This window comes from Streptomyces tanashiensis, assembly GCF_014648895.1.
In the GTDB taxonomy this organism is placed as follows: Bacteria; Actinomycetota; Actinomycetes; order Streptomycetales; family Streptomycetaceae; genus Streptomyces; species Streptomyces tanashiensis.
In genome coordinates this window covers 1-55,627 of the sequence record NZ_BMRZ01000020.1, presented here as the reverse complement: position 1 = coordinate 55,627, position 55,627 = coordinate 1, and the positions used below count along the sequence as shown (strand labels likewise).

Genomic DNA, 55,627 nt, shown 5'->3' with positions numbered 1-55,627 from the left:
CCCGATGTGGTGCCCGTAGACCGCCCAGTCGACGCCCATGGCGACGGCGGGGTAGGTGAAGGCGAGGACGGCGATCTTCGCGGTGGGCAGCTTGGCGTACGCGGCGTACATCAGCACGTACATGAGCCCGGTGTGGATGAGCCCGAGCCCGAGGAGCCAGAACCATCCGGTCCCGAGCCCGGAGACGCCCCCGAAGCCGACGAAGGGCAGCAGCAGCGGCAGCCCGGCCAGGACCTGGACGAGGGCGATCAGATGGGGCCGTACGCCGGTGATCCGCTTGGTGACGAAGGTCGCGAGGGCGTAGAGGACGGCGGCGGCGAGCGCGAACCCGAGCCCGGCGAGGGAGGCGGTGTCGCCGGGCCCGACCCCGGACACGAGGACGAGCCCGACGAAGGCGAGGGCGAGCCACCCCAGCTTCCCGGCGGAGATCCGCTCCCGCAGGAAGACGGCCCCGAGGAGCACCAGGAAGAACGGCTGCGTGTGGTAGACGACGGTGGCGAGGGAGATCGAGGTGGCCTCGTACGCCTCGAAGAGGAACACCCAGTTGAAGACGATGAAGACGCCGCCGAGCGCGGCGAGCCCGAGCTTCCTCGCCGTGAAGCCGTGCCCGGTGAAGAACCCCCGCGCCAGGCTGTACGCCCCGAGCGCGACGGCCCCGAACAGGCACCGGAAGAACACCACCTCGAAGGGCGACGCCCCGGACTCGACGACGAAGACGCCGAGGGTGCCGGAGAGCACCATGGCGAGGGTGAGTTCGACGGTTCCCCTGGTCTCGTTTCTCATGACGACGACGCTACGGAGAGGCCGGGGGCCGGTCCACGAGCCAGTGGGGCGTCCTGCCGATGGGGCCGATCGGCGGGACCGATGGGGCTGGAATACCGCCCGAGAAGGGTCAGTTGGCAACGGACATGACCCTCGACCAGTCACCCGGCCCGCACCGCTCGTTCCTCTTCGTCCTCGGCAGCTCCCGCGCCGACGGCAATTCCGAGATCCTGGCCCGCGAGGCCGCCGCGCACCTGCCCGCCGACGTCCCGCGACGCTGGGTGGACCTGAACCGGCTGGCCCTGCCGGACTTCCAGGACGGCCGGCACGAGGACGCCGGCCGGCAGGCCGACGAGGTCGAGGAGCTGCTGCGGCGGGCCACGGTGGAGGCCACCGACATCGTCATCGTCTCGCCGCTGTACTGGTACAGCCTCTCCGCGCAGACCAAGCGCTACCTGGACTACTGGTCGGGCTGGCTGAACGTGCCCGGCTCGGACTTCAAGAAGCGCATGGCGGGCGGCACGCTGTGGGGGGTGACGGCCATGGCGGACGACGACCACGTCGTCGCGGACGGCCTGGTGACTGGCCTGAGCCATTCGGCGGCCTATCTGAAGATGCGGTTCGGCGGAGTCCTCACGGGAACGGCCTCCCGGCCGGGCCGCGTGCGGGCCGACGAGGGCGCGATGGCCCGGGCCAGGACCTTCTTCCAGGGCGACGCCCCCCTCGCCCGCTTCCCCTACGAGGAGGCCGGCGCCGTCGCGTGAGGGCGGCGCCGTCGCGTGAGGGCGGCGCCGTCGCCCGGGACCGGCGTCAGTTGTCGGAGCCGACGGTGTTGTCGTGGCCGGCGTTGAACACGTCGTCCTTCGCGAACTGGAGCCAGTCGCCGAAGACGATCGTGTGCGAGGCCTCCGGCTCGAAGTCGACGTACACGTCGGCACTCGCGACTCCGGCGGTGCCGAGGACGACGGCACCGACGGCGAGGGCGGTCAGCAGGGAACGCATGGCGGGGACCTCTCGGTAGAACGGCTGGACTCTCCGCACGCTAAGCGCCCCCGGCACCCGCCCTCCCGTCACCCGGCCGGTGCGGTCCCGGGCCTCAGCCGATCGGCGGCAGGCCCGGGGTGTGAGGCCGGCGCCCCGTCGGGGAAGGCTCCCCCCATGGATCTGGAACTGGCACGCCGGTGGCTCGGCACCGCCGTCGCCGAGGCCCGGGCCGGACTCGCCGAGGGCGGGATTCCGGTCGGGGCCGCGCTGTACGGGGCGGACGGGGTGCTGCTCGGGCGGGGGCGCAACCGGCGGGTGCAGGACGGCGACCCTTCGGTGCACGCGGAGACCGACGCGTTCCGCGCGGCGGGCCGGCAGCGCTCGTACCGGGGGACGACGATGGTGACGACGCTCTCGCCGTGCTGGTACTGCTCCGGTCTGGTGCGGCAGTTCGGGATCTCGCGGGTGGTCGTCGGGGAGGCGGAGACCTTCCACGGCGGGCACGACTGGCTCGCGGAGCACGGGGTCGAGATCGTCCTCCTCGACGATCCCGCGTGCGTCGCGCTGATGCGGGCGTTCGTCGAGGGGAATCCGGCGCTGTGGAACGAGGACATCGGGGATGAGTGAAGCGAACCTGCCGACGATCGACCTCACCCGCGCGCCCGCGCCGCAGCTGCCCGCCGTCGACCTCGCGCTGCGCGAGGCCGGGTTCCTGCTGGTCACGGGGCACGGCGTCGACCCGGGGCTGCGGGCGGAGATCCGGGCCGTGGCCCGGCGGTTCTTCCATCTGCCGGCCGCCGTCAAGGAGCCGTACGCGGTGCGGGTCGGCGGGCGGGGGTGGCTCGGGCCGGGCGCGGAGGCCAACGGGTACGCGGAGGGCACGGCGACCCCGCCCGACCTGAAGGAGTCGCTCTCCTTCGCGGCGGAGGAGCCGACCGGGGACCCGGCGGTGGACGCCGAGTGGTTCCTGCCGAACACCTGGCCGGCCGAGGTGCCCGAGCTGAGGCCGCTCCTGGAGACGTACCTGGCGGAGATGAAGGCGCTCTCGGACCGGGTCCTCGACCTGCTGGGCGTGGCGCTCGGCGAGGAGCGGGACTTCTTCACCCGGCACACCGGGCACCCCACGTTCGGCTTCAACGTCAACTGGTACCCGGGGCGGGAGCGCACCGGGGATCCGGAGCCGGGTCAGTTCCGCATCGGCCCGCACACGGACTTCGGCACGGTCACCGTCCTGGACCGGGAGGCGGGCAGGGGCGGCCTCCAGGTGTTCACGGAGGCCGGGGGATGGCAGGACGCCCCGTACGATCCGGCCGCGTTCACCGTCAACATCGGTGACCTGATGGCGGGCTGGACCGGCGGACGCTGGCGTTCGGGCCGCCACCGGGTGCTGCCGCCACCGGCCGACGCGCCCGCCGAGGAGCTGATGTCGCTGGTGTACTTCTACGAGTGCACGCCCGGGACCACGATCCACGGCATCGAGTCGCACGGCTATCTGCGGGCCCAGCTCGACGCCATCGCGACGGACTGAGACGACGGGCCGAGACGGCGGGCCGAGAGGAACCGACACGGAGTGAGAACGCCTCCACAACAGACTCGAAAAGCCGACCGCTTTCCCAACACACCGTCGATATCCTTGAGTTGACTGTGACGGGGGTGGCAGGGGCGTGGACAGAGAGCTGTACGGCCGCGAAGCGGTCCTGGACGACGGCGGGCTCGCCGCACGGCTCGTCGGGCTCACCCGGCAGGGGGCCGCGCGCGTCGCGTACGAGCACGGGGACGACCCGCCGGTGACGGTCTTCACGGGCGGGCGCGGCATGGGGAAGACCGCACTGCTCAAGGAGGTCCGCAACCGCTACCGGGGCTACACCCCGCTCGCCCTCCTCGACTGCGCCCACATCGAGCCGCCCGCCGACCACGGCCCCGGCTGGACCCCGGTCACCGGCGCCCTCTCCGAACTGGCCGTGCAGCTGTCGCCGAAGGTGCTCGCCGCCCGGCCCGTGCGCTTCCCCCGGCTCTCGCTCGGCCTCGTCGCGGTCGCCTCGCTGGCCTGGTCCCAGGAGGACGACGAGCGGGCCCGGCGCGACCTCCAGCGGCTCGCGCCGCTCCTGGCGACCGTCGACGCGACCAGGGGCGCCGCCGCCAACTGGGTCGGCAAGGTCCTCGCCAAGCTCGCCGCCACCTTCGCCGAGGCCTCCGCCCCGCTCGCCGGGCTGCTCGCCGAGGCGACCGTGGAGACCGTCCTGGAGGAGGTCTTCGGCCGCCTCCAGCGCGCCTCCGAGAGCTGGTACGGCAGCTACCGCAACGCCGGCGGGCGCGGCAAGGCCGGACTCCAGCAGCTCGCCATCGACTTCGAGCAGGGCGGTCGGCGGCGCCGCGAGGCCGAGGACTTCCTCGTCGGCGCCCTCACCGAGGACCTGCTGACCGCCTACACCGGGCTCCGGCGCGGCAGCCGCGTCGGCCGTCCCCTGCTCCTCCTCGACAACGCCCACGAGCCGCTCGGCCGGCAGCTCGTCGAGCCGATCCTGCGCGCCCGTTCCGCCGAGGGCCGCCGCGACCGGGTCGTCGTCCTCGCCACCTCCCGGATCCGCGACCACGAGGGCCTGCGGCAGGCCACCCGCACCCGGCTGCCCGAGACCGCGCACCGGGCGCCGTGCCCGCGCGGGACGAGCGTCGGCTCCGGCATCCTCGCCGTCGAGCTGACCCCGCTCTCCCCCGCCCAGACCCGGTCCGCCTTCGACCACCACGACCCGGCGGGCCGCACCCCCGCCGCACTCTCCCGCGCCGTCCACCGGCTGACCGGCGGCCGCCCCCTGGGCGTGGCCCTCCTCGGCCGGGCCGCAGGCGAGGTCCCCGCGGAGCTGCGGGCCGGTCTCACCCCGGGCGGGCTCCTCGACCTGACCGTAGAGTTACGCGAGGACGCCCCGCCGGTGCCCGTCGCCCCCACGCTCCTCGCCGAACTCCTGCCGGTCCGCCGACCGGGGCCGTACGCCGTGCTGGCCGCGACCCACGACGAGGAGTCCGCCCGGATGCTCGCCCACGCCCGGCTCCAGGGGGAATCCCTGGACGGGGACGTGGCCCTGCGGGTCCGCGACCAGCTGCGCGCCGAGAACTGGGGCGAGGGCCCGGGCCACTTCGTCGCCGACCCGCTGCTGCGCGCGCTGCTCCTCCACCGGCTCCGCTTCGAGGACGGCGACCACCCGCGGTACGCCGCCTGGCACGCCGTCCACGAGACGCTGTACCGCCACTACGGGCCCGGCCCCGGCCCGTACCGCCTCCATCACGGCCTGGCCCTCGGCCGTACCGAGGAGGCCGTCGCCCATCTGCGGGAGACCTTCCCCGAGCAGGACGTCCTCGGCTGGCTCGGCCGGCTCCGGTTCATCGCCGCCGCCCCGTACCCGCGCGAGCGGAACCGGCCGGGCCCCGATCCGCGCCGGGCGGTCGCCCTCGGGCAGGAGCCGGCCGGCGCCCTCCCCGACGGCCTGGACCCCGAGACCACCGCACTCCACCTGTCCGTACGGCGGCTGCTGCACGCCGTGTGGCTGCTCACCGATCCGCTCGCACTGCCCGACGACGAGGTCGCCGACCGGCTCGCGCACGAGCTGCGCCGGCTCTCCGGCCGCCATCTGACGGGCAGCGGTTCACTCTGGGACGCGGCAGGCCACTGGCCGCGCGACATCCGTGCCTGGCGGGAGCTCTCGCTGCCGCCGGGCCGTGAGAACGGAGTCTGACGCCATGCCCGACCGCTTCGACGCACGGCTGCGCCGGCGCGTCCGCACCCCCCGCCAGAAGCTCGTCGCCTCGGTCGTCACGGCCGCCGTCGTCCTCGGCCTCGGCGGGTACGGCTTCGCCCGGCTCACCCAGCCGGAAAACCGTTCCTGCGCTCCCGGTGTGGCCCGCCCCGCCGGCAGCGAGGAATGCATCGGCGTCAACGGCACCGGCCACGACTTCGGCACCGGCGACCTCCGCGCCGTCGCCGAGACCATCCGCGACGAGAACGCAGGCCTCAAGGCCGGCGAGTACGTCACCGTCGCCGTCCTCCTGCCCCTGACCTCCACCGACAGCGGCATGCGCGCCAAGGTCCTGCACGAGGTGCAGGGCGCGTACGCCTACCAGCGCCGGGCCAACCAGGAGTCCAACGGCCAGCGGCCCACCATCCGTCTCGTGCTCGCCAACACCGGCCAGGGCAACGCCCACTGGCGCACCACCGTCGACCAGCTCGTCGCCATGGCCGACGGCCCCGACCGGCTGCGGGCCGTCTCCGGCATCGCCACCTCCTCCACGGAGATGCGCGAGGCGGTGACCGCCCTCACCCGCGCCCGGGTCGCCGTCGTCGGCACCACCATCACCGCCGACGACATCGCCAACGGCCCCGGCCGCAAGCCCTACCCCGGCCTCGCCCGCGTCTCCCCCACCAACAGCGACGAGGCCAAGGCGCTCGCGCACTTCGGCCGCGTCGACGCCGCCAAGGCGCTCCTCGTCCAGGACACCCGCAGCGGCGACCACTACGTCGACACGCTGAAGGCGGCCTTCGCCGCCTCCCTCGCGAAGGCGCCCCTGGAGCCGCAGGAGTTCACCTCGGCCGCCGACTCCACCCAGGAGGGCACCACCGCCAACACCTTCCGCAACATCACGCACCTCATCTGCGACACCCGCACCGAGACCGTCTTCTTCGCGGGCCGCCACACCCAGCTGCGCCAGTTCATCAACGCGCTCGGCGACCGCGGCTGCGTCGACCGCGCCTTCACGGTCCTGACCGGCGACGAGGGCTCGTACCTGGGCGCGGACAAGAAGCTCGACCGGAACGCCCTCAAGAGCAGGCTGACCGTGCGGTACGCGTCGCTGGCCCACCCCGACGCCTGGAAGCCGGCCCCGGGGCGGACGCTCCCCCGGACGGGCGGCTCCGCGCAGGCGTACGCGGACTTCGTGGAGGACATCGCCAAGGCCGCCCCGAAGAACGAGCCGGTGGCGCTCGCGGACGGCCAGGCGATCATCGCGTACGACGCGATGGCGACGGCGGTCCACGCCATCCGCCAGGCCACCCCGGAGGGCTCGGCGTACCCGTCGAAGGAGGACGTGGGGACGCAGTGGCCGCAGGTCAAGGGCTCCCTGCGGGTCCAGGGCGCGAGCGGCTGGATCTGCCTGGACAACTACGGCAACCCGTACAACAAGGCGGTCCCGATCGTGGAACTGGCCCAGGACGGCACCCAGCGCTTCGTCCAGATGGCCTGGCCGGAGGGAAACCCCCCGACGGACACCTGCCTGCCCCCGAAGAAGGGGTGACGCCCGTTGCGGGCGGGTCCTACGGCTCCCACTTGGGCCAGGGCGCTTCGTCGCGCTCGTACAGCTCCCGCAGGTGCCGCCGGCGCTCGGGCGCCCAGTCCCGCCAGTCGCTCGGGTGACCGCCCAGCGCCGCGGCGAGCCGCTCGAAGTGCTCGTGCCACCCGGCGAGGCAGTCCAGCCGGTACTCCGCCGACCCGCGGAACTCGTTGGTGAAACGCAGCACGGTCGACCCGTCGCCCCCGGACCCCGGCTCCAGATGGAACCGGATCCGGCCGTGCGAAGGACCGACCGTGTACTCGGCGACGACATCGGGGTCCCAGGCGGTCACCCGCCCCGAGACCTCGGTGTCACTGTTCAGCCAGCGGAGAGTGACCTTCCCGCCCAGCCGCGGCTCCAGCGGATCCGCCTCGCAGAGCCAGCCCGGCAGGCCCTCGGGCGAGGCGACGGCCGCCCAGACCAGCGGCAGCGGATGCGGAAGGTCCACCACGAACCGCAGCAGGTGCGCGTCGCCGTCGTGGGTCTCGCTCCTGCCCCGGGGGATCTCGCTCATACCTCCAGCGTCACCCCGGGGCAGGCCCCGTGCCAGCTCAGACGCCGGCGTAGGAGTGCTTGCTGCTCACGAAGATGTTGACGCCGTAGTAGTTGAAGAGGAAGCAGCCGAAGGCGATGAGCGCGATGTACGCCGCCTTCCGGCCCTTCCACCCGGCCGTCGCGCGCGCGTGCAGGTACGCCGCGTAACCGACCCACGTGATGAAGGACCAGACCTCCTTGGCGTCCCAGCCCCAGTAGCGGCCCCACGCGTCACCGGCCCAGATCGCGCCGGCGATGATCGTGAAGGTCCAGAGCGGGAAGACGGCCGCGTTGACCCGGTAGGCGAACTTGTCGAGCGAGGCGGCGGCGGGCAGCCGCTCCAGGACGGAGCGGGCGAAGGAGCCGGGGTTCCCGCCGGTCGCGAGCTTGTTCTCGTACGAGTCGCGGAAGAGGTACAGCAGGGTCGCGACCGCGCCGATGTAGAAGACCGCGCCGCAGAAGATCGCGGTGGAGACGTGGATCCACAGCCAGTACGAGTCGAGCGCCGGGACCAGCTGGTCGCTGGGGGTCTTCAGCCAGGTGACGGCCATGCCCAGGTCGAGCAGGACGGTGGTGACCAGCGGAAGGCCGATCCAGCGGACGTTCTTCTTCGCGAGGAGGAAGCCGAGGTACGCGCCGACCGCCACCGTCGAGAAGGTGGTGGAGAACTCGTACATGTTGCCCCAGGGGGCACGCTGCACGGAGAGCGCCCGGGCGACCACGCCCGAGGCCTCGACCAGGAACGCGAGAACGGTGAGCGAGACGGCGATGCGGCCGTACAGGTCGCCCTGGACGGTGCCGCCCGCCGCGCCCGGACCGTCCGGCACGTCACGGGTGCCGGCCGCGGAGCGCGTGACGACCTTCGGCTTGTCGAGGACGGTGGTCCCGCCGGCCTTCTTGACCTGGACGGTCACGGCCGGGGCGGCGGCCGGAGCCTGCTGCGTCAGGGCGGCGGCGGTGCGGCCGACCTTGCTGCGGCTGCCGAACACCCACTCGGCGATGTGGGCGAAGAAGGCCAGTGTGTAGACGGCCATCGAGGAGTAGATGAGCAGGTCGCTCATCCGCGCCAGGCTCTCGTTGGTCGTGGCGGCGAGGATCACTTGTCGGCCTCTCCAGAAGGGGCAGGGTCTTCTGCGGGTTCTTCCGCGGTTTCCGGTACGGCTTCCGCCGCGGGGGGCGCCTGAACGGTGAGCGCGACCGCGAGGTCACCCAGCTCCTCCGGCAGCTTGGCGGACTCGCTCCGGCCGAGGCCGGCCATCTCGACGACGGTCACGCCGTCCTCACCGCGCACGGCCCGGACCCAGACGCGGCGCCGCTGGATGAAGAGCGAACCGGTCAGTCCGGCGATCGCGGCGATGGCGCCCGCGAGGGCGAGCCCGTTGCCGGGCTGCTGCGAGATCTGGAAGCTCGCCCACTCCTTGACGTCCTTCTCGAAGGTGATCGAGCCGGCGCCGTCGGGCAGCGTCATGGTCTCGCCGGGCAGCATGCGCTGCGCGAGCTTGTTGCCGGACGCGTCCGTGAACTGGGTCATCTTGGACTTGTCGAGCTGGTACACGTTCTGCGGCAGGCCGGAGTTCACGCGGAGGTCGCCGTGGAAGCCGGTGAGCGCCATGACCGGGAAGTCGAGCGCGGGGAACTGCGAGAACATCGTGCCCTTGCCGGCGCCCGCGAAGGTCGGCACGAAGAAGGCCTGGAAGCCCAGCTGCTCCTTCTTGCCGTTCTTGTCGCGGTAGCCGTCCATGACCTTGATCGCGCCGGTCGACGTGATGTTGTTGTCGATCGGCAGCAGCGGCACGGCGCCGTGGAAGACGGTCTTGCCGCGGCCGTCCTTGACGGTGACGACGGGCGCGTACCCGTGGGCGATCAGATAGACCTTGGAGTCGCCCACCTTCAGCGGCTCGTTGACCCGGATGACCGCCTTCTTGTCGGCGCCGCCCTGCGAGTAGCTGACGGCCGCCTCGAAGGTGCGCGGGGTGCCGCGCTGGGGGCCGTTCTTCTCGTACGTGCCGTTGAAGGACTCCAGCTTGAAGCTGAACGGCTCCAGCTCGTCGGTGCCGAACTGGGAGCCGGACTTGAAGTCGTCGTACTGGGTGAGCGTGTTGGAGAAGCCGTCGCCCTCGACGATCAGCTTGCCGCCCTCGGACTTGAAGAGCTGGCCCCAGGCGAAGGCGACGAGCATCACGATCAGGGCGACGTGGAAGGCCAGGTTGCCGGCCTCGCGGAGGTAGCCCTTCTCGGCCGCGACCGCGTTCCCCGCCGTGTGGGCGCGGAAGCGGCGGCCCTTGAGGAGCGTGAGCGCGGCCTCGTGGACCTGCTCGGGCTCGGCCTCGGTGCGCCAGGTGGTGTACGCGGGGAGCCGGTCGAGGCGCCGGGGGGCGCCCGGCGGGCGGCTGCGGAGCTGGCCGACGAACTGCCAGCTGCGCGGCACGATGCAGCCGATGAGGGAGACGAACAGCAGGATGTAGATCGCGGAGAACCACACCGAGCTGTAGACGTCGAAGAACTGGAGCTTCTCGTACAGCGGGGTGAGCGTCTTGTGGGCGTCCTTGAAGGCCTGCACCTTCAGCTCGTCCGCGCTGGTCTGCGGGATGAGGGAGCCGGGGACGGCGCCCAGGGAGAGCAGGAAGAGCAGGATCAGCGCGACCCGCATGGAGGTCAGCTGCCGCCAGAACCAGCGGATCCAGCCGACGACCCCGAGGGTGGGTCCGCCGACGACGGTCTCCTCCTGGGGAGCGGTCGACAGCTGGGCCCCGGCCGCCTCCTCGGCGGCTCGCCCGGTCTCGCTCGTATCGGTCTTGCTCATGGAACTCAGATCCCCACCGTGAAACCGCTGGACCAGCCCTGCATCGTGGCGACCATGTCGTCCCACGCACCCGTCAGGAGCAGGAGACCGGTGACGATCATCATGCCGCCGCCGATCCGCATGACCCACACATAGTGCTTCTTCACCCAGCCGAACGCACCGAGCGCCTTGCGGAAGGCGATCGCGGCGAGCACGAACGGGACGCCGAGGCCGAGGCAGTACGCGAAGGCGAGTATCGCTCCCCGCCCGGCGCTGGCCTGCTCCAGGGCGAGGGCGTTGACGGAGGCGAGGGTCGGGCCGATGCACGGGGTCCAGCCGATGCCGAAGAGCGCGCCGAGCACCGGGGCGCCGATCAGTCCGGCGGCCGGCTTCTTGTGGAAGCGGAACTCGCGCTGCGTGAACCAGGGCATCAGGCCGGCGAAGAAGACGCCCATGAGGATCATGAGCACGCCGAGGATCGTGGTGAGCGTGTCGCTGTACTTCTGGAGGGTCGACCCGAAGTAGCCGAAGAGCGCGCCGCCGGAGACGAAGACGGCGGTGAAGCCGAGGACGAAGAGGACGGCGCCGGCGGTCATCCGGCCGCGGCGGCTCTCGGCGAGGTCTGCGCCGGTGACCCCTGTGACGTACGAGAGGTAGCCGGGGACGAGCGGGAGCACGCACGGCGAGAAGAAGGAGACCAGACCGCCGAGGACCGCGATGGGCAGGGCGAGCAGCAGGGCTCCGCTGTTGACCGTCTCGATCACGGACTCACTTCTCCTTGAGGAGAGGCTCGATCATCGACCGGAGCTTCTTCTCGTCGAGCGCCATGAGGGAACGGGCGGCGATCTTGCCCTCCTTGTCGAGGACGACGGTGGAGGGGATGCCCTGGAGGCTGAGGGTGCCCTTGGGGAAGCCGAAGAGGATCAGCTTGCCCTGCGGGTCGTAGAGGCTGGGGTAGGGCACCCCGTAGTCCTCCTCGAAGGCGATCGCGGGCTGCTTGTTGGGATCGCGGGTGTTGAGGCCGACGAATTCGACGCCCTTGCCCTGGAGGTCCTTGGCGACCTTCGCGAAGTGCGGGGCCTCGGCGCGGCAGGGGCCGCACCAGGAGCCCCAGGCGTTGAGGACGACGACCTTGCCCTTGAGGTCGGCGACGTCGAGCTGCTTGCCGTCGAGGGTCTCGCCCGCGAGCTTCCCGGTGGAGGCGCGCTCGCCCTTGGCGGCGGTGGAGATACCGCCCGTGTTGGTCACGAAGTTGGTGTTGCCACCGCCGCCGGACTTGCCGTTGTTGTCGCCGCTGCAGGCCGAGAGTGTGACGGCGGCGGTCAGCACTGCGACGGCGAGCAGGGTGCGTCGAGGGGCACGGCTAAGGCTCATGTGAAAAGTTTCGCATGGGCGTTTGGGGGATCTTGGGCACCCCCCTACGTGCCCGTAAAGCCCCTTGTCAAGATCGTCTAAGCGGCCGGGGCGGTGGCGGGCGTCGGCTTGAGGAAAGCATTCCAGCCGCCCGCGGGCTTCTGCCCGACCTCCAGGGTGCGCAGCTTCTCCAGGATCTTCGGGTCCTGGACGTCGAGCCAGTCCACGAACTGCTTGAAGGAGACGAGCCGTACGTCCTTCTTTCCGGCCATTCCCTTGAGCGCCTCCTCGACGGCGTCCATGTAGATGCCGCCGTTCCACTGCTCGAAGTGGTTGCCGATGAAGAAGGGCGCGCGATTCGACTCGTACGCGCGCGTGAAGCCGGAGAGGTACGCCTCGGCCGCCTGCTTGCGCCAGCCCGGATAGCGCGAGGGCATGCCCTTGGTCGTGTTCTTCGACTGGTTGGCGAGCATGTTGTAGTCCATCGAGAGGACTTCGAAGGAGTGCCCGGGGAAGGGCACGGCCTGCAGCGGCAGGTCCCAGATCCCCTGGCGCTTGACGGGCCAGGTCTGGCGGCCGCCGGGCGAGCTGGCGTCGTAGCGCCAGTTCAGGCGCTTGGCGGTGGGGAGCAGGTTGTCCTGGCCGAGGAGGCAGGGGGTGCGGCCGCCGACGAGCTCCTTGGAGTAGTCGAAGGGCAGCGGGTCGAGGTCGGTCCAGCCGCTGTTGGTCTTCCACTCGGTGACGAACTTCATCGCCTGGTCGATCTCGCTCTGCCACTGGGCCGGGGTCCAGTTGCCGACGGAGCCGGAGCCGCCGCAGAAGTGCCCGTTGAAGTGGGTGCCGATCTCGTGGCCTTCGAGCCAGGCCTGCCGGACGTACTTCAGGGTGTCCTTGATGTGCCCGTCGGTGAGGTAGCCGATGTCGGAGGCGCCGACGCGGTTGTTCGGCGGGCGGTAGAGGTCCTTCTTGGACTCGGGGAGGAGGTAGATCCCGGAGAGGAAGAAGGTCATCGCCGCGTCGTTGTTCTTGGCGAGTTCGAGGAAGCGCGGGAAGAGACCGTTGCCGACCTCGCCGGCGCCGTCCCAGGAGAAGATCACGAACTGGGGCGGGGTCTGGCCGGGTTCGAGCGGGACGGGCGTGTCGGGCTGGTGCGGCTGCTTGCCGGTGTCGGCGGTGGAACCGTCGCCGATGAGCCGGGCGTCGTCCTTGGTCGGGGTGGGCGTGCTCGGGTCCGCCGAGACGTCACCCCCCTTGCCGGGCCCGGAACGTCCTGGCTTGTCCTGGTCTCCGGTGCTGCATGCGGCAAGCCCCATCGCCGCGGCGGCCCCGACGCCCGCTCCGAGAAGCCCCCTTCGACTGATCCCGCTGATCCCGCGCATGACATCCCCATTCGCGCTGACGTATCACCTGAACGTCATCCAAACCGACAATGAGTGAGATGCCGGGAGGAACACGGAGGTTCCGGAAAATCGCACAAAAATTTCAGGGCGACCGGATGACATGAACATCATCATCCGATCGCCCTGAACTGTGTCGCCCGGGTGCCCCGCTGTCCAGCGGTCGGCGTGTGAGGATTACGCGCCGAAAGCCTTCGACTTGCCCTTCACCGGCTTCGCGCCCGCGAGGAGGTGCGCCGGGACGAGGTCCCGGGCCGGCTCGCTGTACCCGACCGAGACGATCTTGTCGCCGCGGTACGTGAACGAGGTCAGCGAGGCCAGCGTGCACTGCCGGCGCCGCGGGTCGTGCCAGAGCCGCCGCTTCTCGACGAAGCTGCGGACGATCCAGATCGGCAGCTGGTGGCTGACGCAGACCGCCTCGTGCCCGCGGGCCGCGTCCTTCGCCGCGTCGAGCGCGCCCATCATCCGCACGACCTGCTCGACGTACGGCTCGCCCCAGGACGGCTGGAACGGGTTCGTCAGGTGCTTCCAGTTCGCCGGCTTGCGCAGCGCCCCGTCACCGACGCCGAAGGTCTTGCCCTCGAAGACGTTCGCCGCCTCGATGAGCCGCTCGTCACTTGCCAGATCCAGACCGTGCGTCTTCGCGATCGGCGCCGCCGTCTCCTGCGCCCGCTCCAGCGGGGAGGCGACGACGTGCGTGATGTCCCGGCCGGCCAGGTGCTCGGCGACCCGGTCCGCCATCTGGCGGCCGAGCTCGGAGAGGTGGTAGCCGGGGCGCCGCCCGTACAGCACGCCGTCGGGGTTGTGGACCTCGCCGTGGCGCATCAGGTGGACGACGGTGATGTCCTCGTCCCACGTGTTCCGCTCGCTCATGCCGTGGCCTCCGCGGCGGCACGGGCCGCGGCCGGCAGGGCGGCGGCGATGCGCTCGACCGCCCGCTCGTCGTGCGCGGTCGACACGAACCAGGACTCGAACGCGGACGGCGGCAGGTAGACGCCGTCGGCCAGCATCGAGTGGAAGAAGGCGTTGAAGCGGAAGGCCTCCTGCTTCTTCGCGTCGTCGTAGTTCCGCACCTCGTCCTCGGTGAAGAAGACCGAGAACATGTTGGAGGCGGTCTGCAGCCGGTGCGCCACGCCCTCCTTGGCCAGCGCGCCCGTGACCAGGCCCTGGATCTCCTTCGAGACCGCGTTCACCTTGTCGTACGCGGCCTCGTCGAGCAGCCGCAGCTGCGCGAGCCCGGCGGCGGTGGCGACCGGGTTACCGGAGAGGGTGCCCGCCTGGTAGACCGGCCCGGCCGGCGCCAGGTGCCCCATGACGTCGGCGCGGCCGCCGAACGCGGCCGCGGGGAAGCCGCCGCCCATGACCTTGCCGAAGGTCATCAGGTCGGGCTTCACACCGTCCACGCCGTACCAGCCGGCGCGGCTCGTACGGAATCCGGTCATCACCTCGTCGGAGATGTACAGCGCGCCGTTCTCCCGGCACAGGTCCGCCAGGCCCTGGTTGAAGCCCTCCACCGGCGGGACGACGCCCATGTTGCCCGGCGAGGCCTCGGTGATCACACAGGCGATCTCGCCCGGGTGCGCGGCGAAGGCCGCCCGCACCGCGTCCAGGTCGTTGTACGGAAGCACGATCGTGTCCCCGGCCTGGGCACCGGTCACGCCGGGCGTGTCCGGGAGGCCGAAGGTGGCCAGGCCGGAGCCCGCCGCGGCGAGCAGCGCGTCCACGTGACCGTGGTAGCAGCCCGCGAACTTGACGACCTTCGCGCGCCCGGTGAAACCGCGGGCGAGGCGGATCGCGGACATCGTGGCCTCGGTGCCGGAGGAGACGAGCCGCACCTGCTCCACCGGCTCGATCCGCGCGACGATCTCCTCGCCGAGCGCGACCTCGCCCTCGCCGGGCGTGCCGAAGGAGGTGCCGCGGGCCACGGCGGCCTGCACGGCGGCGGTGACCTCGGGGTGCGCGTGGCCGAGAATCATCGGTCCCCACGAGCAGACCAGGTCGACGTACTCACGACCGTCCGCGTCGGTGAGGTACGGACCGGAACCGGACACCATGAACCGGGGCGTTCCGCCCACGGCCCGGAAGGCACGCACCGGTGAGTTCACGCCGCCGGGCGTCACGAGGGAAGCGCGGTCGAAAAGCGTCTGTGAGACTGGGGCTTCGTATGAATACGGCACTGTGATCCTGACCTGCGAGAACGACTTCGGGCACGACATCGGGAACGGAGGGACGGCGGTGAGCATCCTGTCTGTTACGCCGGGGCGCTCGCCCTCCGCGTCTGCGAAACTGGGGCGACATAGGGATGACTCACGGAATCCATGGTGTCAGAGGCCACGGCGTTCTTGCGGACAGGTGTTTCACCGTACGAACGCGGGGGAGGTCACTGACACGATGATCGGGTTGCGCGGCGGGGTCGTGTTGCCGAGAAAAAGCAGTCGGGTGGAGATATGCATCGCGGTGGCGGACCGGGCGAGGGGACGGACGACCTGGGTCCGGAGTCTGCCCGGCGGGGGAGGCACCGGCGCCGTCGGACGGAGGAACCGACCGCCGCGGAGGGCCGGCCGAGGCCGGAGCCCGCTGCGGAACCAGCCCCTGCGACCGGGGGCCGGAGCTTGGGGGTGACGTACAAGTACTTCGGTGCGCCCAACAGCGCGACGGCGGCCCAGGTCCCGATCTCGATGCGCCCGGAGGAGCTCGGCGGGGACGAGCTCGGCATGGGCGGCATGTTCACCAAGATCAAGCCCGAGACGATAGCGGCCATGGTCCTGACCGGCATCCAGGGCATGCCCCTGCACAAGGTGCCGCCGCTGGAGCTGGTGGTGCTGCACCCCGACTACGCGGTGGTGAAGCTGCCGATGACCGTGGTCGACCCGCTGCGCGGGATCGGCGAGGAGTCGGTCGGCGCCGCGGCCTTCATCTGGTCGACGGTCCCGGACCGGGGCGGCCCGCGCGACGCCTTCGACGTCTACCAGCTCCTCCACGAGTGGCAGGACTTCTCGGTCCGCCTCCACGAGGCGGGACACCAGCCGTACTGCCTGGTGTGGCCGTGAGCCTCTGACCCCGGGCCCCCGACCCGAGCCGCTGACCCGAGCCCCCGATGCGGGCGGGCGTCGCGGGCGGGCGTCGCGGGTCACGACCGCTCGGCCGCGGCCTTCGCGCGCTCGGCGGCCAGCTCGCGCGCGGACGCGAGCCGGTAGGGGACGTCGACGACCACGACGTTCTTCATGAACAGCAGACGGGTCTTGAGCCGCAGCGCGCTCTGGTTGTGCAGCGGCTGCTCCCACCAGTGCCCCACCACGTACTCGGGGATGACCACCGAGATCACCGAATCCGCCGTCCGCTCGGGCGCGTCCCGGACGTGCCGCAGGATCGGCTGGACGATCGAGCGGTACGGGGAGCTGAGCACCCGCAGCGGCACGTCGATGCCGTGCGCCTCCCAGGTCGCGCGGAGCACCTCCGCCTCCGCCGGGTCCTCGGCGACCGTGACGGCGGTGAGCGAGTCGGGGCGCAGGGTCTTCGCGTACGACAGCGCGCGGAGGCTCGGCGCGTTGACGGAGGCCACGAGGACGAGGACGTGGTGGGCGCCGAGGGTGCCGGGCCGTTCTCCGGGGCGCACGGCGACCTCGGCGGCGACGGTGTCGTAGTGCCGCCGCACCCCCCTCATCCCGGCGTAGAGCACGGGCATCGCGATGACGACCAGCCAGGCGCCGTGGGTGAACTTGGTGATGAGGACGATGACGAGGACGACCGCCGTCAGGCAGGCGCCGAAGGCGTTGATGGCGAGGCGGCGCCGGATGTTGTGGCGGTCGGCGGCCCCCGCCGGGGTGGCGAGTTCTCGCCTCCAGTGCTTGACCATGCCGGCCTGGGAAAGGGTGAAGGAGACGAAGACGCCGATGATGTACAGCTGGATGAGGCGGGTCAGCTGCGCGTCGAAGGCCACGATCAGGGCGATGGCGGCGAGCGCGAGGAGGACGATGCCGTTGGAGTAGACGAGCCGGTCGCCGCGGTGGAAGAGCTGGCGGGGCGCGTAGCGGTCGCGGCCGAGGACCGAGGCGAGCATCGGGAAGCCGTTGAAGGCGGTGTTGGCCGCCAGGACCAGGACGCCGGCGGTGACGGCCTGGAGCGCGTAGAAGAGGACGTGCCAGTCGCCGAAGGTGGCCCGGCCGATCTGGGCGAGCGCGGTGGACATCGGGGTGCCGGGGGCGAGCCCGAGCTCCGTGGGGTCCTCGGCGACATGGACCTCGTAGACCATGGCGAGCACCGTGATCCCGAAGAACATGGTCGCGGAGAGCACGCCCATGATCGCGAGCGTCATGGCCGCGTTGCGGCTCTTCGGCTTCGCGAACGCCGGCACGCCGTTGCTGACGGCCTCGACGCCGGTCAGCGCGGTGCAGCCGGAGGCGAAGGCCCGCAGGGCGAGCAGCACGAGCGCGAGACCCGAGTACGTGGAGACCTTCTCCACGGGCAGGCCCGCCGACTCGGCGCGGATCGTCGCGCCGCTCGCCATCCGGACGGCGGCGACGGCGAACATCAGGTAGATGACGCCGATGAAGGCGTACGTGGGGAGGGCGAACCAGCGCCCCGACTCGCGCACCCCGCGCAGGTTCAGCCAGGCGAGGAGCGCGACGAAGAACACCGACAGGGCCACGGCGTGCCCGTCGAGCGAGGGGACGGCGGAGGTGATCGCGGCGACCCCGGAGACGACGGAGACGGCGACGGTCATCACGTAGTCGATGAGCAGCGCGGAGGCGGCGGTGAGCGCCGCCCGCTGCCCGAGGTTCTCGACGGAGACGACATAGGCCCCGCCGCCGCCCGGGTAGGCGTAGCAGGTCTGCCGGTAGGAGGCGACGACGACCAGGAGCAGGACGACGATGCCGACCGCCGCGTACCAGGCCAGATGGAGCACGGCGAGGCCGCCGAGGGCGAGGACGAGCAGGATCTCCTCGGTGGCGTAGGCGACCGAGGAGAGCGGGTCGCTGCAGAAGACCGGCAGGGCGACCCGCTTGGGCAGCAGGGTCTCCCCGAGGCGTCCGCTGTCCAACGGACGACCTACGAGCAGGCGTTTCGCCGCACTTCCAGCTCTCATAAGTGCTGAAGTTAGGACGAATGGTATGTAATGCGCGGAAGCCGCGCCCTGTGGGGGCCCGTACGCCCCGTGGGAGTCCCCGACGAGGAAGGACCTGACGCGTGAGCGGAGTACGAATGGCCGGCCGGCCGATGCAGATCGGCGAGGTCGCCGCACGGACCGAACTGTCGCTGCGGACCATCCGGCAGTACGAGGACAGCGGCCTGGTCGTACCGTCCGCGGCCTCGCCGGGCGGTTTCCCCCTCTACACGGACGCGGACGTCTCCCGGCTGATGGTGGTCCGCCGGATGAAGCCGCTCGGCTTCACGCTCGACGAGACCCGCGAGCTCCTCACGGCCGTGGACCGGCTGGCCGCCGACCGCCCGGGCACGGACACCGGACTCGAACCGGGCGAGCGGGCCGCGCTGGTGGCCCGCGTCCGCCGCTACGAGGCCGCGGCGGCGGAGCGGGTCGCCGAACTGCGGGCCCAGCTCGCCCGCGCGGAGGAGTTCGCCGACTCCCTCCGCAACCGGCTGACGACAGCCTGACTCAGGCCGCCAGCGCCTCCGCGAGGTCGCGGAAGAAGCGGGCGTACGCGGCGGGGCTGGGCGGGGTCTCGGGGTTCCAGGGGGTGAGGCGGACCCCCGAGGGGAGCTCGTACGGCGGGGTCGCGTGCTCCCGGTCGTCGAAGAGGACGAGGTCGGGACGGAGCCCGGCGGCCCCGGCCCAGTCGCCGGTGAGCCAGTTGGCACCGGGCCCGGGGCCGGGGTCGACCAGCCGGACGCCCAGCTCGGCGAGGTGCGCCAGCTCGGGCCAGGCCTGCGGACGGGCCAGGTGCACCTGCTCGGGGCCCGCCCCGGAGAGCGCGAGCACGGCGAGCGCGGACCGGGCGGCGATGTCCCGGAGGCCGTCCTCGGCGGCGGCCAGCTCCGCGTCGGAGGCGGCCCGCACCGGCTCGGCGCCGAGGCTCGCGGCCAGCGCGGCGAAGCGGTCGAGGATCGCCGGCAGGGTGAGTTCGTTGCCGACGGAGAGCGCGGCGAGCGGGACCCCGAGCCGCTCGGCGACCGCCTCGTCGAGCGCGTACGGGCTCTTGCCGTCGTAGGTCACGTCGACGATCACGTCCGGGCGCCGCTCCCGCAGCGCCTCCTCGTCCAGGGCCCGGCCCGGTCCGAGGTACGGCACCCCGGCCGCCCGCAGGCCGCCCGCCTTGGCCGGGTCGAGCTCCGCTCCGTCATGCCCGGAGCCGTAGACGGCGACCGGCGTCACCCCCAGGTCGAGCAGCGCCGCGCCCGCCCGCACGTACGCGACCACCCGCAGCGGCACGCCCTCCGCCGCCGGCTCCGCACCTCTGTCGTCCGTGAATCGCCATGCCTGTGCTCCGGACATGCGGCTGCTCCCTCCCCGGCCGGAATCTCCCTCGTCCGTCACCTTGGAGGGGTTCCCCGGCCCGCACAAGAGGGCCTTCCGCGGGTGGCGGCCGGGGCGGGACCTTGGTCCCGGGCCCCCTGCCGAAAGTCCCCCAGGATGGTGTTAACTGAACAGGTCGGGAGGAAACAGTAGGAATCGTCAGTGCCGTCGTGCACGCGCGCGCCACCTGCCGGGGCGCGCCGGACACGGGCGGCCCTCGCGCCCTGGAGTGAGCCATGCCCTTGCCCGGCCAGTTCTCGGACCCCCGTGTGATCACGCTCTTCGGCCTGCTCGCCGTCTCGACGGTGGCGTGGCTGACGCTGAGCCTGCGCGCCCGCGCCCGCACGCGCCGCCAGGCGGCCGGCACGCCGCTGGACCGGGTCTGGCACCCGCAGGAGTCGGTGGCCCTGACGCCCGCGGAGGAGCACGCCTTCGGCCAGGTCGTCTCCCGGCTCACCCTCGGACCGGCGGGCCGTCTCCGCTGACCGCGTCGCCTTCCGGACCCTCCCGGGGGTGTCTAGCATGCGGACCATGCCCGCCTCCGATCCCCGCCCCCGCCGGGACACCCGGGGCATCGTCGACCCCGCCGAGCTGCTCTCCCGCGTCCGCTTCCGCCGGCACACCCCGGCAGCCGAGCTGCGGCCGTACCTGGAGCACTACTGGCTGATCGACTGGGAGCTGCCGGAGCCGTACGCGAGCCATCTCGTCCCTCACCCGTCGGTGAACATCGTCTTCCAGCGGTACGGGCCGCTGGGCGCCCCGGCGGAGGCGGCGAGCGCGTCGGCCGAGGTGTCGGGCGTCGGGCTCGGCCTGTTCACGCAGAAGCTGACGGACACGGGCCGGGTCTGCGGGGTGCAGTTCCGCCCCGGCGGCTTCCGGCCCTTCGCGCCCGCGTGGCCGGTGTCGGCCTGGACCGGCCGCCGGGTGCCGCTGGGGGAGGTCCTTCCGGACGGCGACGGGGTCGACTCCCCGACCGCCGTGCTCTCCCCCGACGACGACCACGCGCGCGTGGCGGCGCTCGACGCCTTCCTCCTGGCCCACGGACCGGCGCCCGACCCGGCCGCCGAGCAGGCCATGGAGCTCGTGGACCTGATCCGCTCGGACCGCACGGTCGGCAAGGTGTCGCGGCTGGCCGCCGCGAGCGGCCTGTCGGCGCGCTCGCTCCAGCGCCTGTTCGCCGGCCACGTGGGGGTCGGCCCGAAGTGGGTGATCCTGCGCTACCGGATCCACGAGGCCCTGGAACGCGCCGAGGCGGCGGGCGTCCCCGACTGGGCCGAACTCGCCGCCGAGCTGGGCTACAGCGACCAGGCCCATCTCGTACGGGACTTCACGGCGACGATCGGGGTGCCGCCGACGGCGTACGCCCGCGCGGTGTCAGTGCCCTGACCTACCGTACGGAGATGACCGACGACACGTCACAGGTACGCCTCGAACCCTGGTCCGAGGAGGACGCGGGCCTGCTGCGCGCCCTGAACGCGCCGGAGCTGATGGGCCACCTCGGCGGCCCGGAGACCGAGGAGCAGCTGGTCCGGCGGCACCGGAGGTACGTGGAGCTGAGCGCCGACGGCACGGGCGCGGGGCGCATGTTCCGGATCGTGCTGCTGCCGGAGGAGGCCGTGGTGGGCAGCATCGGCTTCTGGTCGCAGACCTGGGACGGCGAGCCCGTGTACGAGACGGGGTGGGCGGTGCTCCCCGGCTTCCAGGGCCGGGGCCTGGCGACCTCCGCCACGCGCGCGGTGGTCGCCGAGGCCCGGGCGGCGGGGCTGCACCGCCATCTGCACGCGTTCCCGTCCGCGGACAACACCGCGTCGAACGCGGTGTGCCGCAAGGCAGGCTTCGAGCTGCTCGGCGAGCGGGACTTCGAGTACCCGCCGGGGCGCCCGATGCGCTGCAACGACTGGCGGCTCGACCTCGGCTAGCCGGCGTCCGGCGTGGTGAGCGACCGGGTGAAGTGGAAGGCCACGATGTCGAAGCGCTCCCGCAGGTAGAAGCGGTGGGCGCCGTTCCGGTGGGTGCCGGAGTCCAGGTTGAGCTCGTGGCAGCCGGCCGCGCGGGCGTGGTCCTCCAGGTGGGCGACGAGGGCGTGCCCGACGCCGGTGGAGCGGTCGGCGGCGGCGGTCACCAGGTCGTCGACGTAGAGCTTGCGGAGGGAGCTGGTGTTGTTGACGATCCGCCAGCCGGCCGCGCCGACGCAGCGCCCCTCGTCCGTGTAGGCGGCGCTGAACCGCAGCCCCTCGGGGTGCCCGGCCTCGTAGACCTCGCGGAAGAGCTCCGGGGTGAGGTGGGGACGGAGCTCGGAGAGGACCGGCAGGAGGTCGCTCTCCAGCCGGGGGTCGCCGGGGGCGAGGTCGATGATCTTCATGCCGGGACGGTACCCCAGGTTTTTTCAGGGTTGACGGGCGAGGCGCCGTCACGGATATTTACCTGCACAACGCAGATGATGCGCAACGCAGTAACTCCTGAAGGGGCCCCTCATGACCGTTCTCGTCACCGGCAGCCGCGGCCGCGTCGCCTCGACCCTGCTCGATCTGCTGGCCGACGCGGGCGTGAAGACCAGGGCCGGATCCAAGAACCCCGTGGACCTGTCCCCACCCCCGGGTGTCGACACCGTGCGCTGCGATCTCGGCGATCCGGCCACCTTCGACGCCGCTCTGCGGGGCGTCGACTCCGTCTTCCTGTACGCGGAGGCCGCACATGTCGGCACCTTCGCCGACCGGGCGCGCGCCGCCGGCGTCGAGCACATCGCCCTGCTCTCCTCCAGCTCCGTCCTCGCCCCGGACGCCGCCGAGAACCCGATCGCGGCCTCCCACCTCGCGGCCGAGCGCGCCCTGACGGCCGCCGCGGAGTCCGGCGCCTTCGAGGCCACCCACCTCCAGCCCGGCGCCTTCGCCACCAACGCCCTGCAGTGGGCGGGGGCGCTCAGGAACGGCCACGGGCCGGCGCTGCCGTATCCGCACGCGTACGGCGACCCGATCCACGAGCGGGATGTCGCCGAGGCCGCCTTCGCCGTGCTGACCGAGCCGCGGCTGCGCGGCTCCTCGTACCTGCTGACGGGTCCCGAGTCGCTGGACTTCGCGGAGCAGCTGGCGATCCTGGCCGAGGTGACGGGCCGCCCCGCGCCGTACACGGCCGTCACGCCCGAGGAGTGGAAGGAATCGGTCGCCGCGTTCATGCCGGCCCGTTTCGCGGACGCCCTGCTCTCCTACTGGGCCTCCCACAACGGCCACCCGACCCCCGTGACGAGAACCATCGAAACGCTGACGGGCCACCCCGCCCGCACATTCACCACCTGGGCAAACGACCACGCGGAGAGCTTCCGCCCCGTTGCGGGCAGCCGCCCCGCCGCTGTGGGCAATCGTTCCGCTGGGGCGGAACGGGTGGGCACAACGGAACGGCGCTCATAGCCGCGCCCAGGCTCCTGCGCCTGAACCCGCACACCAGGTGCGCCGAGGGCACCCGCGCACCCGGGGGCGGAACCGGGAGGGAACCGGGGGCGGAGGCGAATTCCCTGGCCCCCCACAGCCCCCGATGCCATCCTGGTCCCCGTGAACGGACCGGAGATCCACATCAGCTTCGCCCCCGGCCTGCACCTCTTCGTCTCGACGGAGCGTCGCCAGGGCCGCACCCCGCTGACCACCGACGGCACCTCGTCGCTCGGCCACGTCGTGGAGTCGCTGGGCGTGCCGCTCACCGAGGCCGGGCGGCTCCTGGTCGACGGGCGCCCCGTCGACGCCTCGCACGTCCCCGGCGCGGGCGAGAGCATCGAGGTGGAGGACGTCGTCCGCCCGCAGCCGGTGCCGGGCGCGCCGCTCCGGTTCCTGCTCGACGTGCACCTCGGCACGCTGGCCCGGCGCCTGCGCCTGCTCGGCGTGGACGCGGCGTACGAGAGCGAGGACATCGGCGACCCCGCCCTGGCCGCGCTCTCCGCGCGGGAGCGGCGCGTGATGCTGTCGCGGGACCGCGGTCTGCTGCGCCGCCGCGAACTGTGGGCGGGTGCCTACATCTACAGCGACCGGCCGGACGACCAGCTCCGTGACGTACTGGAGCGATTCGCGCCGCCGCTCGCGCCCTGGACCCGCTGCACGGCGTGCAACGGGGAGCTGAGCGACGCCGACAAGGACACGGTGCGCGAGCAGCTGGAGCAAGGCACGGAGAAGACGTACGACGTGTTCGCCCGGTGCGTGGAGTGCGGCCGGGTCTACTGGCGCGGCGCGCACCACGCGCGCCTGGAGGCGATCGTCTCCGACGCGGTGAAGGAGTTCGGCGGGGCCGCGGCCCGCTAGGGCCTGTCTTCCGGACGAGGCCCAAGGCCACACCCACCCGAGCCCCGAGCCCTGAGCCCCGAGCCCCCCGGGAGCCCCCGCGCACGTCAGCCGAGGTCGCCGCCCCGCAGCCGCTCGATCTGCGCGGCGCTGACCTCGACGGTCCGCCGCATGTGGGCGATGAGCAGGGCGACCTCGGCGTCGCTGTACACGTCGAACATCGTGCCCCAGGTGCTGTTGAGCTTCCGCCAGAGGTCGCCGAGTTCCGCCATCCGCTCGGGGACGAGCGCCACCAGGACCCGGCGGCGGTCCTCGGTGTCGCGCTCGCGGGTCACGTAGCCGGAGCGTTCGAGCCGGTCGACGAGCCGGGTCGCGGAGCCGGTGGTGAGTCCGGTCAGTTCGGCGACCCGCCCGGTGGTCACCGGGCCTTCCTCCAGGCTGAGCAGGTTCAGGCACTGCACATCGGTCGGGTGCAGACCGAGGTGGTCGGCGACGGCCTGGTTGAACAGGGCGTAGGCGGCCATGTAGCGGCGGGCCTCCCCGTACAGCTCGGTCATGAGCGCCTCGCGCCGGACGGAATTCTTCTGCGTCATGCAGAGATCGTACGGCCCGGGCACCGCCGGGTCACGGGCCGCTCCGGCCCCGCGCTCACGGCGCCTCGGCGGTCAGATAGCGCTGCACGGTGGGGCCCAGCCAGGCCACGATCTCCTCGGTGGACATCGCGACGGCCGGCGGCAGGCGCAGCACGTAGCGGGTGAGCGCCATGCCGAGGATCTGGGAGGCGACGAGCGCCGCCCGGCGCGGGGCGTCCTCCGGGTCGGGGCAGACGCCCCGGGTGACCGGGCCGAGCTGCTGGGCGAAGATCGCCTGCATGCGCGCGGCCCCGGCCTCGTTGGTGACACCCACCCGCAGCATCGCGGTGAGGACCTCGTCGCGCTCCCAGCGCTCCAGGAAGTGCGTGACCAGGACGGCCCCGATGTGCCGCGCGGGCAGGGCGCCCAGCTCGGGCAGGCCGATCTCGACCTCGGAGGCGGCGGCGAAGAGCCCCTCCTTGTTGCCGTAGTAGCGCATCACCATCGACGGGTCGATCCCGGCGTCACGGGCGATGGCCCGGATGGTGGCGCGCTCGTACCCGTCGGAGGCGAAGCGCTCGCGGGCGGCCTCCAGGATGGCGGCCCGGGTGGCGTCGGAGCGGCGGACGGTCGTCATATCAACAACTGTAGGCCAACGGGTGTTGACAGGCCATTCCGGCCGCCCTAACGTTGCCAACAAGCGTTGACCAACATGTGTTGGCAAACGATCGTGGGCACCCTGGAGGCAGCCATGAGCACCACGGACACGGACGTACTCGTCATCGGCGCGGGCCCCACCGGCCTCCTGCTCGCCGGCGACCTCGCCACCGCCGGGATCGACGTCACCCTCGTCGAGCGCCGCCCCCAGGGCCTCGGCAACATGACCCGGGCCTTCGGTGTCCACGCCCGCACCCTGGAGCAGCTCGACGCCCGCGGACTCGCGGACGAACTCCTCGCCACCGGCACCACCCTGACCACGGCCCGGCTCTTCGGCCGCCTCGACCTGGACATGACCCGGCTGCCCACCCGCTTCAACCACCTGCTCGTCACCCCGCAGTACGAGGTCGAGCGCCTCCTGGAGCGCCGGGCGGTCGCCGCGGGCGTCACCTTCCGGTACGGGACCGAGCTGCGCGGACTGCGCCAGGACGCCGACGGCGCCACCGCGGAGCTCACCGACGCCGACGGCACCCCGCTCACCCTCCGCGCCCGCTACCTGGTCGGCACGGACGGCGTCCGCAGCTCCGTCCGCACCGCCCTCGGCCTGCCCTTCCCCGGCCGCTCCGTGATCCGCTCCATCGTCCTCGCCGATGTGCGGCTGGCGGAGGAGCCCGCCGACTCGTTCAGCGTCAGCGGCTCCGGAGACACCTTCGCCTTCCTCGCCCCCTTCGGCGACGGCTGGTACCGGGTCATGGGCTGGACCCGCACCCGCCAGGTCGCCGACAGCGAGCCCGTCGACCTCGACGAGGTCCGCGAGATCGCCCGCCTCGCCCTCGGCACCGACTACGGCATGCACGACGCCCGCTGGATCTCCCGCTTCCACAGCGACGAGCGCCAGGCCCCCGCCTACCGCGTCGGCCGCGCCTTCCTCGCCGGGGACGCCGCCCATGTGCACTCCCCCGCCGGCGGCCAGGGCATGAACACCGGCCTCCAGGACGCCGCCAACCTCTCCTGGAAGCTCACCGCCGTGCTCCGCGGCGAGGCTCCCGACCCCGAGGCCCTCCTCGACAGCTACCAGTCCGAGCGCCACCCCGTCGGCGCCATGGTGCTCCGCAGCAGCGGCACGATCGTCCGCCTCGCGATGGCCCACACCCCGCTCACCCGCGCCGCCCGCTCCCTCGCGGCCCACTTCCTGAACGCGGTCCCGCGCGCCTCGGCCCGCGCCATGAGCATGATCAGCGGCCTCGGCATCTCCTACGCCCCCGCGCCGGGCACCGGCCGGCCCTCGGGCCGCCGCACCCCCGACGTCCCCCTGCGCGAAGGACGGCTCTACGAGCTGCTCCGCCGGGGTGAGTTCGTCCTCATCGCCCCCGAGGGAGCGGACCCGGCCCTGCCGACGACCGCCCCCGTCACCCCGAAGCACCTCGTCCGGGCCACCTGGCCGGACCCCTCGAAGGAGGCCGTCGTCCTGGTCCGCCCGGACGGATACGTCCACTGGGCGCGGCAGTGACCGGCCGGCACCGGCTCAGAAGACGTACGGATCCCCGGTGGCGAGCACCAGTACACGGTGCCGGTCGTTCCGCGGATTCCGGTCGGCCGGCCCGTCCCGCCAGGCCGTGCCGATCTCGACCGTCATCTCGTCCGGGAGGGCCGCGGTCCGCAGGTCGAGCGCCAGCTCACCGGCGCCCCCCTCGGCCCGGAGCTCGCCCGTCCGGCAGGACACCACGCGGGCACTGCTCCACAGGCAGGCCGGCGGCAGCTCCTGGCCGCCCGCCATCGGTTCGGAGAAGGTGAGCCGGACCGTCGCCTGGGAGACGTCGGAGGGCCCGTGGTTCTCGCTGACCAGCCAGACGCCGACTCTCCCGTCCCAGAGGGAGACATGCCCGTGATGGGACAGATCCGCCTCGCTCCCGATCGCCGGCCCCGCGGCACCGGCACCCGCGCCCGTACCCATCACCGCCGCTGCCGCGAGAGCGACCCCGAGCACACTCTTCCGCAATCCACGCATAGGCCCAAAATACCCAGGATTCATCACATCTTCTGACAAGCCATCAGTCCGCGTGTCCCATGGCACGCTGCCCCCATGCTGATCGCCCGGTCCATCGCCCTGTTCGTCCTCGCCGCCCTCTTCGAGATCGGCGGCGCCTGGCTCGTCTGGCAAGGAGTCCGGGAGCACCGCGGCTGGATCTGGATCGGCGCGGGAGTCATCGCCCTCGGCGTCTACGGCTTCGCCGCCACCCTCCAGCCCGACGCCGAGTTCGGCCGCGTCCTCGCCGCCTACGGCGGAGTGTTCGTCGCCGGCTCCCTCGCCTGGGGCATGGCCGCCGACGGCTACCGACCCGACCGCTGGGACGTCACCGGCGCCCTCGTGTGCCTCGCCGGCATGGCCGTGATCATGTACGCCCCCCGGGGCCGCTGACCCCCGCCCCCGACCTATCCTGGCCGGGCGATCGACGTAATCGACCACCTGCGCGAGGAGCACGTCATGACCGGCCCCGGTACCCCCATCGCCGTCATCACCGGAGCGAGCAGCGGAATCGGCGCCGCCACCGCCCGGCAACTGGCCGCCGCCGGCTACCGCGTGGTCCTCACCGCCCGCCGCAAGGACCGCATCGAGGCCCTCGCCGCCGAGATCACCGAAGCCGGCCACCAGGCCACCGCCTACGCCCTCGACGTCACCGACCGCGCCGCCGTCGACGACTTCGCCACCGCCTTCCGCAGCCTCGCCGTCCTCGTCAACAACGCCGGCGGTGCCCTCGGCGCCGACCCGGTCGCCACCGGCGACCCCGAGGACTGGCGCCGGATGTACGAGGTCAACGTCCTCGGCACGCTCAACGTCACCCAGGCCCTGCTCCCCGCCCTCACGGCGAGCGGCGACGGCACGGTGGTCGTCCTCTCCTCCACGGCCGGTCACGCCACCTATGAGGGCGGCGCCGGCTACGTCGCCGCCAAGAACGGCGCCCGCGTCCTCGCCGAGACCCTCCGCCTGGAGATCGTCGGCACCCCGGTCCGCGTCATCGAGATCGCCCCCGGCATGGTCAAGACCGACGAGTTCGCCACCACCCGCTTCCGCGGCGACACGGACAAGGCGGCCAAGGTCTACGCCGGCGTCGCGGAGCCCCTCACCGCCGACGACGTCGCCGACACCATCACCTGGGCCTGCACCCGCCCCCCGCACGTCAACATCGACCTCCTGGTCGTCCGCCCCCGGGCCCAGGCCTCCAACAGCAAGATCCACCGCGAGCTGTAGCACCACGCGCCGTGGACGCGAGAGGGGCCGGCGCACCGCACCGGCCCCTCTCGCCCCCGCGGGGACACTTCAGCCCTTCACGCAGATGACCTGCTTCAGCTTGGCGACGACCTCCACCAGGTCGCGCTGCTGCTCCATCACCTTCTCGATCGACTTGTAGGCACCCGGGATCTCGTCCACGACTCCCGAGTCCTTGCGGCACTCCACGCCCCGGGTCTGCTCCTCCAGGTCCCGCGTCGAGAAGCGCCGCTTCGCCGCGGTCCGGCTCATCTTCCGGCCGGCGCCGTGCGAGGCCGAGTTGAACGACGCCGCGTTCCCCAGGCCCTTCACGATGTACGAACCCGTGCCCATCGAGCCCGGGATGATCCCGAACTCCCCGGAGCCGGCCCTGATCGCGCCCTTCCGCGTGACCAGCAGGTCCATGCCCTCGTACCGCTCCTCCGCCACGTAGTTGTGGTGGCAGGAGATCACCGGATCGAAGGTCACCCTGGCCTTACGGAATTCCCGGCGGACGACCTCCTGGAAGAGCGCCATCATGATCGCGCGGTTGTACTTCGCGTACTCCTGCGCCCAGAACAGATCGTGCCGGTAGGCGGCCATCTGCGGGGTGTCCGCGACGAACACCGCCAGGTCGCGGTCGACGAGACCCTGGTTGTGCGGCAGCTTCTGGGCCTCGCCGATGTGGTGCTCGGCGAGCTCCTTGCCGATGTTGCGCGACCCGGAGTGCAGCATGAGCCACACCGACCCGGAGGCGTCCAGACAGAACTCCACGAAGTGGTTGCCGCCGCCGAGCGTCCCCATCTGCTGGGTGGCACGCTCACGACGGAACTTGACGGAGTCCGCGACCCCGTCGAACCGCGACCAGAAGTCGTCCCAGCCCGCCGTCGGGAACTGGTACAGCCGCCCCGGGTCCACCGCCTCACGGTGCAGGCCCCGGCCCACCGGGATCGCCTGCTCGATCTTCGAGCGGAGCCGGGACAGGTCGCCCGGCAGGTCGTTCGCCGTCAGCGAGGTCTTGACCGCCGACATCCCGCAGCCGATGTCCACACCGACCGCCGCCGGACAGACCGCACCCCTCATCGCGATCACCGAACCGACGGTCGCGCCCTTGCCGTAATGCACGTCCGGCATCACGGCCAGGCCCTTGATCCACGGCAGCGTCGCCACGTTCTGCAGCTGCTGCATGGCACCGCCCTCCACCGAGGAGGGATCGGTCCACATCCTGATCGGTACTTTCGCGCCCGGTACCTCTACGTACGACATACTTCCTCGATTCCCCCGAAAAGTCTGATAACGCAAAAACCGGAGCCAAAGCCCGTACAGGTGACAGCGGACCGGCATCAACGGCTGCGTGTGCGATAGACATTGTGTCCACCGGCCGGGTTCGCGCGGCAAACAGTTTTCGGGAATGACTTCGGGTGAAGGGAGCCTGGGACCGTGCAGCGAAAGAGGTACGCACCCGGTCGCACCGGGTCCACGGCTCGCACCGCCGTCGTCCTCGCACTCGGCCTCGGCCTGGGGGCCGGCCTCACCGCCTGCTCCGCCGGCACCCCCGCCGACGACATCGCCGTCGACGCCAAGGCCGGACCGGCCGTCCCCGTCGCGCCCCCCGGCCGCTACCGCACCCTCTTCGAGCCGTGCGGCGCCGTGCCGCAGGCCAGCCTCAAGGACCTGCTCCCGGGCGCCGCCGCGCTGCCCGACGCCGAGCGCGACAAGGCGTACCGGGGCGTCGCGGCCGTCACGTACGACACCGACCGGCGCGTCGGCTGCACCTGGAAGGCCGACACCCCGGACATCTCGCACCGGCTCTCGCTCGACATCGAGCGGGTGGTGTCGTACGACGCGGCCGTCAGCGACGACGACCGGGCGCAGGAGGTGTACGTCCGCAAGCAGCTCGCGGCGGGCATCCCGGTGCCGCCCACGGCCCCGCCGACCCCCACCGGAACGGCGACGGGAACCCCGTCCGCCACGGGCGCGCCGACCACGACCGCCACCCCGCCGGGCAAGCCGACGACGACCGGCACGCCCCCCGCCTCGGGCGCCCCGGCCACCGGCACCACCGCGACCGGCCCGACCCCGACCTCGACCGGCCTGGAGCCCCGCGTCCTCGACGGCCTCGGGGAGGTCGCGTACATCGACGACGTCCTCGGCACGGCCGGCGCGAACAGCCATCAGCGGGTCGTCAGCGTGGTGTTCCGCACATCCAACGTGATCGTGACGGTCTCCTACCGGGAGCAGACCGCAGGCTCCACCGAGGCCCCCGACAGCGCGGAACTGCAGGAAAAGGCCCGGAATCTGGCCCGGCAGCTCGCCGAGCGGCTGGAGGAGTAGCCGTCCGCATCCGCTCCGTGAGCGGACGACGACCACGTAACGTGTCGCCGTACCGTGGCCGACAAGCGACTGAAGGAACCATGCAGCGATCAGCTCCGCGAACGCGACTCACCCGCATACTCGCCTGCGCCGCCGTCCCGGTGATGCTCGTCGCCGCGGGATGCTCCTCGGACTCCGACGACTCCGGGAAGACGCAGGGGCAGGGCAAGGACAAGACGGCCTCGTCGGCGTCCGCCACCCCCTCGCCGTCGCAGTCGACGAAGACGGTCGACCCGGCGAAGTTCGCGAAGCTGCCCGAGGTCTGCAAGTCGATCTCCGCGAAGACGACGGCGTCCCTGGTTCCCAAGGCGAAGACGAAGAACGGCACGCCGGCCGTCTCCAGCGACCTGACCAGCCGCGGCGGCTGCTCGTGGAACGGCCTGGATGACAAGGGCGTGAAGGGCTCGCAGTACCGCTGGCTGGACGTGTCCTTCTACCGGTACGAATCCGACGCCGCGCTCGGCAGCGGCCAGGACCGCGCCCACGAGAACCTCGCGAAGGAGCTCGCCAAGGTCCAGGAGACCCCGGGCGCGAAGAAGCTCCGGACGGTCACGGCCACGGGCATCGGCGACGAGGCGAAGACGGTCACCTACCAGCTGCGCAAGACCGACGAGGACTTCGCCTACACGTCGATCCTGGTCCGCACGGGGAACGTGCTGGTGCTGCTCTCGTACAACGGTGCCGGTTACGCGGGCGCCGACACCCCGTCCGAGAAGACGATCACGAACGGTGCGGCCACCGCGGTCAAGGAAGCCGTCGCGGCGGTCGCCGCAGCCAACAAGTAGTCACAAACCAGCGCGGAGTGCCACTTTCGCGCGGAGCCCGTCCCTCCCCCCGAGGGCCGGGCTCCGCGCGCATGTGCCACTCTGTGCGCGCCGGATGTCGAATGACGGGAGGGGTCGCGGGTGGCCGCGATGCAGCTGACACGCACACACCGAATACTCATCGGCCTCGTCATCGGCGGTGCGCTGATCATCGCGGGGATCGGTTTCGCGGGTTCGTACGCCGCCGTGCGCGAGCTCGCCCTGCAGAAGGGCTTCGGCACCTTCTCGTACTTCTTCCCGATCGGCATCGACGCGGGCATCTGTGTGCTGCTCGCCCTGGACCTGCTGCTGACCTGGCTGCGGATCCCGTTCCCGCTGCTGCGCCAGACGGCCTGGGTGCTGACGGCCGCGACGATCGCCTTCAACGGCGCGGCCGCCTGGCCCGACCCGCTGGGCGTGGGCATGCACGCGGTGATCCCGGTGCTGTTCGTGGTGGCCGTCGAGGCCGCCCGGCACGCCGTCGGCCGGATCGCGGACATCACGGCCGACAAGCACATGGAGGGCGTCCGGATCACCCGCTGGCTGCTGTCGCCGGTGCCGACGTTCCGGCTGTGGCGCCGGATGAAGCTGTGGGAGCTCCGCTCGTACGAGCAGGTCATCAAGCTGGAGCAGGAGCGGCTGATCTACCAGGCCCGGCTGCAGGCGCGCTTCGGCCGCGGCTGGCGGCGCAAGGCGCCGGTGGAGGCGCTGATGCCGCTGCGGCTCGCCCGGTACGGGGTGCCGCTCGCGGAGACGGCCCCGGCGGGCCTGGCGGCGGCGGGCATCGAGCCGGCGGTACTCCCTCCGGAGCCGCAGCCGGTCGCGCTCGCGCAGCCCCAGCCGGCGGCGCTGCCGGCCCAGGTCCCGGCGCAGGCCGCCCCGGCGCAGACCCCGGTGGGGCCGCAGGCCCAGGTGCCGCAGCAGGCGCAGGCCCCGGCGGGGCCGGTGAACCACGAGAGCCACTGGTTCGACGCCTCGCAGGTCTCCCCGGAGTCCTACGAGGGCAGCTACAACCCGCAGATCGTGGAGGGCCTCGAACCCATGCCGGTCCCGGTGCCGCAGGGCCCGGAGGACGTCCCTCCGGCGGGTCCCGAGGAGTTCGTGGAGTACCCGGAGTACGTGGAGCAGCCGGAGCCGCGGGCCGACGAGTTCGAGGACGTCGTCTACAAGGTCATGAGCTCGTACGTGATCGAGCACGAGCGGTTCCCGGCCGAGGCCGAGCTGGCGCGGCTGGTGGCCGAGCAGTACGGCCTTCCGGAGTTCCCCGCGTCCGACATCGACCTGCTGCGGCAGGCGGTCCCGGCGGCGCAGGAGCGCGTGCAGCAGGCGAGGGCCGACGTGGACACCCCGTAGGGGCACGAGGTACGCAACGCGAAGGGCCGCCACCCGAATGGGTGGCGGCCCTTCCTCATGCGATCGACCGGCTGCGCCGGACTCCGTCCGTCGACGGGTGCCCGGCCCAGCCTCCGGCAGCTACGCCCCGAGCAGCTTGCGCACCCGGACCCCTCCCCGACGCCGCTCTCGCACCGCTCGGCCCCAGGGGGCCTCTCGGGCTTCTACCGGCTGCGCCGGACTCCGTCCGTCGACGGGTGCCCGGCCCAGCCTCCGGCAGCTACGCCCCGAGCAGCTTGCGCACCCGGTCCGCACCGACCGCGAGCAGCAGCGTGGGCAGACGGGGACCCGTCTCGCGGCTGACGAGGAGCTTGTAGAGCAGGGCGAAGAACGCGCGCTGGGCGAGCTTCAGCTCGGGCGTCGGCTTGGCCTCGGCGTCGAGACCGGCCATGACCTTCGGGACGCCGTAGACCAGGGTGGTGAGCCCGTCGAGCGACCAGTGGGTGTCGAGGCCCTCCAGGAGCAGGCGGAGCGACTCGCGGCCCTCGTCGTCCAGGGAGCCGAGGAGCTCGGTGTCGGGCTCCTCGCGGACGATGGTGCGCTGGTCGGCCGGGACCTGGTTGGTGATCCAGTTCTCGGCGCGGTCGAGGCGCGGCCGGACCTCGTCGAGGGAGGTCACCGGGTTCTCGGGGTCGAGCTCGGTCAGGATCCGCAGGGTCTGCTCGTCGTGGCCGGCCGTGATGTCCATGACCGAGGCGAGCGTGCGGTACGGGAGCGGGCGCGGGGTGCGCGGCAGCTCCCCGGCGGCCGTACGGGCGGCGCGGGAGTGGGCGGCCGCGTCGGCGGGCAGGACGGAGCCGTCGGCGACCTTGGCCTCCAGCTTGTCCCACTCGTCGTAGAGCCGCTGGATCTCCTGGTCGAAGGCGATCTTGAAGGACTGGTTCGGCTTGCGGCGGGCGTACAGCCAGCGCAGCAGCGGAGCCTCCATGATCTTCAGCGCGTCGGCCGCGGTGGGCACGCCGCCGCGCGAGGAGGACATCTTGGCCATGCCGCTGATGCCGACGAAGGCGTACATGGGGCCGATGGGCTGGACGCCGTCGAAGACCTCACGGACGATCTGGCCGCCGACCACGAAGGACGAGCCGGGCGAGGAGTGGTCGACGCCGGAGGGCTCGAAGATGACGCCCTCGTAGGCCCAGCGCATGGGCCAGTCGACCTTCCAGACCAGCTTGCCGCGGTTGAACTCGCTGAGCGCGACCGTCTCGGAGAAGCCGCAGTTCGTGCAGGTGTAGGCCAGCTCGGTGGTCTCGTCGTCGTACGACGTGACGGTCGTCAGGTCCTTCTCGCACTGCCCGCAGTACGGCTTGTACGGGAAGTAGCCCGAGGTGCCGCCGGAACCGTCGTCCTCGCCGGCCGCGCCGGAGCCCTCCTCGGCCTCCAGCTCGGCCTCGTCGACCGGCTTCTGGGACTGCTTCTTCGGCGCCTTCTTCGTCCGGTACTGGTCGAGGATGGCGTCGATGTCACCGCGGTGCTTCATCGCGTGCAGGATCTGCTCGCGGTAGGCGCCGGCGGTGTACTGCTCGGTCTGGCTGATCGGGTCGTACTCGACGCCCAGCTCGGCCAGCGACTCGACCATGGCGGCCTTGAAGTGCTCGGCCCAGTTGGCGTGGGGCGAACCGGCCGGGGCCGGGACCGAGGTCAGCGGCTTGCCGATGTGCTCGGCCCAGGAGGCGTCGATGCCCTCGATGCCGTTCGGCACCTTGCGGTAGCGGTCGTAGTCGTCCCAGGAGATGAGGTGCCGGACCTCGTACCCGCGGCGGCGGATCTCGTCGGCGACCAGGTGCGGGGTCATGACCTCGCGGAGGTTGCCGAGGTGGATCGGGCCGGACGGGGAGAGGCCGGAGGCGACGACGACCGGTTTGCCAGGCGCACGTCGCTCCGACTCGGCGATGACCTCGTCCGCGAAACGGGAGACCCAGTCGGTCTCGGTGCTGCTCTGAGCCACGGTCGGTACGTCCTTCTTCCTGAGAGGTTCTGTCTGACAGCCCTACGACAACCATTCTCCCAGACGGAACACCGCTCTCCGAGGTTGTCCACAGGCGGGGAAATCACGTTGCGCTCCCATGGGACACTTGACAAGCGATTTAGACCTGACGGACTCAACAGGAACGGAAGCTCATGGCCTCGGTCCCTTCCCTCGCTTCGACCGTGCAGCAGCGCCTCGCGGACGGCCTCTCGGCGGCTCTGCCGGACGCCGCGTCCGCCGACCCGCTGCTGCGACGAAGCGACCGGGCCGACTTCCAGGCCAACGGCATCCTGGCGCTGGCCAAGCAGCTCAAGGGCAACCCGCGCGAGCTGGCGACGAAGGTCGTCGAGGCGATCCCGGCCAATGACGTCCTGAAGGAGATCGAGGTCTCGGGCCCCGGCTTCCTGAACATCACGGTCACCGACTCGGCGATCATCGACACCCTCGCGGCCCGCGCCGCGGACGCGCGTCTCGGCGTGCCGTTCAACGAGTCGGCGGGCACCACGGTCATCGACTACGCCCAGCCGAACGTGGCGAAGGAGATGCACGTCGGCCACCTCCGGTCCGCCGTCATCGGCGCCGCGATGGTCGAGATCCTCGAGTTCACCGGCGAGACGGTGGTCCGGCGCCACCACATCGGCGACTGGGGCACCCAGTTCGGCATGCTCATCCAGTTCCTGATCGAGCACCCGCACGAGCTGGACCACTCCTCGGAGGCCGAGGTCTCCGGCGAGGAGGCCATGTCGAACCTGAACCGGCTGTACAAGGCCTCGCGCGCCCTGTTCGACTCCGACGAGGAGTTCAAGACGCGGGCGCGTGCCCGGGTCGTGGACCTCCAGGCGGGCGACGAGGAGACGCTGGCCCTCTGGCAGCGGTTCGTCGACGAGTCGAAGATCTACTTCTACTCGGTCTTCGACAAGCTGGACATGGACATCCGGGACGGCGACGTCGTCGGCGAGTCCGGCTACAACGACATGCTGACGGAGACCTGCCGCATCCTGGAGGAGTCGGGCGTCGCGGTCCGCTCCGAGGGCGCGCTGTGCGTGTTCTTCGACGACGTGAAGGGCCCGGACGGCAACCCGACGCCGCTGATCGTCCAGAAGTCCGACGGCGGCTTCGGCTACGCGGCGACGGACCTGTCCGCGATCCGCGACCGGGTGCAGAACCTGAAGGCGACCTCCCTGCTGTACGTGGTGGACGCCCGCCAGTCGCTGCACTTCAAGATGGTCTTCGAGACGGCCCGCCGGGCCGGCTGGCTGAACGACGAGGTGAAGGCCGTCCAGCTGGCCTTCGGCACCGTCCTGGGCAAGGACGGCAAGCCGTTCAAGACCCGTGAGGGCGAGACGGTCCGTCTGGTGGACCTGCTGGACGAGGCGGTGGACCGGGCGACGACGGTCGTCCGCGAGAAGGCCGAGAAGGTGGGCCTGACCGAGACGGAGATCGTCGAGAACGGCCAGTACGTCGGCATCGGCGCGGTGAAGTACGCCGACCTGTCGACGTCCGCGGCGCGCGACTACAAGTTCGACCTGGACCAGATGGTGTCGCTGAACGGTGACACGTCGGTCTACCTCCAGTACGCGTACGCCCGTATCAAGTCGATCTTCGGCAAGGCGGGGGACCGTACCCCCGTCGCCCACGCGGAGCTGGAGCTGGCCCCGGCGGAGCGCGCACTCGGCCTCCACCTGGACCGCTTCGCCGAGACGGTGACCGAGGCGGCCGTCGAGTACGCGCCGCACAAGCTCACCGCGTACCTGTACCAGCTCGCCTCGCTGTACACGACGTTCTACGACCAGTGCCCGGTGATCAAGCCGGCGCCGGCGCAGGAGGTCGCGGAGAACCGCCTCTTCCTCTGCGACCTCACCGCCCGCACGCTCCACCAGGGCATGGCCCTGCTGGGCATCCGGACGCCCGAGCGCCTCTGACGCTCCGAGGCGAAGCCCCCGGTACGGACCGCCGTACCGGGGGCTTCGTCGTCAACGGATGGCGTGCGAGGTCCGGCCGGACACCTCGTCGATCTCCTTGTGGGCCTTCTGGAGCAGCTGCGAGGCGAGGTCCATCAGCGCGCGTGCGCCGGCGATCTCCTCGCCCACCCGCAGCTGGTCCGGGTCGGAGGGGTGCCGGTTCGCGGTGCCGTGGGCCCGGAACTCGGTGCCGTCGGAGAGCCGGACCATGGCCGCGGCCCGCGTCCGGCTGCCCACTTCCTCGAACTCCATCTCCACATGCCATCCGACAAGCGTGTTCATCATGAGGACCACCTCCACCGAGGTACCTGTCGGCTACTTCTCCAGGGTGCGCCGCCCGGTGCCGCCCCACCACTCGCCCCGTTGTCAGTGGCGGCCCGTACGTTCTCGGTCATGGCGATGATCCAGAACCAGCTGCCCGGGCTCGTGTCCGATCCGACCGGCCGTTCCCTCGGCCTCGACCTGCCGCCCGGCGCCCTCTCCGGCCCGGCGGACGCCCCGTACCTGTGGTCGGGTCACGGCGCGGCGGGGCCGGCCGCCTGGAGCGCGCTGCGTCCGGCGGCCCGGACGGCGGGGCTGCTGCCGGTCCTGCTGGGCGGGGAGCGGGGCCTGGACGCGTGGGAGCTGGAGCCGGAGCGGATGAGCGACCCGGCGGACCACGACGCCGACGAGGTGCTCGGGGACTTCTGGGAGTACTACGCGGCCTCGGAGACACCGGAGGAGGAGCGGGACGCCCGGGTGACGGCGGCCGTGGAGGATCTGTTCGGCAGGCAGCCGGAGTACAGGGAGATCGTCGCCCCCTTCACCGCCGGCTGGCCGGGCCTGGCCCCGGCGCAGCCTCTGACGACGGACCCCGACGGGGCGGCGGCGACCGTCGCGGAGATGCTGACGGAGCCGGGTTTCTGGCTGGCGGACGCCCGCCCGGCCCTGGTGCGGGCCCGGCGCAGCGCCGACATACCGGCGGTCATCGGCTGGGGCGGTCCGCTGAACCACGAGAACGACGTGGCGCGGCTGTGCGCGGTGCTGCGCTCCTGGGAGGACCGTTTCGGCGCCCGTGTCGTGGCGCTCACCTTCGACCAGCTGGTGGTGTCGGTGGCGGCCCCGCCCCGGACCCTGGAGGAGGCCGAGGCGGTGGCGGCGGAGCACTTCGCGTTCTGTCCGGACAACATCACGCAGGGGAGCTGTGCCACCGCCACCCTGCGCGCGTACGCCGAGAAGGCCCTCCTCGACACCCCGGTGTGGACCTTCTGGTGGGACTAGCGCCCGGCGGACAGGTTCTGGGCGACCTCGGTGGCCCAGTAGGTGAGGATCATCCCGGCGCCGGCGCGGCGGATGCCGGTGAGGGTCTCCAGGATCGCCTTGTCGCGGTCGATCCAGCCCTTCTCGGCGGCGGCCTCGACCATCGCGTACTCACCGCTGATCTGGTACGCGGCCACCGGCACGTCCACCGCCTCGGCGACCTTCGCGAGCACGTCGAGGTAGGGCCCGGCGGGCTTCACCATGACCATGTCCGCGCCCTCCTCCAGGTCGAGCGCGAGCTCGCGCATCGACTCACGGAGGTTGGCGGGGTCCTGCTGGTACGTCTTGCGGTCGCCCTTGAGCGAGGAGCCGACGGCCTCGCGGAAGGGGCCGTAGAAGGCGGAGGAGTACTTCGCGGTGTACGCGAGGATCGACACGTCCTCCTTGCCGATGGTGTCGAGCGCGTCGCGGATGACCCCGACCTGCCCGTCCATCATCCCGGACGGGCCGACGACGTGGACTCCGGCGTCGGCCTGGACCTGGGCCATCTCGGCGTAACGTTCCAGCGTGGCGTCGTTGTCGACCCGGCCGTCGGCGTCCAGGACGCCGCAGTGCCCGTGGTCGGTGAACTCGTCGAGGCACAGGTCCGACATGATGACGAGCTCGTCACCGACCTCGGCCTTCACGTCCCGGACGGCGACCTGGAGGATCCCGTCGGGGTCGGTCCCGGCCGTCCCGGCGGCGTCCTTCTTCGCGTCCTCGGGCACGCCGAAGAGCATGATCCCGGAGACCCCGGCCTCCAGCGCCTCCACGGCGGCCTTCCGCAGGGTGTCCCGCGTGTGCTGCACGACCCCCGGCATGGCCTGGATCGGCACGGGCTCGGTGATCCCCTCGCGCACGAACGCGGGCAGGATCAGGTCGGCGGGATGCAGCCGGGTCTCGGCCACCATCCGGCGCATGGCAGGCGTCGTCCGCAGCCGCCGCGGCCGCGCCCCGGGAAAGGATCCGTACGAGTTCATGAATCCGAGGCTACGCCCGCCCGCCCCATGCCCTTACCGACGCGTTGTGGGCATACCGGCGCCGGGGCGCAGCCCCCACGCACCGGGGCGCGGGCCCGTGAAGACGGACCCGCGCCCCGGTGGAGAAGAACCGCTACGTCGTGCGACGCCTGCGCGCGCCCGGCCGCCGCTCGCTCGGCCGCGTCACCGGATCCCCGGCCTCCAGCGCGGACTCCCGCCGCCGCAGACCGAAGTCCGCCAGCGCCTCGGCGAGCTTGTGGACGGACGGCTCGGGCGAGAGCACGTCGACCCGCAGCCCGTGCTCCTCGGCCGTCTTGGCCGTGGCGGGCCCGATGCAGGCGATGACCGTCACGTTGTGCGGCTTCCCGGCGATACCGACCAGGTTCCGCACGGTCGAGGAGGACGTGAACAGAACGGCGTCGAAACCGCCGCCCTTGATCGCCTCCCGCGTGTCCGCCGGCGGCGGCGAGGCCCGTACGGTCCGGTAGGCGGTGACGTCGTCGACCTCCCACCCGAGCTCGATGAGCCCCGCGACCAGCGTCTCGGTCGCGATGTCGGCGCGCGGCAGGAAGACGCGGTCGATCGGGTCGAAGACCGGGTCGTACGGCGGCCAGTCCTCGAGGAGTCCGGCCGCGGACTGCTCGCCCGACGGCACCAGGTCCGGCTTCACGCCGAAGTCGACCAGGGCCGCGGCGGTCTGCTCGCCCACGGCCGCGACCTTGATCCCGGCGAAGGCGCGGGCGTCGAGCCCGTACTCCTCGAACTTCTCCCGTACGGCCTTCACCGCGTTCACCGAGGTGAAGGCGATCCACTCGTAGCGTCCGGTGACGAGCCCCTTGACCGCCCGCTCCATCTGCTGCGGGGTGCGCGGCGGCTCGACGGCGATCGTCGGCACCTCGTGCGGCACCGCGCCGTACGAACGCAGCTGGTCGGAGAGCGACGCGGCCTGCTCCTTGGTGCGCGGCACGAGGACACGCCACCCGAAGAGCGGCTTCGACTCGAACCACGACAGCTGGTCCCGCTGCGCCGGGGCGCTGCGCTCGCCGACCACGGCTATGACCGGCCGGTGGCCCTCGGGCGAGGGGAGCACCTTGCCCTGCTTGAAGACCTGGGCGATCGTCCCGAGGGTCGCGTTCCAGGTCCGCTGGCGGGTGGTCGTACCGGCGATGGTGACGGTGAGCGGGGTGTCCGGCTTACGGCCTGCCGACACCAGTTCACCGGCCGCCGCGGCGACCGCGTCGAGGGACGTGGACACGACGACGGTCCCGTCCGAGGCGCCGACCTCGGCCCAGCACCGCTCGTCGGCGGTGCGGGCGTCGACGAAGCGCACGTCGGTGCCCTGTGCGTCGCGCAGCGGCACGCCGGCGTACGCGGGCACGCCGACGGCGGTGGCGACGCCGGGGACGACCTCGAAGGGGATGCCCTCGGCGGCGCAGGCGAGCATCTCGGCTCCCGCGTTCCCGTCGAGTCCGGGGTCGCCCGTCACCGCACGGACGACCCGCCTGCCGCCCCTCGCGGCCTCCATGACAAGATTGGCCGCATCCCTCAACACGGGGACACCGGCGGTTGTTGACGCCTCGTCAACAACCGTCAGCTCAGGCGTGCTCACCCCCGCGCGCGCGTGGCCGCGAACGACCTCGAGCACCTCGGGCTCGGCGATCAGGACGTCCGCTCCCGACAGGGCTTCGACGGCCCTGAGGGTCAGCAGTCCGGGGTCACCGGGGCCTGCGCCGAGGAACGTGACGTGTCCGTGGCCGGTGAAGGCCGAGGACACAGGGCTTGTGGTCGGGCGGGTGGGGTTCAAAGTGCTCGCTCCCCCATAAGACCAGCCGCACCCTTGGCGAGCATCTCGTCCGCGAGTTCGCGTCCGAGCGCCATCGCCTCATCGTGCGAGGTGGGTACGGGACCGGTGGTGGACAGCTGCACCAGCGTCGAGCCGTCGGTGGTGCCGACGACGCCGCGCAGGCGCATTTCGGTGACAACCTGCCCGTGACCGGGGTCGTCGGCCAGCAGGTCGGCCAGCGCACCCACAGGTGCGGAGCAGCCGGCCTCCAGGGCGGCGAGCAGGGATCGCTCGGCGGTCACGGCGGCCCGCGTGTGCGGGTCGTCGAGCGGCGCGAGCGCGGCGACGAGTTCGGTGTTCGACGCCAGGCATTCGACGGCCAGGGCGCCCTGGCCGGGGGCGGGCAGGACGGTGTCGACGGCCAGCGGCTCGGCGGAGAGACCGCCGAGGAGCTCGTCGGTCCCGCCGATGCGGTTGAGTCCGGCCGCGGCCAGGACGACGGCGTCCAGCTCACCCGCGCGGACGTAGCCGACACGGGTGTCGACGTTGCCGCGGATGGGGACGCAGGTGATGTCCAGGCCGTGGTTGCGTGCGTACGCGTGGAGCTGTGCCATCCGCCGCGGGGAGCCGGTGCCGACCCGGGCGCCCTGGGGCAGCCGGTCCAGCGCCAGTCCCTCGCGGGCGATCAGCACGTCGCGCGGGTCCTCGCGCCGCGGGATCGCGGCCAGCACCAGGTCGGGGTGCTGTGCGGTCGGCAGGTCCTTCAGCGAGTGCACGGCGAAGTCCACCTCGCCGGCGAGCAGCGCGTCGCGCAGCGCGGCGACGAAGACGCCGGTGCCGCCGATCTGCGCCAGGTGCTCCCGGGAGGTGTCCCCGTACGTCGTGATCTCCACGAGCTCGACGGGCCGGCCGGTCAGCTGCCGGACGGCGTCGGCCACGTGCCCGGACTGGGCCATGGCGAGCTTGCTGCGCCTGGTCCCGAGCCTCAGTGCCCTCTCGGTCATACTCGCCCTCGGTTCTTGACGTCGGCGTCATTCAGGTCGGCCCGGCTGACAGAAGCCACCGTCTCCGGGTCGAGGTCGAAGAGTGTCCGCAGCGCGTCCGCGTACCCGGCGCCGCCGGGCTCGCTGGCCAGCTGCTTGACCCGCACGGTCGGCGCGTGCAGGAGCTTGTCGACCACGCGTCGCACGGTCTGGGTGATCTCGGCGCGCTGCTTGTCGTCGAGGCCGGGGAGGCGGCCTTCGAGTCGGGCGACCTCGCCCGCGACCACCTCGGCGGCCATCGTGCGCAGGGCGACGACGGTCGGGGTGATGTGGGCGGCGCGCTGGGCGGCGCCGAAGGCGGCGACCTCGTCGGAGACGATGCCCCGGACCTGGTCGACGTCGGCGGCCATGGGGGCGTCGGCGGAGGCCTCGGCGAGCGACTCGATGTCGACGAGCCGGACACCGGGGATGCGGTGGGCGGCGGCGTCGATGTCGCGGGGCATCGCGAGGTCGAGCAGGAAGAGCGGGGCCCGGCGGACCCGTGCCGCGTCCTCGACGGCCTCGGCGGTGAGGACGAGTCCGGTGGCGCCGGTGCAGGAGACGACGACGTCGGCACGTGTCAGTTCGTCGCCGACGGCAACCATCTCGACCGCGCGTGCGGCCACGCCCGTTCCACCGGCCTCACCGAGGATCTGCGCGAGCCGCTCGGCGCGGGCCAGGGTCCGGTTGGCGATGACGATCTCGGAGACGCCGGAGCGCGCGAGCGTGGCGGCGGCGAGCGAGGACATCGAGCCGGCCCCGATGACGAGGGCCCGCTTGCCCTTGGCCCAGGTCTCGACGTCCGTGTCCTGGGCGAGCTGCTCCAGGCCGAAGGTGACGAGCGACTGCCCGGCCCGGTCGATCCCGGTCTCGCTGTGGGCGCGCTTGCCGACCCTCAGGGCCTGCTGGAACAGGTCGTTGAGGAGGCGGCCGGCGGTGTGGAGGTCCTGGCCGAGGGCGAGGGTGTCCTTGATCTGGCCGAGGATCTGCCCCTCGCCGACGACCATGGAGTCGAGCCCGCAGGCCACCGAGAAGAGGTGGTGGACGGCCCGGTCCTCGTAGTGCACATAGAGATAAGGAGTGAGCTCGTCCAGGCCGACGCCGCTGTGCTGCGCGAGCAGCGTGGACAGCTCGGCGACCCCGGCGTGGAACTTGTCCACGTCGGCGTAGAGCTCGATGCGGTTGCAGGTGGCCAGGACGGTGGCCTCGGCGGCCGGTTCGGCGGCGAGGGTGTCCTGGAGCAGCTTGGCCTGGGTGTCCGCCGGCAGCGAGGCCCGCTCCAGGATGGAGACGGGGGCGCTGCGGTGGCTCAGCCCGACGACGAGAAGACTCATGCCGGCATCACCGCGGGGACGTCCCCGTCGGGTCCCTTACGGCCGGTGGAGCCCGTGGCGCCGCGGGGGGCCGGCGGCGCGACGGCGGCGGCCTCGGGCTCGGCGCCAGCGTCGGGGCCCTCCTCGGCGCTCGTCTCCTCGCCGGCCTTGCGCTGCTCGTGGAAGGCGAGGATCTGCAGCTCGATGGAGAGGTCGACCTTGCGCACGTCCACGCCGTCGGGCACGGAGAGCACGGTCGGGGCGAAGTTCAGGATGGAGGTGACTCCGGCGGCCACGAGCCGGTCGCAGACCTGCTGGGCGACGCCGGCCGGGGTCGCGATGACGCCGATGGAGACGCCGTCCTCGTTGATGATCTTCTCGAGGTCGTCGCTGTGCTGGACGGGGATCCCGGCGACCGGCTTGCCGGTCATGGCGGGGTCGGCGTCGATGAGCGCGGCGACGCGGAAGCCGCGGGACGCGAAACCGCCGTAGCCGGCGAGGGCGGCGCCGAGGTTTCCGATGCCGACGATGACGACGGGCCAGTCCTGGGTGAGACCCAGCTCACGGGAGATCTGGTAGACGAGGTACTCGACGTCGTAGCCGACACCACGGGTGCCGTACGAGCCGAGGTAGCTGAAGTCCTTGCGCAGCTTCGCGGAGTTGACCCCCGCCGCCGCCGCGAGCTCCTCGGAGGAGACCGTGGGTACGGAGCGCTCCGAGAGCGCGGTGAGTGCGCGCAGATACAGCGGAAGCCGGGCGACGGTGGCCTCGGGAATTCCTCGGCTACGGGTCGCCGGTCGGTGAGTTCGGCCAGTTGCCACGGTGCTCCTGCGGGATGAGCGGGGCTGCAGGCGGCCATATGTCCCACGACCGCCCCGTCGAATGCAGGCTATGTCTTTGTGAACGCGTGCACAAAGATGGTGTCCGTTTTGTCTGCCCAAAGTGACCGGGGTCACGCGGCCGGTTCGTATCGTCGCGGAACCGCGGAGTGCGTCAGCGCGTTGGGATCCCGAAGGGGGCAAAGCCGCACACTCTCCTCACGATGCCGCCCCCGAAACCCAACAAAACGTCCATGATGGTAACCGCCTTTCGGTCACGCACCCAGTTCGCGCCGGAGCCGGCCGGCGTCCACACGCCAGAAGGTGTGCTGCTCGCCGTCGATCAGGACCACGGGAATCTGCTCCCAGTACGCCCGGTGGAGCGCCTCGTCCTGGGTGATGTCCTTCTCCTCCCAGGATGCTCCGGTCTCCGCGCACACGGCCTCGATCACCGCGCGGGCGTCGTCGCAGAGATGACATCCCGGCTTGCCGATCAGCGTCACCGTGCGTGACCCGGCGTCCTTCTTCTTCGTACGTCCGAACATGACGCCCATTCTGCGCGGCCCGGCGGCCCCGGTAACACGCCCGGCGCCGACTGTTCACACCACGGCATCCTCACAAGTCGGGAAGTACCGAACAGACTGGCTATGCTCAACGGCATGGCCGCTCTGGGATGGCTCACCCCCCGTAGGCGCTCCGCCACCGCGCGCAGCGTCCTGGCAGGCGAGGCCGCCGCCGAGGCGGCGCGCAAGTCCTCGCTCCAGCTGGAACAGGAGCGGGAGGAGGCCGCCGCCGAGGAAGCCGCGCCCGCGGAACCGGAGTTCCCGGTCGCCGGCGACGTGAGAGCCGCCGCCTTCTTCGACCTCGACAACACCGTGATGCAGGGCGCCGCGATCTTCCACTTCGGCCGCGGCCTGTACAAGCGGAAGTTCTTCCAGCGCCGCGAACTCGCGCGCTTCGCCTGGCAGCAGGCCTGGTTCCGGCTCGCCGGCGTCGAGGACCCCGAGCACATGCAGGACGCCCGCGACAGCGCGCTGTCCATCGTCAAGGGCCACCGCGTCTCCGAACTGATGTCGATCGGCGAGGAGATCTACGACGAGTACATGGCCGACCGCATCTGGCCCGGCACCCGCGGCCTCGCCCAGGCGCACCTGGACGCGGGCCAGAAGGTCTGGCTGGTCACAGCCGCCCCGGTGGAGACGGCCACGATCATCGCCCGCCGCCTCGGCCTGACCGGAGCGCTCGGCACGGTCGCCGAGTCGGTCGGCGGCGTCTACACGGGCAAGCTGGTCGGCGAGCCCCTGCACGGACCGGCCAAGGCCGAGGCGGTACGGGCCCTCGCCGCCGCCGAGGGCCTCGACCTGAGCCGGTGCGCCGCGTACAGCGACTCGCACAACGACATCCCGATGCTGTCGCTGGTGGGGCACCCGTACGCGATCAACCCGGACGCCAAGCTCCGCAAGCACGCGAAGGACCGGGACTGGCGGCTGCGCGACTACCGGACCGGCCGCAAGGCCGCGAAGGTCGGCATCCCCGCCGCCGCGGGCCTGGGCGCGCTGGCCGGCGGCACGGCCGCCGCGGTCGCCCTGCACCGCCGCCGCCACTGACGCCGGCGCTCCCCGCGAGGGTCACACTCCCCGGCGCGCCACCGCCCTGCCGATACGTTTCGGCTGCGATCATCTGCGACAACCCCGGACCAGGCCCGCTCACCCGTCCGTGGTCGAACAGCCCCGTACACGTCGACTCCCAGGCATTCGGGCCTCCTTACCCCGCAGCGGCCCCGATCACTCGCCCGCTCCGCACTTGAGCACAACACATCGCCCGCGCAGTCACACTCGGAAGCAAAGCGATCAACAACCGGTCACGAACTGCACCCTGATGTGACTACAAGCAGTAACAGATACGACGGAACCGGTGATTTGAGCAACTGGGTGTAGCGCTGCCTGTACGAAGCGTTATTCTCCTCAGACGCACAAAGGACCCCTCACGTCGCCACGACGGGTGAACGGTCCCGCACTGCACGTGATGGAAGCTCTGCCTCTGGGAGTCCCGTGTACCCACACGTCGGGGTTGACACCTCGGGCCTGGCTACGCTGCGCGCAACGGTCCTCGACCACTTGCGCGGCTTCGTCCCCACCGCGTACGCCGGCCCTGTCCCCGCCTTCGCCTTCGCCGCACCGGCACCCGCCGGCCCTTGCTACGCCCTGGCCGACGGCGGCGCCGCCGTGGGCAGACGGGGCGCACGCTCCGGCTCCGGAACCTCGACCCCCGCCCGCCGCCCCACCGCGGACAGCGACAGCGCCCGCATGATGGACCTCGTCGAGCGCGCCCAGGCGGGCGAGGCCGAGGCCTTCGGCCGCCTGTACGACCAGTACAGCGACACGGTCTACCGCTACATCTACTACCGCGTCGGCGGAAAGGCGACGGCGGAGGACCTCACCAGCGAGACCTTCCTGCGCGCCCTGCGCCGGATCTCCACCTTCACCTGGCAGGGCCGCGACTTCGGCGCCTGGCTCGTCACGATCGCGCGGAACCTGGTCGCCGACCACTTCAAGTCCAGCCGCTTCCGCCTCGAAGTCACCACCGGCGAGATGCTCGACGCCAACGAGGTCGAGCGCAGCCCCGAGGACTCCGTCCTGGAGTCCCTCTCCAACGCCGCGCTCCTCGACGCGGTCCGCCGCCTCAACCCCCAGCAGCAGGAGTGCGTGACCCTGCGCTTCCTGCAGGGCCTCTCGGTCGCCGAGACCGCCCGGGTCATGGGCAAGAACGAGGGTGCGATCAAGACCCTCCAGTACCGGGCCGTCCGCACCCTGGCCCGCCTTCTCCCGGACGACGCCCGCTGACCGCTCCGCGCCCCCCACACGCGCCCCATCGCCCCGGCTCGCGCCCTCATGCCCCCACCTCCCCCCACACCCCCACTACCCCCGCCCAACTCACAGTCGGTGACGACTCGATGACGCACTGGTCCGATCATCTTTCGCGCGTAACCCAAGTGCCGCGCCGCTCGTTGTGCGGGATGCAGGCTCCCTGTGGTCACGCCATGTCCGCAGCCACTCACTCTTTCGTGTGGATGCGCTCAAGGTGTGCAACCTTCCGGACACCCCGGGGAGTCGACCGTCATGACGAGAGGAGGTGCCGCCCGTGATCGCGAACGTATCGGCGCACCGGCGGGCGAACGCCTTCGCCCAGGCCCTGGAGGACCGGGCGTCCGAGGACGCGGCGGCCGAGCAGCCCGAGGCCCCGGCGGAACCGGCCGAACCCGCCGAGCACGGGCGGCTGTTGGCCCTGGCGAACGGCCTCGGCGAGCTGCCCAGACCGCAGCTCGACCCCGAGGTCAAGGTGGTGCAACGAGCCCAGCTCGTCGCCGCCATGGAAGCGATGCTCATGGAAGGGAGCGCCTCGGCGGGCCCTACGGTGCCGGAGCAACGGACATCCACCGGCAGGGGAGCCCACCGGGCGTCCCCACTCCGGAGACTGCGCCCCCGGTCCCGCTGGACCAAGGGCCTCGCCGCCGGCGGCCTCACGGTCGGTGTCGCGGCGGGCGCCTTCGGCGGAGTGGCCGCTGCAAGTTCCGACGCCCTCCCCGGTGACTCGCTCTACGGACTCAAGCGAGGCATGGAGGACATCAAGCTGGGCATGGCGGACGACGACGCGGACCGCGGCGGCATCTACCTCGACCAGGCCTCCACCCGTCTCAGCGAGGCCCGCCGGCTCATGGAGCGCGGCCGCGCCGGGGAGCTCGACCACGAGTCCCTCGCCGAGATCCGCCGCGTCCTGGGCGGAATGAAGCACGACGCCTCCGAGGGCCACCGGCTGCTCCGCGAGGCGTACGAGCGGGACGGCGAGATCGGCCCGATGGCCCGGCTCAACTCCTTCGCCCAGGCCCACCGGGACACCTGGAACGGCCTCCGCGACCGGCTCCCCGTCCAACTGGCGGACGTCGGCAGCGAGGTGACGGACGTCTTCGACGCCATAGACGAAGAGGTCGAGCCGCTCCAGTCGGTGCTCCCCCGCACCCCCGAGCGGGGCGCGATCGGCTCCGAAGGCCCGCGCAGCAGCCCCGGCACGCCGAAGGGCACCCAGGGCGCCGACACCCAGCGCCCGCCGGCGGACCAGCAGGCGTCCCCGTCGAACAGCCACTCCGCCCCGCCCCGCCCGTCCGGGCCCAGCACGGGAACCACCCCGAGCACGGGCAGCGGCACGGGCTCGCCCGAGGACGACGGCCTCCTCGGCGGCAGCGCCGGCGGACTGCTCAAGCCCTCCCCGACGGGCACACCGACGGCCCCCACCGAGGGCCAGTCGACCCCGGACGTGCCGGACGTGACCCTTCCGCCACTCCTGCCGGGCCTGCTTCCGGGCCTCGGCATCGACAGCGAGGACGCTCGCTGACAAGAAGAAGGGGCGCCCCCACGGACGGGGGGCGCCCCTTCTTCCATGCCTGCTCGGGGAGCGGCGGTCAGAAGAACACCGACCGCCGCTGCACGAGCAGCTTGTAGAGCGTGTGCTGGATCTGCTCCCGCACCTGATCCGTCAGGTTGAACATCAGCATCGGGTCCTCCGCCGCCTCCGGCGCGTACGAATCCGTCGGGATCGGCTCGCCGAACTGGATCGTCCACTTCGTCGGCAGCGGCAGCGCCCCGAGCGGCCCCAGCCACGGGAAGGTCGGAGTGAGCGGGAAGTACGGGAAACCGAGCACCCGCGCCAGCGTCCTGGCGTTCCCGAGCATCGGGTATATCTCCTCCGCGCCCACGATCGAGCAGGGCACGATCGGCACCCCGGCCCGCAGCGCCGTCGAGACGAAACCGCCCCGCCCGAACCGCTGGAGCTTGTACCGCTCCCCGAAGGGCTTCCCGATCCCCTTGAAGCCCTCCGGCATCACCCCGACGATCTCGCCGGAGCGCAGCAGCCGCTCCGCGTCCTCCGCGCAGGCCAGCGTGTGCCCCGCCTTGCGGGCCAGCTCGTTGACGACGGGCAGGACGAAGACCAGGTCCGCGGCGAGCAGCCGCAGGTGCCGCCCGGCCGGATGGTGATCGTGGACGGCGACCTGCATCATCAGCCCGTCCAGCGGCAGGGTCCCGGAGTGGTTGGCGACGATCAGCGCCCCGCCCTCGGCCGGGATGTTCTCGACGCCCTTCACCTCCACCCGGAAGTACTTCTCGTACAGCGGGCGCAGCAGCGACATCAGGACCTGGTCGGTGAGCTCCTCGTCGTAGCCGAACTCGTCGACCTCGTACTCGCCGGTGACCCGCCGCCGCAGGAACGCGAGCCCGCCCGCGAGCCGCCGCTCCCAGCCGCTCCGGCCGGCCGCCGCCCGCTCCGGCGCGTCGGCCCCGGGCCCCGGCTCCGGGGCCGCGGCCCCGGAAGCACCGGAGGCTCCGGAGGCCGGGGAGGCCCCGGAGGCCTCCGACGCCCCTTCCGGCTCCCCCAGCGCCTGCTGAGGCCCCGGCAGGGCCCGTACGGCCGCCGCCTCGCCCTCGGCCCTGGCGGGCCGCCGGCGGGCCCGTGAGCGGTCGTCGTCGAACGGAATGACCTTGGCGTCCGCCATCGCAGTCGGGTCTCCTCAGGCGCCGTGGTGAAGGGGGGAAGCTTCGGTGGAGGGAGCGGCCGGCGGGGACAGGCGCCCGGCGAGCCGGTCCACCGCCCCGGCCAGCAGCTCGGGCGGCAGCAGCCCCGGTCCCCGCCCCCGCGCGAAGTCGGCGAGCGCCTCCGCCGTCGAGTAGCGCGGCGTGAAGCCGAGGACCTCCCGCGTCTGGACCGTCGAGACGACCCGGCCGTGCGTGAGCAGCCGGATCTGCTCGGGCGCGAAGTCGGTGATCCCGACCGTGCGCAGCGCGGTGCCCACCCAGGTGACCGCGGGCAGCAGCACGGGCACCGTCGGCCGCCCGAGCCGGCGCGCGCACTGGGAGAGCAGCAGCACCCCGTCCCCGGCCACGTTGAACGTGCCGCTGTTCTGGGTCGCCCTGCGGGGCTCGTGCGCCCCCAGGCGCAGGACGTCGATCACGTCGTCCTCGTGGACGAACTGCAGCCGCGGGTCGTAACCGAGGACGGTCGGCAGCACCGGCAGCGCCAGGTACTCGGCGAGCGGGGAGTCGATCCGGGGCCCGAGGATGTTCGCGAACCTCAGCACGCACACCGCCACGTCGGGCCGGCGGCGGGCGAAACCCCGGACGTACCCCTCGACCTCGACGGCGTCCTTCGCAAAGCCGCCGCTCGGCAGGGACTTCGCGGGCGTCGTCTCGGTGAAGACGGCCGGGTCCCGGGGCGCGGAGCCGTAGACGCTCGTACTGGACTTGATCACCAGGCGCCGGATCCGCGGCGACTTCTGGCAGGCGCCGAGCAGCTGCATGGTGCCGATGACGTTGGTCTCCTTGACCGACGTCCGGCCGCCGCCACCGAGCGCCGTACCGGTGACGTCCAGATGGACCACCGTGTCGACGTCGTGCTCGGCGAGGACCTTGGCGATCTCGGGCCGGCGGATGTCCGCCCGTACGAACTCGGCGGCGCCGAGCTGATGAGCCGGGTCCACCGCGTCGACGGCGATCACCCGCTCCACTTCCGGGTCCCGCTGGATCCGCCGCACGAAGCGGCCCCCCAGATGCCGGGCGGCACCGGTGACGAGCACGACCTTGCCCAAGATCCGCGCCTTCCGTCCGTCTTCCGTTGGTCGCCACCGTAGCGCCTCAAGATTTCCGCGCAATGAAACGTGGCCCTCCACCGCGAACGGTGAAGGGCCACGCCTGACGCACAAACGCTGCGAAGCAGCTGTCGCCTTACTTCTTGTTGCGACGCTGAACGCGCGTGCGCTTGAGCAGCTTGCGGTGCTTCTTCTTCGCCATCCGCTTGCGCCGCTTCTTGATAACAGAGCCCACGACTACCCTCGCTCACTTCTCGGAACATCCCCGCCTCCCGGCGGGGATCGGTGCGGGGCGTCTGGGCCCACACGACCTACGTCGGCCTAGCCTACCGTCCCGAGGACCGCGCTTGTAATCCGAGGGCCGTACGGGGCTTTCCCGGCATTGCGGCCGCGCGGCCGCTAAGCGCTCCCCACCCCCACGAACGACTCCCGCAGGTACTCGTGAACCGCCTGTTCCGGCACCCGGAAGGACCTGCCCACCCGGATCGCCGGCAGATGACCGCTGTGCACCAAGCGGTACACGGTCATCTTCGACACGCGCATCACCGAGGCGACTTCCGCCACGGTCAGAAACTTGACCTCGTTGAGAGGTCGTTCGCCAGCAGCCATGACCCACCTGTACCTTCCGCCGCGACGCCCACCGGCTTCCCCTCCGGTGACTCTTCGTCGCCGAGCGCTCACTCTCCAGACTAGGGGCGGGTGGTACGAGTGGGGAAGAGGAGCTGCCATCGGCCGTTTACCGTGACAGACACGCTCGATTGAGTACATAGCGCGTCAGCGGGAGGTACGAGGCGGAGCGCACTCCGTCATCAAGCGGAACGGCCACCGACACCTGCCCCTCCGCCTCCCCGACGAACAGCGCGGGATCATCCGTGTCCGCCAGACCGATGGCCTCGATACCCAGCTGACCTGCCCCGCAGACCCATCCGTGGTCCCCCACCACAAGCTCCGGCAGCGGCCCGCCACCGTCCGCCGCGCTCTCCAGAGCGGCCCTAACCGGCAGCGGCGAGTGGGAGTGCGCCCCCCGCACACGCCCGTCGCCGGACGGCCCGGGTTCCCGTACCAGCGCGACCCCCCGTACGTAGTCGAGAAGGTACGTACGTACGCCGAACCGGGTCGTTATGTCGACACATCGCCCCTGCGCCGGTGTGAGGACAAGACATCCCGCCGCCGACAAGGCGTCTGCGAGAGCGACGTAGAAACCGAGCAGACGATGCGGATGCCCCGTCCCGAGAAGCACCGGAACCCGCCGCGCGGCCGCCGCACCCAGACGCGCCGCGAAGGCGTCGAGCCCCCGCACCGTACGCTCCGGATCGATGACGTCCGGCCCCGACCGGTGCGCCGGATCCCCCGACACCCCACACTTGTCGGCCATCAGCCGCAGCAGACCCGCCTCGTCCCACACCCACGCGGGGTCCAGCCCGAGCAGCACCCGCGGATCACGCGCGGCGAACAGCCGATAGCTCCGCAGGTTCTCCTCCCGCGAGGTCGCCACCCTGCCCGCCAACCCCGCCGCCAACAGATGCGCCCGCAGCGCCCCGGTACTCAACACCCACCCGATGCTGCCGGAACACCACCGCCCGGGGATCCAAACCTCCCGGACACCCCACCGTCGGCGTAACGCCCGGGAGAACGTTCCCGGCCCCGCCCCCTAGGCCAGCATCCCCCGCAGCGGAAACGCCGCCTTCCGCGTCGCGAGCACCGCCTGGTCCAGCCGGTCCGCCGGGTCGTACCCCTCGGCCCAGTCCCGGAAGCCCACCGGCCACCGCCCGTCCGTCATCCGCGCCGGCCCCGGCTGCCGGGTCCGCGCGTACACCTCGTCCCGCCACGACGCCGGGATCACCGACTCCGGATCCACCGGAGCATGCGCCGCGATCCCCACCAGATGCGTCCACGACCGCGGTACGACATCCACCACCGCGTACCCGCCGCCGCCGAGCGCCAGCCAGCGCCCCTCGGCATACTCGTGCGCCAGCTCGTGACAGGCCTCCTGGACCGCCCGCTGCGCGTCCAGCGACACCGCAAGGTGCGCCAGCGGATCCTCGAAGTGCGTGTCCGCCCCGTGCTGCGTCACCAGCACCTGCGGCCGGAAGTCCGCGACGAGCTCCGGCACGACCGCGTGGAAGGCCCGCAGCCACCCCGCGTCCCCCGTCCCCGCCGGCAGCGCCACGTTCACGGCCCCGCCCTCACCGGCCCCCGCCGCGCCCGTCTCCTCCGGCCAGCCCGTCTGCGGGAACAGCGTCCGCGGATGCTCGTGCAACGACACCGTCAGAACCCGCGGGTCCTCCCAGAACGCCGCCTGCACCCCGTCCCCGTGATGCACGTCCACATCCACGTACATGACCCGCTCCGCGCCCAGTTCGAGCAGCCGGGCGATCGCCAGCGAGGCGTCGTTGTAGATGCAGAAACCCGAGGCCGCCCCCGGCATCGCGTGGTGCAGCCCACCCGCGAAGTTCACCGCGTGCGCGGCCTCCCCGCGCCAGACCGCCTCCGCCGCGCCCACCGACTGCCCGGCGATCAGCGCCGACACCTCGTGCATCCCGGCGAACGCCGGATCGTCGACCGTGCCGAGCCCGTACGCCTGGTCGGCATGGCGCGGATCCGCCGAGGCCGCCCGCACCGCCGCCACATAGTCCTCGCGGTGCACGAGCCGCAGCGTCGAGTCCCCGGCCGGCTTCGCCGCCACCACGTCCACCGCCCGGTCGAGCCCGTAGGCCCGCACCAGCGACATCGTCAGCGCGAGCCGGACCGGATCCATCGGATGCTCGGACCCGAAGTCGTACTGCGTGACAGCTTCATCCCACATCAACAGTGCGCGGCCGCTCATGCCCGCCACCGTATCGGGCCTCTCGCGCACCGAACGACGTGGCGTACACCACCGTCACCAGGACCAGCACCATCGGCACCAGCATGGCCCCCCGATAGCTCCACGCGTCCCCGAGCGCCCCCACCAGGGGAGAGCCCACGAGGAATCCCACGTAGTTGAAGACGTTGAGCCGCGCGACCGCCGCGTCACTGGCCCCCGGGAACAGCCGCCCCGCCGCGGCGAACGTCTGCGGCACGATCACGCTCAGCCCGAACCCGAGCACCGTGAACCCGGCGATCCCCGCCCAGGCACCCGGAGCCGCCGCGACCGCAGCGAACCCGAGACCCGCGAGCACGGCACCCGCCCGCACCACCACGACGGCCCCGAGCCGCCGCACCCCGAAGTCCCCGACCGCCCGCCCGAGCAGCGTCGTCACCATGTACGCGTTGTACGGCACGGTCGCCAGCTCCTCCGAGCTGCCCAGCACGTCCTGGAGGTACTTGGCACTCCAGTTGGAGACCGTCGAGTCCCCGATGTACGCGAAGGTCATCACCAGACACAGCGGCAGCAGCACCTTGAAGACGACACCGCTCCCCTTCGCGTCCCCCGCCTCGGCCGGCTCGGACTCCCCACCGGCCACGTACCACCGGCTGCCGACGAACGCGACGGGCAGCAGCACGGCCACCACCGGCAGGTACGACACGAACAGCGACAGGTGCCAGTGCGCCCCCACCCAGGCGAGCGAGGCCCCCGCGATCCCGCCGAGGCTGTACGAGGCGTGGAAACCGAGCATGATGCTCCGCCCGTACGCCCGCTGCAGGCTCACCCCCAGCATGTTCATCGAGGCGTCGAGGGCACCCACGGCAAGACCGAAGAGCCCCAGCGCGATCGCGGCATGCCAGAGCTCCGACCCCATCCCCACGGCGAGGAGGGCCAGCAGCACGAAGGGCTGCGCCCACCGCAGCACCACCGCCGGCCCGACCTGGGCGACGACCTTCTCGGTCGCCACACTCGCCACACCCGCCAGGATCGGGACCGCCGCCAGGAAGGCCGGCAGCAGCCCGTCCGAGATCCCGTACTGGTCCTGGATCGCCGGTATTCGAGTCACGAGCAGGGCGAAGGTGACCCCCTGCACGAAGAAACTGACCGCCAGGGATCCCCGCCCACGCCGCAAACGCGCATCCGTCATGGCGGCACAGCGTACGGCCGGAAACTACCGCTGGGTAGATGGATCACGCCTCCAAAATCGCGGGAAGCTCCTCCATCCTCCCGAAGTAGCCCTTCGCCCCGGCGAGCTTCGCCTCCGGTGTCATCGCGGTGAACCCGAACACGTCCATCCCGGCCGCCAGGGCGGCCTGGACCCCGAGCCCGCTGTCCTCGACCACCACACACCGCTCGGGGGCGACCCCCATGCGCTCGGCGGCGTACAGGAAGAGGTCCGGCGCCGGCTTGCCCCGGCCGACATCCTCGGCACTGAACACGATCTCGTCCCTGAAGTGGACGTCGAGCCCGGTCTTCCGGTGCCCGACCCTGATCCGCTCATGGCTCCCCGAGGAGGCCACACAGTACGGAACACCGGCCGCGGCAAGCCCCTTGAGCACGTCCCCGGCACCGGCGACGGCCTCCAACTCCGCTTCGAAGGCGGCGAAGACCCGCGCGTGGAACGTCTCGTCGAAGTCCGCCGGCAGCTTCTTCCCGCTCCGCGCCTCGACGAGCTCATGGATCCGGTGCATGGCGGACCCCATGTAGTCCCGCACCGACTCCTCGTACGTGGTGGGATGCCCGAGCTCCGTCAGATAGCCGGCCAGCAGGTGATTGGAGATCGGCTCGCTGTCCACGAGCACACCGTCGTTGTCGAAGATGACCAAGTCGTATCGCATGACCACAGCCTAGAACGCAAAAATGCCTCAACCCCCGGACAAAGTCCGGGGGTTGAGGCTAAAAATTGTTCGGCGGCGTCCTACTCTCCCACAGGGTCCCCCCTGCAGTACCATCGGCGCTGAAAGGCTTAGCTTCCGGGTTCGGAATGTAACCGGGCGTTTCCCTAACGCTATGACCACCGAAACTCTATGAAGTTGAACTCAACCGGCAAGGGAGTTCATTGCTTCAGAACTAACACAGTGGACGCGAGCAACTGAGGACAAGCCCTCGGCCTATTAG

Annotated in this window: 56 protein-coding genes and 1 rRNA gene (1 of these 57 cut by a window edge); 23 read left to right on the top strand and 34 right to left on the bottom strand. The window is 71.8% G+C overall.

The features are described from left to right. Positions 1-783 carry the 5' portion of a DMT family transporter gene (locus IE237_RS35640; protein WP_189806321.1) on the bottom strand. The gene continues 147 nt to the left of window position 1, outside the view, so the window shows 783 of its 930 coding nt (coding positions 1-783); the start codon lies at positions 781-783; its stop codon lies off the left edge, out of view. A gap of 125 nt (positions 784-908) precedes the next feature. On the opposite strand from IE237_RS35640, the gene IE237_RS35635 reads away from it, so the two are divergent. Next, complete coding sequence (locus IE237_RS35635) at positions 909-1,526, top strand: flavodoxin family protein (protein ID WP_189806417.1); 618 nt, start codon at positions 909-911, stop codon at positions 1,524-1,526. 46 nt (positions 1,527-1,572) lie between these two features. Here IE237_RS35635 and IE237_RS35630 read toward each other — a convergent pair whose 3' ends face one another. Continuing rightward, on the bottom strand, positions 1,573-1,764 hold the full coding sequence (locus tag IE237_RS35630; RefSeq protein WP_189806320.1) for a hypothetical protein: 192 nt from the start codon (positions 1,762-1,764) through the stop codon (positions 1,573-1,575). A gap of 156 nt (positions 1,765-1,920) precedes the next feature. Here IE237_RS35630 and IE237_RS35625 point away from each other — a divergent pair, with 156 nt between their 5' ends. From IE237_RS35625 to IE237_RS35610, 4 genes are all read left to right on the top strand, one after another. Beyond that, positions 1,921-2,373, top strand: coding sequence for a nucleoside deaminase (locus IE237_RS35625; RefSeq protein WP_189806319.1), 453 nt, complete (start codon positions 1,921-1,923; stop codon positions 2,371-2,373). Further along, positions 2,366-3,274 (top strand): isopenicillin N synthase family dioxygenase, encoded by a 909-nt coding sequence (locus tag IE237_RS35620; protein WP_189806318.1) that lies wholly within the window; start codon positions 2,366-2,368, stop codon positions 3,272-3,274. The genes IE237_RS35625 and IE237_RS35620 overlap by 8 nt, the downstream gene beginning before the upstream one ends. A gap of 136 nt (positions 3,275-3,410) precedes the next feature. Next, on the top strand, positions 3,411-5,474 hold the full coding sequence (locus tag IE237_RS35615) for a hypothetical protein (RefSeq protein WP_189806317.1): 2,064 nt from the start codon (positions 3,411-3,413) through the stop codon (positions 5,472-5,474). Between the two features lie 4 nt (positions 5,475-5,478). Next, a complete protein-coding gene (locus IE237_RS35610; protein WP_189806316.1) occupies positions 5,479-7,026 on the top strand; it encodes a hypothetical protein in 1,548 nt (515 codons plus the stop codon). 19 nt (positions 7,027-7,045) lie between these two features. On the opposite strand, the gene IE237_RS35605 is transcribed toward IE237_RS35610, so the two are convergent. The 8 genes from IE237_RS35605 to hemL form a co-directional block, all read right to left on the bottom strand. Beyond that, complete coding sequence (locus IE237_RS35605) at positions 7,046-7,576, bottom strand: SRPBCC domain-containing protein (protein WP_189806315.1); 531 nt, start codon at positions 7,574-7,576, stop codon at positions 7,046-7,048. A gap of 37 nt (positions 7,577-7,613) precedes the next feature. Then, positions 7,614-8,696 carry a c-type cytochrome biogenesis protein CcsB gene (gene ccsB, locus IE237_RS35600; RefSeq protein WP_189806314.1) on the bottom strand — a complete coding sequence of 361 codons (1,083 nt, stop codon included), beginning with the start codon at positions 8,694-8,696 and terminating at the stop codon, positions 7,614-7,616. Next, complete coding sequence (resB, locus tag IE237_RS35595) at positions 8,693-10,399, bottom strand: cytochrome c biogenesis protein ResB (RefSeq protein ID WP_189806313.1); 1,707 nt, start codon at positions 10,397-10,399, stop codon at positions 8,693-8,695. The genes ccsB and resB overlap by 4 nt, the downstream gene beginning before the upstream one ends. Positions 10,400-10,404: 5 nt before the next feature. Beyond that, on the bottom strand, positions 10,405-11,142 hold the full coding sequence (locus tag IE237_RS35590) for a cytochrome c biogenesis CcdA family protein (protein WP_189806312.1): 738 nt from the start codon (positions 11,140-11,142) through the stop codon (positions 10,405-10,407). 4 nt (positions 11,143-11,146) lie between these two features. Further along, positions 11,147-11,752 (bottom strand): TlpA family protein disulfide reductase, encoded by a 606-nt coding sequence (locus tag IE237_RS35585; protein WP_189806311.1) that lies wholly within the window; start codon positions 11,750-11,752, stop codon positions 11,147-11,149. Between the two features lie 77 nt (positions 11,753-11,829). Then, positions 11,830-13,101 carry a polysaccharide deacetylase family protein gene (locus tag IE237_RS35580; protein WP_189806416.1) on the bottom strand — a complete coding sequence of 424 codons (1,272 nt, stop codon included), beginning with the start codon at positions 13,099-13,101 and terminating at the stop codon, positions 11,830-11,832. Between the two features lie 204 nt (positions 13,102-13,305). Further along, positions 13,306-14,001, bottom strand: coding sequence for a histidine phosphatase family protein (locus IE237_RS35575; RefSeq protein WP_189806310.1), 696 nt, complete (start codon positions 13,999-14,001; stop codon positions 13,306-13,308). Further along, positions 13,998-15,344, bottom strand: a complete 1,347-nt coding sequence (gene hemL / locus IE237_RS35570; protein ID WP_189806415.1) for a glutamate-1-semialdehyde 2,1-aminomutase — start codon at positions 15,342-15,344, stop codon at positions 13,998-14,000. The genes IE237_RS35575 and hemL overlap by 4 nt, the downstream gene beginning before the upstream one ends. A 231-nt stretch (positions 15,345-15,575) precedes the next feature. Between hemL and IE237_RS35565 the strand changes: the two genes are divergently transcribed. Then, positions 15,576-16,178 carry a hypothetical protein gene (locus IE237_RS35565; protein WP_189806309.1) on the top strand — a complete coding sequence of 201 codons (603 nt, stop codon included), beginning with the start codon at positions 15,576-15,578 and terminating at the stop codon, positions 16,176-16,178. A gap of 80 nt (positions 16,179-16,258) precedes the next feature. On the opposite strand, the gene IE237_RS35560 is transcribed toward IE237_RS35565, so the two are convergent. Next, the gene (locus tag IE237_RS35560; protein WP_189806308.1) at positions 16,259-18,214 is read right to left on the bottom strand and encodes an APC family permease; all 1,956 of its coding nucleotides are present in this window, start codon (positions 18,212-18,214) and stop codon (positions 16,259-16,261) included. A gap of 116 nt (positions 18,215-18,330) precedes the next feature. Here IE237_RS35560 and IE237_RS35555 point away from each other — a divergent pair, with 116 nt between their 5' ends. Next, positions 18,331-18,741 carry a MerR family transcriptional regulator gene (locus IE237_RS35555; protein WP_189806414.1) on the top strand — a complete coding sequence of 137 codons (411 nt, stop codon included), beginning with the start codon at positions 18,331-18,333 and terminating at the stop codon, positions 18,739-18,741. Between the two features lies 1 nt (position 18,742). Here IE237_RS35555 and IE237_RS35550 read toward each other — a convergent pair whose 3' ends face one another. Beyond that, positions 18,743-19,579 (bottom strand): substrate-binding domain-containing protein, encoded by an 837-nt coding sequence (locus IE237_RS35550; protein ID WP_189806307.1) that lies wholly within the window; start codon positions 19,577-19,579, stop codon positions 18,743-18,745. Positions 19,580-19,836: 257 nt separating this feature from the next. On the opposite strand from IE237_RS35550, the gene IE237_RS35545 reads away from it, so the two are divergent. The 3 genes from IE237_RS35545 to IE237_RS35535 are packed head-to-tail and all read left to right on the top strand — an operon-like array spanning position 19,837 to position 21,519. Continuing rightward, a complete protein-coding gene (locus IE237_RS35545) occupies positions 19,837-20,085 on the top strand; it encodes a hypothetical protein (RefSeq protein ID WP_189806306.1) in 249 nt (82 codons plus the stop codon). Between the two features lie 46 nt (positions 20,086-20,131). Further along, positions 20,132-20,986, top strand: coding sequence for a helix-turn-helix domain-containing protein (locus IE237_RS35540; protein ID WP_189806305.1), 855 nt, complete (start codon positions 20,132-20,134; stop codon positions 20,984-20,986). A gap of 14 nt (positions 20,987-21,000) precedes the next feature. Continuing rightward, entirely contained in the window at positions 21,001-21,519 is a 519-nt protein-coding gene (locus IE237_RS35535) for a GNAT family N-acetyltransferase (RefSeq protein ID WP_189806304.1), read from the top strand. On the opposite strand, the gene IE237_RS35530 is transcribed toward IE237_RS35535, so the two are convergent. Continuing rightward, positions 21,516-21,962, bottom strand: coding sequence for a GNAT family N-acetyltransferase (locus IE237_RS35530; RefSeq protein WP_189806303.1), 447 nt, complete (start codon positions 21,960-21,962; stop codon positions 21,516-21,518). The two genes, IE237_RS35535 and IE237_RS35530, sit on opposite strands and share 4 nt — an antisense overlap. Positions 21,963-22,074: 112 nt before the next feature. On the opposite strand from IE237_RS35530, the gene IE237_RS35525 reads away from it, so the two are divergent. After that, positions 22,075-23,004 carry an NmrA family NAD(P)-binding protein gene (locus IE237_RS35525; RefSeq protein ID WP_189806302.1) on the top strand — a complete coding sequence of 310 codons (930 nt, stop codon included), beginning with the start codon at positions 22,075-22,077 and terminating at the stop codon, positions 23,002-23,004. A gap of 141 nt (positions 23,005-23,145) precedes the next feature. Continuing rightward, a complete protein-coding gene (locus IE237_RS35520; RefSeq protein WP_189806301.1) occupies positions 23,146-23,883 on the top strand; it encodes a Mut7-C RNAse domain-containing protein in 738 nt (245 codons plus the stop codon). Between the two features lie 86 nt (positions 23,884-23,969). Here the strand turns inward: IE237_RS35520 and IE237_RS35515 are convergent, their stop codons facing one another. Beyond that, positions 23,970-24,455 (bottom strand): MarR family winged helix-turn-helix transcriptional regulator, encoded by a 486-nt coding sequence (locus IE237_RS35515; RefSeq protein WP_189806300.1) that lies wholly within the window; start codon positions 24,453-24,455, stop codon positions 23,970-23,972. Between the two features lie 55 nt (positions 24,456-24,510). After that, positions 24,511-25,071, bottom strand: coding sequence for a TetR/AcrR family transcriptional regulator (locus IE237_RS35510; protein WP_189806299.1), 561 nt, complete (start codon positions 25,069-25,071; stop codon positions 24,511-24,513). 114 nt (positions 25,072-25,185) lie between these two features. On the opposite strand from IE237_RS35510, the gene IE237_RS35505 reads away from it, so the two are divergent. Continuing rightward, positions 25,186-26,601: an FAD-dependent oxidoreductase gene (locus IE237_RS35505; protein WP_229843882.1), complete on the top strand. Its 1,416-nt coding sequence runs from the start codon at positions 25,186-25,188 to the stop codon at positions 26,599-26,601. Positions 26,602-26,616: 15 nt separating this feature from the next. On the opposite strand, the gene IE237_RS35500 is transcribed toward IE237_RS35505, so the two are convergent. Then, the gene (locus IE237_RS35500; RefSeq protein ID WP_229843881.1) at positions 26,617-27,099 is read right to left on the bottom strand and encodes a hypothetical protein; all 483 of its coding nucleotides are present in this window, start codon (positions 27,097-27,099) and stop codon (positions 26,617-26,619) included. 75 nt (positions 27,100-27,174) lie between these two features. Here IE237_RS35500 and IE237_RS35495 point away from each other — a divergent pair, with 75 nt between their 5' ends. Further along, positions 27,175-27,510, top strand: a complete 336-nt coding sequence (locus IE237_RS35495) for a YnfA family protein (RefSeq protein WP_189806297.1) — start codon at positions 27,175-27,177, stop codon at positions 27,508-27,510. A gap of 66 nt (positions 27,511-27,576) precedes the next feature. Further along, positions 27,577-28,341, top strand: coding sequence for an SDR family NAD(P)-dependent oxidoreductase (locus IE237_RS35490; protein ID WP_189806296.1), 765 nt, complete (start codon positions 27,577-27,579; stop codon positions 28,339-28,341). Between the two features lie 69 nt (positions 28,342-28,410). On the opposite strand, the gene IE237_RS35485 is transcribed toward IE237_RS35490, so the two are convergent. Continuing rightward, complete coding sequence (locus tag IE237_RS35485) at positions 28,411-29,604, bottom strand: RtcB family protein (RefSeq protein WP_189806295.1); 1,194 nt, start codon at positions 29,602-29,604, stop codon at positions 28,411-28,413. A gap of 174 nt (positions 29,605-29,778) precedes the next feature. Here IE237_RS35485 and IE237_RS35480 point away from each other — a divergent pair, with 174 nt between their 5' ends. The 3 genes from IE237_RS35480 (at position 29,779) to IE237_RS35470 (ending at position 32,867) form a co-directional block, all read left to right on the top strand. After that, complete coding sequence (locus IE237_RS35480) at positions 29,779-30,672, top strand: DUF3558 domain-containing protein (RefSeq protein ID WP_189806294.1); 894 nt, start codon at positions 29,779-29,781, stop codon at positions 30,670-30,672. Positions 30,673-30,752: 80 nt separating this feature from the next. Continuing rightward, positions 30,753-31,496, top strand: a complete 744-nt coding sequence (locus IE237_RS35475) for a DUF3558 domain-containing protein (RefSeq protein ID WP_189806293.1) — start codon at positions 30,753-30,755, stop codon at positions 31,494-31,496. Between the two features lie 120 nt (positions 31,497-31,616). Then, on the top strand, positions 31,617-32,867 hold the full coding sequence (locus IE237_RS35470; RefSeq protein WP_189806292.1) for a DUF2637 domain-containing protein: 1,251 nt from the start codon (positions 31,617-31,619) through the stop codon (positions 32,865-32,867). Between the two features lie 259 nt (positions 32,868-33,126). Here the strand turns inward: IE237_RS35470 and lysS are convergent, their stop codons facing one another. Beyond that, complete coding sequence (gene lysS, locus IE237_RS35465) at positions 33,127-34,851, bottom strand: lysine--tRNA ligase (protein ID WP_189806291.1); 1,725 nt, start codon at positions 34,849-34,851, stop codon at positions 33,127-33,129. Positions 34,852-35,024: 173 nt separating this feature from the next. On the opposite strand from lysS, the gene argS reads away from it, so the two are divergent. Beyond that, positions 35,025-36,794: an arginine--tRNA ligase gene (gene argS, locus IE237_RS35460; protein ID WP_189806290.1), complete on the top strand. Its 1,770-nt coding sequence runs from the start codon at positions 35,025-35,027 to the stop codon at positions 36,792-36,794. A 51-nt stretch (positions 36,795-36,845) separates the two neighbouring features. On the opposite strand, the gene IE237_RS35455 is transcribed toward argS, so the two are convergent. Then, complete coding sequence (locus IE237_RS35455) at positions 36,846-37,115, bottom strand: DUF1876 domain-containing protein (RefSeq protein WP_189806412.1); 270 nt, start codon at positions 37,113-37,115, stop codon at positions 36,846-36,848. 111 nt (positions 37,116-37,226) lie between these two features. Here IE237_RS35455 and IE237_RS35450 point away from each other — a divergent pair, with 111 nt between their 5' ends. After that, complete coding sequence (locus IE237_RS35450; RefSeq protein WP_189806289.1) at positions 37,227-38,093, top strand: DUF4253 domain-containing protein; 867 nt, start codon at positions 37,227-37,229, stop codon at positions 38,091-38,093. On the opposite strand, the gene hemB is transcribed toward IE237_RS35450, so the two are convergent. From hemB to IE237_RS35420, 6 genes are all read right to left on the bottom strand, one after another. After that, complete coding sequence (gene hemB, locus IE237_RS35445) at positions 38,090-39,091, bottom strand: porphobilinogen synthase (protein ID WP_189806288.1); 1,002 nt, start codon at positions 39,089-39,091, stop codon at positions 38,090-38,092. The two genes, IE237_RS35450 and hemB, sit on opposite strands and share 4 nt — an antisense overlap. A gap of 133 nt (positions 39,092-39,224) precedes the next feature. Then, on the bottom strand, positions 39,225-40,895 hold the full coding sequence (locus IE237_RS35440; RefSeq protein ID WP_189806287.1) for a bifunctional uroporphyrinogen-III C-methyltransferase/uroporphyrinogen-III synthase: 1,671 nt from the start codon (positions 40,893-40,895) through the stop codon (positions 39,225-39,227). Beyond that, on the bottom strand, positions 40,892-41,878 hold the full coding sequence (gene hemC / locus IE237_RS35435) for a hydroxymethylbilane synthase (protein WP_189806286.1): 987 nt from the start codon (positions 41,876-41,878) through the stop codon (positions 40,892-40,894). The genes IE237_RS35440 and hemC overlap by 4 nt, the downstream gene beginning before the upstream one ends. Continuing rightward, on the bottom strand, positions 41,875-43,230 hold the full coding sequence (locus IE237_RS35430) for a glutamyl-tRNA reductase (protein ID WP_189806285.1): 1,356 nt from the start codon (positions 43,228-43,230) through the stop codon (positions 41,875-41,877). Before IE237_RS35430 ends, hemC begins: the two co-directional genes overlap by 4 nt. Further along, a complete protein-coding gene (locus tag IE237_RS35425; protein WP_189806284.1) occupies positions 43,227-44,030 on the bottom strand; it encodes a redox-sensing transcriptional repressor Rex in 804 nt (267 codons plus the stop codon). Before IE237_RS35425 ends, IE237_RS35430 begins: the two co-directional genes overlap by 4 nt. A gap of 272 nt (positions 44,031-44,302) precedes the next feature. Next, complete coding sequence (locus tag IE237_RS35420) at positions 44,303-44,581, bottom strand: glutaredoxin family protein (RefSeq protein WP_189806283.1); 279 nt, start codon at positions 44,579-44,581, stop codon at positions 44,303-44,305. A 105-nt stretch (positions 44,582-44,686) separates the two neighbouring features. Between IE237_RS35420 and IE237_RS35415 the strand changes: the two genes are divergently transcribed. The 3 genes from IE237_RS35415 to IE237_RS35405 all read left to right on the top strand — a co-directional run bounded on the left by IE237_RS35415 (position 44,687) and on the right by IE237_RS35405 (position 48,416). After that, a complete protein-coding gene (locus IE237_RS35415; RefSeq protein ID WP_189806282.1) occupies positions 44,687-45,634 on the top strand; it encodes an HAD family hydrolase in 948 nt (315 codons plus the stop codon). A 444-nt stretch (positions 45,635-46,078) separates the two neighbouring features. Next, positions 46,079-46,870, top strand: a complete 792-nt coding sequence (locus IE237_RS35410) for an ECF subfamily RNA polymerase sigma factor, BldN family (RefSeq protein ID WP_189806281.1) — start codon at positions 46,079-46,081, stop codon at positions 46,868-46,870. Between the two features lie 298 nt (positions 46,871-47,168). Next, positions 47,169-48,416, top strand: coding sequence for a DUF5667 domain-containing protein (locus IE237_RS35405; RefSeq protein ID WP_189806280.1), 1,248 nt, complete (start codon positions 47,169-47,171; stop codon positions 48,414-48,416). A 67-nt stretch (positions 48,417-48,483) separates the two neighbouring features. Here the strand turns inward: IE237_RS35405 and IE237_RS35400 are convergent, their stop codons facing one another. The 9 genes from IE237_RS35400 to rrf form a co-directional block, all read right to left on the bottom strand. Beyond that, the gene (locus tag IE237_RS35400; RefSeq protein WP_189806279.1) at positions 48,484-49,572 is read right to left on the bottom strand and encodes a lysophospholipid acyltransferase family protein; all 1,089 of its coding nucleotides are present in this window, start codon (positions 49,570-49,572) and stop codon (positions 48,484-48,486) included. A 15-nt stretch (positions 49,573-49,587) separates the two neighbouring features. Then, entirely contained in the window at positions 49,588-50,661 is a 1,074-nt protein-coding gene (locus IE237_RS35395) for an NAD-dependent epimerase/dehydratase family protein (protein ID WP_189806278.1), read from the bottom strand. Between the two features lie 136 nt (positions 50,662-50,797). Then, positions 50,798-50,896: a 30S ribosomal protein bS22 gene (locus tag IE237_RS35390; RefSeq protein ID WP_003948845.1), complete on the bottom strand. Its 99-nt coding sequence runs from the start codon at positions 50,894-50,896 to the stop codon at positions 50,798-50,800. A 164-nt stretch (positions 50,897-51,060) separates the two neighbouring features. After that, a complete protein-coding gene (locus tag IE237_RS35385; RefSeq protein ID WP_189806277.1) occupies positions 51,061-51,270 on the bottom strand; it encodes a helix-turn-helix domain-containing protein in 210 nt (69 codons plus the stop codon). A 127-nt stretch (positions 51,271-51,397) separates the two neighbouring features. Beyond that, positions 51,398-52,213, bottom strand: coding sequence for a phosphatase (locus IE237_RS35380; protein WP_189806276.1), 816 nt, complete (start codon positions 52,211-52,213; stop codon positions 51,398-51,400). A 99-nt stretch (positions 52,214-52,312) separates the two neighbouring features. Next, positions 52,313-53,488, bottom strand: coding sequence for an acetoin utilization protein AcuC (locus tag IE237_RS35375; RefSeq protein WP_189806275.1), 1,176 nt, complete (start codon positions 53,486-53,488; stop codon positions 52,313-52,315). Next, entirely contained in the window at positions 53,457-54,656 is a 1,200-nt protein-coding gene (locus IE237_RS35370) for an MFS transporter (RefSeq protein ID WP_189806274.1), read from the bottom strand. Before IE237_RS35370 ends, IE237_RS35375 begins: the two co-directional genes overlap by 32 nt. Positions 54,657-54,699: 43 nt before the next feature. Next, positions 54,700-55,347 (bottom strand): HAD family hydrolase, encoded by a 648-nt coding sequence (locus tag IE237_RS35365; RefSeq protein WP_189806273.1) that lies wholly within the window; start codon positions 55,345-55,347, stop codon positions 54,700-54,702. A 67-nt stretch (positions 55,348-55,414) separates the two neighbouring features. Beyond that, positions 55,415-55,531 (bottom strand): 5S ribosomal RNA (gene rrf, locus IE237_RS35360). Positions 55,532-55,627: the final 96 nt, after the last annotated feature.

Coding starts and splice junctions, on each gene's coding strand:
- IE237_RS35450 (WP_189806289.1), top strand. CDS start 37,227: ATGGCGATGATCCAGAACCAGCTGCCCGGGCTCGTGTCCGATCCGACC.
- IE237_RS35535 (WP_189806304.1), top strand. CDS start 21,001: ATGACCGACGACACGTCACAGGTACGCCTCGAACCCTGGTCCGAGGAG.
- IE237_RS35385 (WP_189806277.1), bottom strand. CDS start 51,270: ATGGCTGCTGGCGAACGACCTCTCAACGAGGTCAAGTTTCTGACCGTG.
- IE237_RS35510 (WP_189806299.1), bottom strand. CDS start 25,071: ATGACGACCGTCCGCCGCTCCGACGCCACCCGGGCCGCCATCCTGGAG.
- IE237_RS35365 (WP_189806273.1), bottom strand. CDS start 55,347: ATGCGATACGACTTGGTCATCTTCGACAACGACGGTGTGCTCGTGGAC.
- IE237_RS35565 (WP_189806309.1), top strand. CDS start 15,576: ATGCATCGCGGTGGCGGACCGGGCGAGGGGACGGACGACCTGGGTCCG.
- hemC (WP_189806286.1), bottom strand. CDS start 41,878: ATGACCGAGAGGGCACTGAGGCTCGGGACCAGGCGCAGCAAGCTCGCC.
- IE237_RS35455 (WP_189806412.1), bottom strand. CDS start 37,115: ATGAACACGCTTGTCGGATGGCATGTGGAGATGGAGTTCGAGGAAGTG.
- IE237_RS35505 (WP_229843882.1), top strand. CDS start 25,186: ATGAGCACCACGGACACGGACGTACTCGTCATCGGCGCGGGCCCCACC.
- IE237_RS35495 (WP_189806297.1), top strand. CDS start 27,175: ATGCTGATCGCCCGGTCCATCGCCCTGTTCGTCCTCGCCGCCCTCTTC.
- IE237_RS35420 (WP_189806283.1), bottom strand. CDS start 44,581: ATGGGCGTCATGTTCGGACGTACGAAGAAGAAGGACGCCGGGTCACGC.
- IE237_RS35635 (WP_189806417.1), top strand. CDS start 909: ATGACCCTCGACCAGTCACCCGGCCCGCACCGCTCGTTCCTCTTCGTC.
- IE237_RS35555 (WP_189806414.1), top strand. CDS start 18,331: ATGGCCGGCCGGCCGATGCAGATCGGCGAGGTCGCCGCACGGACCGAA.
- IE237_RS35585 (WP_189806311.1), bottom strand. CDS start 11,752: ATGAGCCTTAGCCGTGCCCCTCGACGCACCCTGCTCGCCGTCGCAGTG.
- IE237_RS35545 (WP_189806306.1), top strand. CDS start 19,837: ATGCCCTTGCCCGGCCAGTTCTCGGACCCCCGTGTGATCACGCTCTTC.
- hemB (WP_189806288.1), bottom strand. CDS start 39,091: ATGAACTCGTACGGATCCTTTCCCGGGGCGCGGCCGCGGCGGCTGCGG.
- IE237_RS35370 (WP_189806274.1), bottom strand. CDS start 54,656: ATGACGGATGCGCGTTTGCGGCGTGGGCGGGGATCCCTGGCGGTCAGT.
- IE237_RS35490 (WP_189806296.1), top strand. CDS start 27,577: ATGACCGGCCCCGGTACCCCCATCGCCGTCATCACCGGAGCGAGCAGC.
- IE237_RS35530 (WP_189806303.1), bottom strand. CDS start 21,962: ATGAAGATCATCGACCTCGCCCCCGGCGACCCCCGGCTGGAGAGCGAC.
- hemL (WP_189806415.1), bottom strand. CDS start 15,344: ATGTCGTGCCCGAAGTCGTTCTCGCAGGTCAGGATCACAGTGCCGTAT.
- IE237_RS35430 (WP_189806285.1), bottom strand. CDS start 43,230: ATGAGTCTTCTCGTCGTCGGGCTGAGCCACCGCAGCGCCCCCGTCTCC.
- IE237_RS35415 (WP_189806282.1), top strand. CDS start 44,687: ATGGCCGCTCTGGGATGGCTCACCCCCCGTAGGCGCTCCGCCACCGCG.
- IE237_RS35375 (WP_189806275.1), bottom strand. CDS start 53,488: ATGAGCGGCCGCGCACTGTTGATGTGGGATGAAGCTGTCACGCAGTAC.
- resB (WP_189806313.1), bottom strand. CDS start 10,399: ATGAGCAAGACCGATACGAGCGAGACCGGGCGAGCCGCCGAGGAGGCG.
- argS (WP_189806290.1), top strand. CDS start 35,025: ATGGCCTCGGTCCCTTCCCTCGCTTCGACCGTGCAGCAGCGCCTCGCG.
- IE237_RS35485 (WP_189806295.1), bottom strand. CDS start 29,604: ATGTCGTACGTAGAGGTACCGGGCGCGAAAGTACCGATCAGGATGTGG.
- IE237_RS35515 (WP_189806300.1), bottom strand. CDS start 24,455: ATGACGCAGAAGAATTCCGTCCGGCGCGAGGCGCTCATGACCGAGCTG.
- IE237_RS35625 (WP_189806319.1), top strand. CDS start 1,921: ATGGATCTGGAACTGGCACGCCGGTGGCTCGGCACCGCCGTCGCCGAG.
- IE237_RS35630 (WP_189806320.1), bottom strand. CDS start 1,764: ATGCGTTCCCTGCTGACCGCCCTCGCCGTCGGTGCCGTCGTCCTCGGC.
- IE237_RS35550 (WP_189806307.1), bottom strand. CDS start 19,579: ATGTCCGGAGCACAGGCATGGCGATTCACGGACGACAGAGGTGCGGAG.
- IE237_RS35540 (WP_189806305.1), top strand. CDS start 20,132: ATGCCCGCCTCCGATCCCCGCCCCCGCCGGGACACCCGGGGCATCGTC.
- IE237_RS35605 (WP_189806315.1), bottom strand. CDS start 7,576: ATGAGCGAGATCCCCCGGGGCAGGAGCGAGACCCACGACGGCGACGCG.
- IE237_RS35400 (WP_189806279.1), bottom strand. CDS start 49,572: ATGGCGGACGCCAAGGTCATTCCGTTCGACGACGACCGCTCACGGGCC.
- IE237_RS35525 (WP_189806302.1), top strand. CDS start 22,075: ATGACCGTTCTCGTCACCGGCAGCCGCGGCCGCGTCGCCTCGACCCTG.
- IE237_RS35610 (WP_189806316.1), top strand. CDS start 5,479: ATGCCCGACCGCTTCGACGCACGGCTGCGCCGGCGCGTCCGCACCCCC.
- IE237_RS35500 (WP_229843881.1), bottom strand. CDS start 27,099: ATGCGTGGATTGCGGAAGAGTGTGCTCGGGGTCGCTCTCGCGGCAGCG.
- IE237_RS35560 (WP_189806308.1), bottom strand. CDS start 18,214: ATGAGAGCTGGAAGTGCGGCGAAACGCCTGCTCGTAGGTCGTCCGTTG.
- IE237_RS35575 (WP_189806310.1), bottom strand. CDS start 14,001: ATGAGCGAGCGGAACACGTGGGACGAGGACATCACCGTCGTCCACCTG.
- IE237_RS35620 (WP_189806318.1), top strand. CDS start 2,366: ATGAGTGAAGCGAACCTGCCGACGATCGACCTCACCCGCGCGCCCGCG.
- IE237_RS35475 (WP_189806293.1), top strand. CDS start 30,753: ATGCAGCGATCAGCTCCGCGAACGCGACTCACCCGCATACTCGCCTGC.